Source organism: Pseudomonas sp. PDM26 (assembly GCF_019219185.1).
Lineage (GTDB): Bacteria > Pseudomonadota > Gammaproteobacteria > Pseudomonadales > Pseudomonadaceae > Aquipseudomonas.
Genome location: NZ_JAHUWC010000004.1, coordinates 342,934 through 400,604, shown reverse-complemented (window position 1 = coordinate 400,604; position 57,671 = coordinate 342,934). Strand labels below are relative to the sequence as shown.

General features: G+C 60.0%; 51 protein-coding genes (2 of these 51 only partly in view). 11 read left to right on the top strand and 40 right to left on the bottom strand.

Going from position 1 to position 57,671, the window contains the following annotated elements; all coding sequences use genetic code 11:
• Positions 1–758: the beginning of an alpha,alpha-phosphotrehalase gene (gene treC / locus KW849_RS11305; protein WP_218429481.1), read on the bottom strand. 892 nt of this gene lie to the left of the window's left edge; only the first 758 of its 1,650 coding nucleotides appear in the window; it begins with the start codon at positions 756–758; its stop codon lies beyond the left edge, outside the window.
• A 52-nt stretch (positions 759–810) separates the two neighbouring features.
• Entirely contained in the window at positions 811–2,253 is a 1,443-nt protein-coding gene (gene treP, locus KW849_RS11300) for a PTS system trehalose-specific EIIBC component (protein ID WP_115947796.1), read from the bottom strand.
• A 237-nt stretch (positions 2,254–2,490) separates the two neighbouring features.
• Between treP and treR the strand changes: the two genes are divergently transcribed.
• Positions 2,491–3,195 (top strand): trehalose operon repressor, encoded by a 705-nt coding sequence (treR, locus tag KW849_RS11295; RefSeq protein ID WP_019647781.1) that lies wholly within the window; start codon positions 2,491–2,493, stop codon positions 3,193–3,195.
• A 106-nt stretch (positions 3,196–3,301) separates the two neighbouring features.
• Here the strand turns inward: treR and KW849_RS11290 are convergent, their stop codons facing one another.
• The 10 genes from KW849_RS11290 to KW849_RS11245 form a co-directional block, all read right to left on the bottom strand.
• Positions 3,302–4,027, bottom strand: coding sequence for a Fic family protein (locus KW849_RS11290; protein ID WP_218429480.1), 726 nt, complete (start codon positions 4,025–4,027; stop codon positions 3,302–3,304).
• Positions 4,020–4,712 (bottom strand): hypothetical protein, encoded by a 693-nt coding sequence (locus KW849_RS11285; RefSeq protein ID WP_218429479.1) that lies wholly within the window; start codon positions 4,710–4,712, stop codon positions 4,020–4,022. The genes KW849_RS11290 and KW849_RS11285 overlap by 8 nt, the downstream gene beginning before the upstream one ends.
• A 178-nt stretch (positions 4,713–4,890) precedes the next feature.
• The gene (gene guaA, locus KW849_RS11280) at positions 4,891–6,468 is read right to left on the bottom strand and encodes a glutamine-hydrolyzing GMP synthase (protein ID WP_108216549.1); all 1,578 of its coding nucleotides are present in this window, start codon (positions 6,466–6,468) and stop codon (positions 4,891–4,893) included.
• A gap of 99 nt (positions 6,469–6,567) precedes the next feature.
• Positions 6,568–8,037 (bottom strand): IMP dehydrogenase, encoded by a 1,470-nt coding sequence (guaB, locus tag KW849_RS11275; RefSeq protein ID WP_008053208.1) that lies wholly within the window; start codon positions 8,035–8,037, stop codon positions 6,568–6,570.
• A 230-nt stretch (positions 8,038–8,267) separates the two neighbouring features.
• On the bottom strand, positions 8,268–8,816 hold the full coding sequence (locus tag KW849_RS11270) for a sugar ABC transporter ATPase (RefSeq protein WP_218429478.1): 549 nt from the start codon (positions 8,814–8,816) through the stop codon (positions 8,268–8,270).
• Between the two features lie 185 nt (positions 8,817–9,001).
• The gene (gene purT / locus KW849_RS11265; RefSeq protein WP_218429477.1) at positions 9,002–10,183 is read right to left on the bottom strand and encodes a formate-dependent phosphoribosylglycinamide formyltransferase; all 1,182 of its coding nucleotides are present in this window, start codon (positions 10,181–10,183) and stop codon (positions 9,002–9,004) included.
• Between the two features lie 87 nt (positions 10,184–10,270).
• On the bottom strand, positions 10,271–10,738 hold the full coding sequence (locus KW849_RS11260) for a VUT family protein (RefSeq protein WP_218429476.1): 468 nt from the start codon (positions 10,736–10,738) through the stop codon (positions 10,271–10,273).
• 220 nt (positions 10,739–10,958) lie between these two features.
• Positions 10,959–11,174 carry a DUF1289 domain-containing protein gene (locus KW849_RS11255; protein WP_218429475.1) on the bottom strand — a complete coding sequence of 72 codons (216 nt, stop codon included), beginning with the start codon at positions 11,172–11,174 and terminating at the stop codon, positions 10,959–10,961.
• A complete protein-coding gene (locus KW849_RS11250) occupies positions 11,171–11,695 on the bottom strand; it encodes a gamma carbonic anhydrase family protein (protein WP_218429474.1) in 525 nt (174 codons plus the stop codon). The genes KW849_RS11255 and KW849_RS11250 overlap by 4 nt, the downstream gene beginning before the upstream one ends.
• Positions 11,696–11,748: 53 nt before the next feature.
• On the bottom strand, positions 11,749–12,348 hold the full coding sequence (locus KW849_RS11245; RefSeq protein WP_218429473.1) for a CoA pyrophosphatase: 600 nt from the start codon (positions 12,346–12,348) through the stop codon (positions 11,749–11,751).
• Between the two features lie 147 nt (positions 12,349–12,495).
• Between KW849_RS11245 and KW849_RS11240 the strand changes: the two genes are divergently transcribed.
• The 3 genes from KW849_RS11240 to KW849_RS31330 all read left to right on the top strand — a co-directional run bounded on the left by KW849_RS11240 (position 12,496) and on the right by KW849_RS31330 (position 19,673).
• Positions 12,496–13,047, top strand: a complete 552-nt coding sequence (locus tag KW849_RS11240) for an NUDIX hydrolase (RefSeq protein ID WP_218429472.1) — start codon at positions 12,496–12,498, stop codon at positions 13,045–13,047.
• Positions 13,048–13,156: 109 nt separating this feature from the next.
• Positions 13,157–13,660, top strand: a complete 504-nt coding sequence (locus KW849_RS11235) for a murein L,D-transpeptidase family protein (RefSeq protein WP_218429471.1) — start codon at positions 13,157–13,159, stop codon at positions 13,658–13,660.
• Positions 13,661–16,421: 2,761 nt separating this feature from the next.
• Positions 16,422–19,673 (top strand): membrane-targeted effector domain-containing toxin, encoded by a 3,252-nt coding sequence (locus tag KW849_RS31330; protein ID WP_256357171.1) that lies wholly within the window; start codon positions 16,422–16,424, stop codon positions 19,671–19,673.
• An 85-nt stretch (positions 19,674–19,758) separates the two neighbouring features.
• Here KW849_RS31330 and KW849_RS11225 read toward each other — a convergent pair whose 3' ends face one another.
• Together KW849_RS11225 and purL are read right to left on the bottom strand one after the other, a co-directional pair.
• Positions 19,759–20,070 (bottom strand): YqfO family protein, encoded by a 312-nt coding sequence (locus KW849_RS11225; protein WP_218429470.1) that lies wholly within the window; start codon positions 20,068–20,070, stop codon positions 19,759–19,761.
• A gap of 20 nt (positions 20,071–20,090) precedes the next feature.
• A complete protein-coding gene (purL, locus tag KW849_RS11220) occupies positions 20,091–23,987 on the bottom strand; it encodes a phosphoribosylformylglycinamidine synthase (protein ID WP_218429469.1) in 3,897 nt (1,298 codons plus the stop codon).
• A gap of 285 nt (positions 23,988–24,272) precedes the next feature.
• Here purL and mltF point away from each other — a divergent pair, with 285 nt between their 5' ends.
• A complete protein-coding gene (gene mltF / locus KW849_RS11215; RefSeq protein WP_218429468.1) occupies positions 24,273–25,733 on the top strand; it encodes a membrane-bound lytic murein transglycosylase MltF in 1,461 nt (486 codons plus the stop codon).
• Between the two features lie 83 nt (positions 25,734–25,816).
• On the opposite strand, the gene pdxJ is transcribed toward mltF, so the two are convergent.
• The 8 genes from pdxJ to lptF form a co-directional block, all read right to left on the bottom strand.
• A complete protein-coding gene (gene pdxJ, locus KW849_RS11210; protein WP_218429467.1) occupies positions 25,817–26,563 on the bottom strand; it encodes a pyridoxine 5'-phosphate synthase in 747 nt (248 codons plus the stop codon).
• A gap of 51 nt (positions 26,564–26,614) precedes the next feature.
• Positions 26,615–27,304: a DNA repair protein RecO gene (gene recO, locus KW849_RS11205; RefSeq protein WP_218429466.1), complete on the bottom strand. Its 690-nt coding sequence runs from the start codon at positions 27,302–27,304 to the stop codon at positions 26,615–26,617.
• A 133-nt stretch (positions 27,305–27,437) separates the two neighbouring features.
• The gene (gene era / locus KW849_RS11200; RefSeq protein ID WP_007973959.1) at positions 27,438–28,340 is read right to left on the bottom strand and encodes a GTPase Era; all 903 of its coding nucleotides are present in this window, start codon (positions 28,338–28,340) and stop codon (positions 27,438–27,440) included.
• On the bottom strand, positions 28,333–29,022 hold the full coding sequence (gene rnc / locus KW849_RS11195) for a ribonuclease III (protein ID WP_218429465.1): 690 nt from the start codon (positions 29,020–29,022) through the stop codon (positions 28,333–28,335). Before rnc ends, era begins: the two co-directional genes overlap by 8 nt.
• Before the next feature lie 184 nt (positions 29,023–29,206).
• The gene (gene lepB, locus KW849_RS11190; RefSeq protein WP_008053222.1) at positions 29,207–30,061 is read right to left on the bottom strand and encodes a signal peptidase I; all 855 of its coding nucleotides are present in this window, start codon (positions 30,059–30,061) and stop codon (positions 29,207–29,209) included.
• Between the two features lie 5 nt (positions 30,062–30,066).
• Positions 30,067–31,866: a translation elongation factor 4 gene (gene lepA, locus KW849_RS11185; protein WP_218429464.1), complete on the bottom strand. Its 1,800-nt coding sequence runs from the start codon at positions 31,864–31,866 to the stop codon at positions 30,067–30,069.
• A 171-nt stretch (positions 31,867–32,037) separates the two neighbouring features.
• A complete protein-coding gene (gene lptG, locus KW849_RS11180; protein WP_218429463.1) occupies positions 32,038–33,099 on the bottom strand; it encodes an LPS export ABC transporter permease LptG in 1,062 nt (353 codons plus the stop codon).
• The gene (gene lptF, locus KW849_RS11175) at positions 33,092–34,210 is read right to left on the bottom strand and encodes an LPS export ABC transporter permease LptF (protein ID WP_218429462.1); all 1,119 of its coding nucleotides are present in this window, start codon (positions 34,208–34,210) and stop codon (positions 33,092–33,094) included. Before lptF ends, lptG begins: the two co-directional genes overlap by 8 nt.
• Before the next feature lie 415 nt (positions 34,211–34,625).
• Here lptF and KW849_RS11170 point away from each other — a divergent pair, with 415 nt between their 5' ends.
• The 3 genes from KW849_RS11170 to KW849_RS11160 are packed head-to-tail and all read left to right on the top strand — an operon-like array spanning position 34,626 to position 37,021.
• Complete coding sequence (locus KW849_RS11170; protein WP_218429510.1) at positions 34,626–36,116, top strand: leucyl aminopeptidase; 1,491 nt, start codon at positions 34,626–34,628, stop codon at positions 36,114–36,116.
• 60 nt (positions 36,117–36,176) lie between these two features.
• The gene (locus KW849_RS11165; RefSeq protein WP_218429461.1) at positions 36,177–36,605 is read left to right on the top strand and encodes a DNA polymerase III subunit chi; all 429 of its coding nucleotides are present in this window, start codon (positions 36,177–36,179) and stop codon (positions 36,603–36,605) included.
• A gap of 8 nt (positions 36,606–36,613) precedes the next feature.
• Positions 36,614–37,021, top strand: a complete 408-nt coding sequence (locus KW849_RS11160) for a DNA polymerase III subunit chi (protein WP_218429460.1) — start codon at positions 36,614–36,616, stop codon at positions 37,019–37,021.
• A 131-nt stretch (positions 37,022–37,152) separates the two neighbouring features.
• Here the strand turns inward: KW849_RS11160 and KW849_RS11155 are convergent, their stop codons facing one another.
• Positions 37,153–37,917 carry a sulfite exporter TauE/SafE family protein gene (locus KW849_RS11155; RefSeq protein WP_218429459.1) on the bottom strand — a complete coding sequence of 255 codons (765 nt, stop codon included), beginning with the start codon at positions 37,915–37,917 and terminating at the stop codon, positions 37,153–37,155.
• Between the two features lie 151 nt (positions 37,918–38,068).
• Here KW849_RS11155 and xseA point away from each other — a divergent pair, with 151 nt between their 5' ends.
• From xseA to leuA, 3 genes are all read left to right on the top strand, one after another.
• A complete protein-coding gene (xseA, locus tag KW849_RS11150; protein WP_218429458.1) occupies positions 38,069–39,448 on the top strand; it encodes an exodeoxyribonuclease VII large subunit in 1,380 nt (459 codons plus the stop codon).
• 3 nt (positions 39,449–39,451) lie between these two features.
• Complete coding sequence (locus KW849_RS11145) at positions 39,452–40,273, top strand: peptidoglycan DD-metalloendopeptidase family protein (protein ID WP_218429457.1); 822 nt, start codon at positions 39,452–39,454, stop codon at positions 40,271–40,273.
• A gap of 483 nt (positions 40,274–40,756) precedes the next feature.
• Positions 40,757–42,436, top strand: coding sequence for a 2-isopropylmalate synthase (leuA, locus tag KW849_RS11140; protein WP_218429456.1), 1,680 nt, complete (start codon positions 40,757–40,759; stop codon positions 42,434–42,436).
• Between the two features lie 188 nt (positions 42,437–42,624).
• Here leuA and KW849_RS11135 read toward each other — a convergent pair whose 3' ends face one another.
• The 17 genes from KW849_RS11135 to iscU form a co-directional block, all read right to left on the bottom strand.
• Entirely contained in the window at positions 42,625–43,416 is a 792-nt protein-coding gene (locus tag KW849_RS11135; protein ID WP_218429455.1) for an amidohydrolase, read from the bottom strand.
• Positions 43,404–44,552, bottom strand: coding sequence for a pyridoxal phosphate-dependent aminotransferase (locus tag KW849_RS11130; RefSeq protein WP_218429454.1), 1,149 nt, complete (start codon positions 44,550–44,552; stop codon positions 43,404–43,406). Before KW849_RS11130 ends, KW849_RS11135 begins: the two co-directional genes overlap by 13 nt.
• 293 nt (positions 44,553–44,845) lie before the next feature.
• A complete protein-coding gene (der, locus tag KW849_RS11125) occupies positions 44,846–46,315 on the bottom strand; it encodes a ribosome biogenesis GTPase Der (RefSeq protein ID WP_218429453.1) in 1,470 nt (489 codons plus the stop codon).
• A gap of 212 nt (positions 46,316–46,527) precedes the next feature.
• Positions 46,528–47,679 (bottom strand): outer membrane protein assembly factor BamB, encoded by a 1,152-nt coding sequence (gene bamB, locus KW849_RS11120; protein WP_218429452.1) that lies wholly within the window; start codon positions 47,677–47,679, stop codon positions 46,528–46,530.
• The gene (locus KW849_RS11115) at positions 47,672–48,313 is read right to left on the bottom strand and encodes a tetratricopeptide repeat protein (protein WP_108216523.1); all 642 of its coding nucleotides are present in this window, start codon (positions 48,311–48,313) and stop codon (positions 47,672–47,674) included. Before KW849_RS11115 ends, bamB begins: the two co-directional genes overlap by 8 nt.
• A gap of 41 nt (positions 48,314–48,354) precedes the next feature.
• Entirely contained in the window at positions 48,355–49,644 is a 1,290-nt protein-coding gene (gene hisS / locus KW849_RS11110; protein WP_218429451.1) for a histidine--tRNA ligase, read from the bottom strand.
• Positions 49,645–49,682: 38 nt separating this feature from the next.
• On the bottom strand, positions 49,683–50,792 hold the full coding sequence (ispG, locus tag KW849_RS11105) for a flavodoxin-dependent (E)-4-hydroxy-3-methylbut-2-enyl-diphosphate synthase (protein WP_003185136.1): 1,110 nt from the start codon (positions 50,790–50,792) through the stop codon (positions 49,683–49,685).
• A gap of 3 nt (positions 50,793–50,795) precedes the next feature.
• Entirely contained in the window at positions 50,796–51,830 is a 1,035-nt protein-coding gene (locus KW849_RS11100; protein ID WP_218429450.1) for a RodZ family helix-turn-helix domain-containing protein, read from the bottom strand.
• Complete coding sequence (gene pilW, locus KW849_RS11095; RefSeq protein WP_108216520.1) at positions 51,830–52,588, bottom strand: type IV pilus biogenesis/stability protein PilW; 759 nt, start codon at positions 52,586–52,588, stop codon at positions 51,830–51,832. The genes KW849_RS11100 and pilW overlap by 1 nt, the downstream gene beginning before the upstream one ends.
• Positions 52,589–52,600: 12 nt before the next feature.
• Positions 52,601–53,749 carry a 23S rRNA (adenine(2503)-C(2))-methyltransferase RlmN gene (gene rlmN, locus KW849_RS11090; RefSeq protein WP_108216519.1) on the bottom strand — a complete coding sequence of 383 codons (1,149 nt, stop codon included), beginning with the start codon at positions 53,747–53,749 and terminating at the stop codon, positions 52,601–52,603.
• Between the two features lie 28 nt (positions 53,750–53,777).
• Positions 53,778–54,203 (bottom strand): nucleoside-diphosphate kinase, encoded by a 426-nt coding sequence (gene ndk / locus KW849_RS11085; RefSeq protein ID WP_108216518.1) that lies wholly within the window; start codon positions 54,201–54,203, stop codon positions 53,778–53,780.
• A gap of 88 nt (positions 54,204–54,291) precedes the next feature.
• Positions 54,292–54,492: a Fe-S cluster assembly protein IscX gene (iscX, locus tag KW849_RS11080; protein WP_218429449.1), complete on the bottom strand. Its 201-nt coding sequence runs from the start codon at positions 54,490–54,492 to the stop codon at positions 54,292–54,294.
• A 14-nt stretch (positions 54,493–54,506) separates the two neighbouring features.
• The gene (fdx, locus tag KW849_RS11075; RefSeq protein ID WP_108216516.1) at positions 54,507–54,848 is read right to left on the bottom strand and encodes an ISC system 2Fe-2S type ferredoxin; all 342 of its coding nucleotides are present in this window, start codon (positions 54,846–54,848) and stop codon (positions 54,507–54,509) included.
• A 2-nt stretch (positions 54,849–54,850) separates the two neighbouring features.
• Positions 54,851–56,713 carry a Fe-S protein assembly chaperone HscA gene (gene hscA / locus KW849_RS11070; RefSeq protein WP_218429448.1) on the bottom strand — a complete coding sequence of 621 codons (1,863 nt, stop codon included), beginning with the start codon at positions 56,711–56,713 and terminating at the stop codon, positions 54,851–54,853.
• 51 nt (positions 56,714–56,764) lie between these two features.
• Positions 56,765–57,286 (bottom strand): co-chaperone HscB, encoded by a 522-nt coding sequence (hscB, locus tag KW849_RS11065; RefSeq protein ID WP_108216514.1) that lies wholly within the window; start codon positions 57,284–57,286, stop codon positions 56,765–56,767.
• A gap of 8 nt (positions 57,287–57,294) precedes the next feature.
• Positions 57,295–57,618, bottom strand: a complete 324-nt coding sequence (gene iscA, locus KW849_RS11060) for an iron-sulfur cluster assembly protein IscA (protein ID WP_003227904.1) — start codon at positions 57,616–57,618, stop codon at positions 57,295–57,297.
• Positions 57,619–57,652: 34 nt separating this feature from the next.
• Positions 57,653–57,671, bottom strand: partial view of a Fe-S cluster assembly scaffold IscU gene (iscU, locus tag KW849_RS11055; protein ID WP_007982746.1) — the 3' end only. Its footprint extends 368 nt past the window's final position; only the last 19 of its 387 coding nucleotides appear in the window; the start codon falls outside the window, past its right edge — the gene reads right to left on this strand; the stop codon is at positions 57,653–57,655.

The following is a 57,671-nucleotide window of genomic DNA, read 5'->3' as shown; positions in this document are numbered from 1 at the left end:
CGAATGCAGTGTTCCAGACTGGTGGATGACATCTCGCCGACGTTGATCAGGTCATGGCCTTCGAACACTTCACGGTGCATCTGCTGCAAGTATTCGTGGGCGTTCGGGCCGTCGGTGTAGAAGCGTCGACCGTCGGTGTTGTCCTCGGGGAAATCCGCCGGTTTGGAAATCAGGTTGATCACGTCCAGACGGAAACCACCCACGCCTTTGTCGCGCCAGAAACGCATCATCTTGAAGACTTCGGCACGCACCTGGGGGTTGTCCCAGTTCAGGTCGGCCTGCGTGTGGTCGAACAAGTGCAGGTAGTATTGACCGGTCTGGGCCTCGAACTCCCAGGCCGAACCGCCGAACTTGGATTCCCAGTTGTTCGGCTGGTCGCGCCAGATGTAGAAGTCGCGGTAAGGGTTATCGAGGCTGCTGCGGGCCTGCTGGAACCAGGTGTGTTCGATCGAGGTGTGATTGACCACGATGTCGAGCATCAATTTGATCCCGCGCTTACCGGCCTCGGCGATCAGCAACTCGCAGTCGGCCATGGTCCCGTAGCTCGGGTCGATGGCGTAGTAATCGCTGATGTCGTAACCGTTGTCGCGCTGGGGCGAACGCAGGAACGGCGTGATCCACAGGCAATCGACACCCAGCCAGTGCAGGTAATCGAGCTTGGCCACGACGCCGAGCAAATCCCCCGTGGGTTTGCCGGCGTGGCTGTGAAAACTCTTCGGGTAGATCTGGTAGATCACCGAACGTTGCCAGTCTTGCATCGCGGGATTCCTTCAGTAAGTTTTGTACTGGCCATATTTTTGTGGCGATCTGTCAGGCGACCCGATACCCGGGCCGGACAATCCTCATGCTCAACCCGCAGGTCAGAACAAACGGCACGACCATGGCAATCACCATCCCGATCACAAACATCGGAATGAACTGCGGAATGATCGAGATGAAACCGGGCAATCCGCCGACGCCGATCGCCGAGGCCTGGACCTTGTTCAGCGACAGGAAAATGCTGCCCAGCGCCGAACCGATCAGGGCCGCATAGAACGGAAACTTGTAGCGCAGGTTGACCCCGAACATGGCCGGTTCGGTGATGCCGAAGTAGGCAGAAATCGCCGAAGTCGAGGCCATGCTTTTGTCCCGCACACTGCGGGTCATGTAAAACACCGCCAGTGCCGCGCTGCCCTGGGCGAGGTTGGACATGACGATCATCGGCCAGATGAACGTGCCGCCCTGGGTGGAGATCAGTTGCAGGTCGACCGCGAGAAACATGTGGTGCATGCCGGTGATCACCAGCGGTGCGTAGAGCAGCCCGAAAATCGCGCCGCCGACCATGGGCGCCAGGTCGAACAGGGTGACCACGCCTTCGGTGATGAGAATCCCCAGATGACGGGTTACCGGGCCAATCACCGCCAGCGCCAACACACCGGTGACGACGATGGTAGTGATCGGCACCACCAGCAATTGCACCGCGTTAGGCACTCGCGCCCGCAGCCACTTTTCGATCACGCTCATCACGTAGGCCGCCAGCAGGATCGGCAGGATTTGTCCCTGATAACCGACTTTCTCGATCTGAAACATACCGAGGATGTCGAAGTACGGCAGGCTCTGCCCCTCCAGCCCCGCCACTGCTTTGCCGTAGTTCCAGGCATTGAGCAGATCCGGGTGCACCAGCATCAGGCCGAGCACAATGCCGAGGATTTCGCTGCCGCCAAAGCGCTTGGCCGCCGACCAGCCCACCAGCGCCGGGAGAAACACGAACGAGGTGTTGGCCATCAGGTTGATCAGACTCCAGAGCCCGTCTAGCTTGGGGTAGGCATCGAGCAGGGTCTTGCCCTCGATGAACATGCCCTTGGCGCCGATCAGGTTGTTGATGCCCATCAGCAGGCCGGCAATGATCAGCGCCGGGAGGATCGGCATGAACACATCGGAAAACACCCGCACCAATCGCTGCATCGGGTGGATCTTGTCGGCGCTTTTTTGTTTAACGTCGGCGATGGTCGAGGCGGCGAGACCGGTTTGCCGGCGCAGCTCGGCGTAGACCTTTTCCACTTCGCCGGGGCCGATGACCACCTGGAACAGGCCGCCGGTAAAGAACGAGCCTTTGACCAGATCGATCTGGTTCAGCGTGGCGCTGTTGACCAGGCTCGGGTCCTTGAGGGCCAGGCGCAGCCGTGTGACGCAATGCGCGGCCTGCTCGAGGTTGTCGCTGCCACCGAGGCTGTGCAGCAGCTCAGTGACGATATTCGGATAGTCGTGGCTCATGCTTGTTCTTCCACTGTAGTTTTTTGTTATTGGCAGCACGCCGAAGCGAAAAGTACTCGTCTGTACGAGTTATTGCAACAGCTCGTACAGACGAGTTTGATTTTGTTTATCCTGAACCCGGCAGGCAGCGATATTTCCTACCTCCGAAGTCAAAGAAACCCAAAGCCGCATAGACAAACTCCTACCCTGCCCTTAAGGTTCGAAACCTTGAGCACAGTGCGGCATAGAGCCTTCCCCATGAGTAAATACAACCAGATCTACAGCGATCTGCTTGCCAGCATCACGACCGAACGTCTGGAACGCGGCGCCCGATTGCCTTCCGAAACCGAACTGATGGACAGCTATCAAGCCAGTCGCGGCACCGTGCGCAAGGCCATCGAGCAATTGCAGGAGCGCGGTTTTGCGCAGAAAGTCCATGGCAAAGGCACCTTCGTGCTGTCGACCAACCCGATCGAATTTCAGCTCGGCGGTATCGTCAGCTTCCAGGAAACCTACCCGCGACTGGGCAACGACGTCAGCACCGAGGTGGTCGAATTCACCCAGATTCCCCTCGAAGGCCCACTGCTCGAACACATCAAGGCTGAAGAAGGCAGCCTGATCACGCGGATCAAGCGCGTGCGGCGAATCGACGGCAAACGGGTGATCCTCGACATCAACCATTTCGTCAGCGACGTGATTCCCGGCCTGTCCCGCGACATCGCCGAGCACTCGATCTACGCCTTCATCGAGCAGACCCTGCAACTGCAAATCGCCTACGCCCAGCGCACCATCGAAGCGGTGCCCCGCAGCAAGGACGACCAGCAACACCTGGACCTCGACGGCCAGAGCCATGTGATCGTGGTCAGCAACCAGACGTTTTTGCAGGATGGCCGGCAGTTCGAGTACACCGAGTCGCGGCATACGCTGGATAAATTCTACTTTTCGGATGTGGCCCGGCGCTGAGATGCGCTACAGCCTGATAAGGGGAAATGAAGGCGGTCGCGTGCGTTTAACTTGCACGAGCGAATAGGATGGGATGTGCTAGCTGCCTGACACTGGCAGCTAAAAATCAATCGATCTTGTAACCCCTGCGCTTATCGAACTCCTGATACTTCTGCGAAATGGCCGGGTCATCGAAGGTTCCTTCAATAGTGTCCACCGAAACGAGTCCATCAAGCCCCTTAACTGACTGAATGGCGGCTTCCCATTCGCCCGGATCCAGAGGCGGCTCGATAAAGTCTTTCAAGTAATCATCCAGGATTCCCTTGTCGGGCGTCTTGATCTCGCCACTTAACGCCGACAGGTAAGCGGACTTTGTCGTCCTGCTCCAGTTGATTGAAAACCCTGCTCGATCACACAACACCGAGTGAACCACGAGCATTGTTCGGCCATTTCCATCCAGGAACGGATGACCATAGGCAAAAAAACCCATCACTACGCCGGGAGACTTTCTGAGCAAAACCTTGTTCTGGCCGAGACGAAGTCCCTCTTCTACAGCCCTTTTTGCCTCAAATGGAGGACAGAAGTATGTCCCTGCCTTGGAAATGGCCAAATCGGGAGAAGTGCTCAGTCTGTCCTTGCCAGCCCAAGGATAAAGATCCCCAAACAGAAGTTTGTGAACGTGTAAAAAATCAACGTAAGTGATCGTTCTCTTCTTGATCAAGTAAGCCATGGCATCAGACAGGTTCGCGGTAAACAAGTCGTGCTCAAGGTGTTTGACAATGTTGAGGTCTTTTTCACCCACAACATTTCTGAGATATCCCTTCGCGTCGAAATCCTTGAATGGGTCAAACACTCTTTCTTTCTCTCAAATAGTTGGTGAGTAGATGAACCGCTTCTGTGCCGGTGACCTTTTTCTCTTTTTTCAACGCAATGACCAACTGCTCAATTGAGTCGGTACGAACATCATCCCCAGCCAATCTCGAGACATTCTCCGCCCATTCATCGGCATATGTTTTGATGTAGGAAACCTTGCTGAGCTCGGCCAGATCCAGCACGTACCGTTTGAGGCCAACAGTCGGAATGATCAAGTCACCGGTTTCAGGATGACGCCTTACTGTATTTTTCGCTTTCCGGGAGGGCGCTCGTTCATTGATGTAAACCACCGACCTTCCGCCCAACGACAATTTGCGGCGGATACGGCGATTGCCCTGCACGCATATTTTCGCGTCCTTGCGGGCGACCGAACGGCGCTGTTCTGAAGGCGTCGTTTGCACTGAAGCGCTCATGCCTAACCGTCTAAATGCTTCGACCGCCAGTGTTTCAAGATCCTCGACAGGCGTAATGAGTCCGGTGTCAGGAGTTCTGAACGCTTTAGCATAAACACCAATGCCCATCCGAACGATTACGCCCTTTTTCTGCAGCTCATCGAGAGCGACGGAAACTTGAGAGTGACCACCTAGCGATGCAACATCTGCGCGCAGGATCACATTACCCGACGTGCGTTGGATGGCCATCCGCATGCGTTCTTCAAGCTTCATGTTCTATCCTCCCGACAGCGAGCGAATACTTTACCACCTGTCGAAGTAAAACTTCTGCTGGCCATGTCGCTCACTTTATACGTAACAGAAACAGACGCTTCAAAAGCGGTGAAGCACAAAAAAACCCCTGACCGAGACCGGTTCAGGGGCTTTTCGCAACGATGACTCTAGTGCGGGATCATTCCCACTCAATGGTCGCTGGCGGCTTGCTCGACACGTCATAAGTGACGCGGGAGATGCCTTCGATTTCATTGATGATGCGGCCGCTGACGGTTTCCAGCAGTTCGTAAGGCAGGTGTGCCCAACGCGCAGTCATGAAGTCGATGGTTTCCACGGCACGCAGGGCCACGACCCAGGCGTAACGACGGCCATCGCCAACCACGCCTACCGATTTCACCGGCTGGAACACCACGAATGCCTGGCTGACCTTGTGGTACCAGTCGGCCTTGCGCAGCTCTTCGATGAAGATATGGTCGGCACGACGCAGCAGGTCGGCGTATTCCTTCTTCACTTCACCGAGGATCCGCACGCCCAGGCCCGGGCCCGGGAACGGGTGACGGTAGACCATGTCGTACGGCAGGCCCAGTTCCAGGCCCAGACGACGGACTTCGTCCTTGAACAGCTCGCGCAGCGGTTCAACCAGCTTGAGGTTCATTTCTTCCGGCAGGCCGCCCACGTTGTGGTGCGACTTGATCACGTGGGCCTTGCCGCTTTTCGCGCCAGCCGACTCGATCACGTCCGGGTAGATGGTGCCCTGGGCCAGGTACTTGATGTTGTCCAGCTTGCAGGATTCGGCATCGAACACGTCGATGAAGGTACGGCCGATGATCTTGCGTTTCTTCTCCGGGTCGGCTTCGCCGGCCAGGTTGCCCAGGAACTGCTCTTCGGCGTTGGCGCGGATCACCTTGACGCCCATGTTCTCGGCGAACATGGCCATCACTTGCTCGCCTTCGTGCAGGCGCAGCAGGCCGTTGTCGACGAACACGCAGGTCAGCTGGTCGCCGATGGCCTTGTGCAGCAGCGCGGCAACCACGGACGAGTCCACGCCGCCAGACAGGCCGAGCAGGACGTTGTCGGTACCGACCTGTGCGCGAACCTGGGCGATGGCGTCTTCAGCGATTTTCGACGGAGTCCACAGGGCTTCACACTCGCAGATGTCGAGGATGAAGCGCGACAGGATACGACCGCCCTGCTTGGTGTGGGTCACTTCCGGGTGGAACTGCACGCCGTAGTAGCGACGCTCGTCGCTGAACATGCCGGCGATCGGGCAGCTCGGGGTGCTGGCCAGGATGTGGAAGTCTTCCGGCATGCGGGTGACCTTGTCACCGTGGCTCATCCATACGTCGAGGCCGAACAGGCCGTCGGCGTCGATGTGGTCTTCGATGCCGTCGAGCAGGCGGCTCTTGCCGACCACGTCTACGCGGGCATAGCCGAACTCACGCAGCTCGGAACCTTCAACCTTGCCACCCAGTTGCTCGGCCATGGTCTGCATGCCGTAGCAGATACCGAAGACCGGTACGCCCAGGTCGAAGACGGCTTGCGGGCAGCGAGGGCTGTTGGCTTCGTGAACCGACTCCGGGCCGCCGGCGAGGATGACGCCTTTAGGAGCGAATTCGCGAATCGCTTCATCGTCCATGTCGAACGGATGCAGTTCGCAGTAAACGCCGATTTCACGCACGCGGCGGGCGATCAGTTGGGTGTACTGGGAACCGAAGTCGAGGATCAGGATGCGGTGAGCGTGAATGTCGAGGGCCATGATTCAGTCTCGTCTAAAAAATTCGGAAACAGTCGTGATTCAGAAACAACTCGGGGCTGAATAAAACAGCCCCGGTTGCTTAGCTTGTTGCTTGAAGGCTCAACCTACGCGGTAGTTTGGCGCTTCCTTGGTGATCTGCACGTCGTGAACATGGGACTCGGCCATGCCAGCGCCGGTGATCCGCACGAACTCAGGCTTGGTGCGCATTTCTTCGATGTCGGCACTGCCGGTGTAGCCCATCGAGGAGCGCAGACCGCCCATCAACTGGTGGATGATCGCGCTCAGGGTGCCCTTGTAAGGAACACGGCCTTCGATGCCTTCCGGAACCAGCTTCTCGGCGCCTGCCGAGGAGTCCTGGAAGTAACGGTCGGAGGAACCCTGGGCCTGGGACATGGCGCCCAGCGAACCCATGCCGCGATAAGCCTTGTACGAACGGCCCTGGAACAGTTCGATCTCGCCCGGAGCCTCTTCGGTACCGGCGAACATCGAGCCCATCATCACGCAGGAAGCACCGGCCACGATGGCCTTGGACAGGTCACCGGAGAAACGGATGCCGCCGTCGGCGATCAACGGCACGCCAGTGCCTTCGAGGGCTGCGGCAACGTTGGCGATGGCACTGATTTGCGGCACGCCGACACCGGCGACGATACGGGTGGTGCAGATCGAGCCAGGGCCGATACCGACCTTGACTGCGTCAGCGCCAGCTTCAGCCAGGGCCTTGGCGGCAGCGCCGGTGGCGATGTTGCCGCCGATGACCTGCACTTCAGGGAAGTTCTGCTTGACCCAGCGAACGCGGTCGATCACGCCTTTGGAGTGACCGTGGGCAGTGTCGACCACCACCACGTCAACGCCGGCAGCGACCAGCGCGGCAACGCGATCGCCGGTGTCTTTACCGGTGCCGACTGCAGCGCCAACACGCAGACGACCTTGATCGTCCTTGCTGGCCAGCGGGTAAGCCTTGGCTTTTTCGATGTCGTTGACGGTCATCATGCCCTTGAGGGCAAATTTGTCGTCGACGATCAGCACGCGTTCGATGCGGTGCTTGTGCAGCAGCTCACGCACGTCGTTCTTGTCGGCGCCTTCCTTGACCGTGACCAGACGCTCTTTAGGCGTCATCACTTCACGGACAGTGGCTTCCAGACGGTTCTCGAAACGCACGTCACGGGAGGTGACAATGCCGACCAGGTCGCCATTGTGCAGCACCGGAACGCCGGAGATGTTGTGCATGCGGGTCAGTTCGAACAACTCGCGCACGGTGGCGTCGGCGACGATGGTGATCGGATCTTTGACCACACCGGCTTCGTAACGCTTGACCTTGCGCACTTCGGCAGCTTGCTGCTCGATGGTCATGTTCTTGTGGATGATGCCGATACCACCTTCCTGAGCCATGGCGATTGCCAGACGGGCTTCAGTGACGGTGTCCATGGCGGCGGAAACCAGTGGAATATTCAGCTCGATGCCACGGGTAAGGCGGGTCTTGAGACTGACTTCGTTAGGAAGCACCTCGGAATAACCGGGCACTAGGAGAATGTCGTCGAATGTCAGAGCTTCTTGGCTGATACGCAGCATCGCGGGGGCTCCCGAGCGGGAAAATGGAAGCGCGACATTATAGTCAGAGACCCCCTCGGGTTCAATGTAAAACTCTGTCTATTATCGATGTAGTGATCAACGGGGTATCTAGCGCCAAATAACCTGTAGGAGCGAGCCTGCTCGCGATGAACCTGAAGGCGACGTTTGTATCCAGACAACACGCGTTATCGTTCACGTCCATCGCGAGCAGGCTCGCTCCTACAAGGTCATCAGAGCTCGACCTTGACCCAGCTGACCGGTTGATCCAGCCAATCGGCGAATTCGTCGAGAAAGCTCTGCTTGAACCCGGCTTCGGCCCAGTTGTTGAAGATGAAACCGAGGTTGGAGAAGCCGCATTCCTGCAGGAACAGAAACCCGTTGATGTCGTCTTCATGCCCGCATTCGGGGCAGGTGAAGTTATCAGTGCGCCCCGGCATCCAGTCTTCCAGGCTTTCGAACAGGGCTTCGCCGACTTCCTTGCGGCACTCGGCACAGCCCGCTTCGCCAAGAAAACCTTTGGCCGGCGTATAGATGCAGCGCTTGGTGACGATCTCCAGACCATTGACCGCTTCGCCGAACGGCAGGGCCTGCGGGTGCAGGACCACGGCGCGCGCACCTTCAGCGATGGCATGCCCCATGCGATTGCCGGTGCGGCCGCAAGTGGTCAGTTCTTCCTGGACGATGTTCTTGCGTACCAGCCAGCGCACGACCGCCCGGGCCCGGGGCTCGTGTACCGGCAGGGTGGAGATTTTCGGGACGATGATGCTTTGCGAATTCATGGGTACAGGCCTGAAGCATTGATAAATGACCTGTAGGAGCGAGCCTGCTCGCGATGGTCGTTAACGATAACGCGGGGAGTCTGGGTTCCCCGCGGTGTTCTTGAGTCCATTGCGAGCAGGCTCGCTCCTACAGGTAAAGCAATGGCGCGATGCCTATAGAAGGTATAGGCCCGCCATAGCTGTTTTTACAGCTCTACGACAACCGCCTGCGCAGCACGGGTCGCCTTGGCGCGGGCGGCTTCGATCGATTCGTCGCGCGCCAGGGCCACGCCCATGCGGCGCTGGCCGTTGACTTCAGGCTTGCCGAACAGGCGCAGCGCGGTATCCGGCTCGCTCAAGGCGGCGCCCAGGTTGGCGAATGCAGTCTGGGTCGACTGTCCTTCCACCAGGATCACCGCCGAGGCCGAAGGCCCGAACTGACGGATCAACGGGATCGGCAGACCGAGAATGGCCCGCGCGTGCAGGGCGAACTGCGACAGGTCCTGGGAGATCAGGGTTACCAGGCCGGTGTCGTGCGGGCGCGGCGAGACTTCGCTGAACCATACCTGATCGCCCTTGATGAACAGTTCGACACCGAACAGACCACGGCCACCCAAGGCTTCGGTTACCGCTTTGGCGACACGCTCGGACTCGGCCAGGGCAATCGGGCTCATGGCTTGCGGCTGCCAGGATTCCTGATAGTCGCCCTTCTCCTGACGGTGGCCGACCGGCGCGCAGAAGGTGGTGCCGCCGACGTGGCGCACGGTCAGCAGGGTGATTTCGTAGTCGAAATCGATGAAGCCTTCGATGATCACCCGACCTTTACCGGCACGGCCACCTTCCTGGGCGTAGTCCCAGGCTTTCTGCACGTCATCGACGCTGCGCAACAGGCTCTGGCCCTTGCCCGAGGAACTCATGACCGGCTTGACCACACATGGGAAACCGAGGTCTTCGACGGCCTTGCTGTAATCCTCGAAGGTGTCGGCGAAATGGTACGGCGAGGTTGGCAGGTCCAACTCTTCAGCGGCCAGGCGACGGATGCCTTCGCGGTTCATGGTCAATTGCGCGGCGCGGGCAGTCGGGATCACGTTGAAACCTTCGGCCTCCAGTTCCACCAGGGTAGCGGTGGCGATGGCTTCGATTTCCGGCACGATGAAGTGCGGCTTCTCGGCTTCGATCACGGCGCGCAAGGCCGCACCATCGAGCATGTTGATCACGTGGCTGCGGTGCGCCACCTGCATGGCCGGCGCATTGGCGTAGCGGTCCACGGCAATCACTTCAACGCCCAGGCGTTGCAGCTCGATCACCACTTCCTTGCCCAACTCGCCACAGCCACACATCAATACGCGGGTCGCGGTGGGCGACAATGGGGTTCCGATACGGGTCATCTGAAGGTCCTCAAGGAGCGGATCATCGAGGGACGCGTCGCCATGCGCGCTTCCCATGGGGAGAAAGCGCGGCATTTTACATGAACTTCAGCTGACGACAGACTGTTTGCGCAGGCGCCAGGCCATGATCAGCCACACGGCGGTGACCCCGGCGAACTTCGAACCCAGGGCGGTGAGGATCACCCCCGGCGTCAGGGCGTCGATCATGCCGAAAAAGATAAAGGTATCGAGGGGAATGCTCAGGGCCGAACTTATCCACAGGCGATCATGCAGCGGGCGCCTGGTGATGCTGAACACCAGCCAGTCGATGCACTCGGAAACCGCGAAGGCCGTGGCGCTGGCCAGGGCGATGGATGGATCGGAGGTGACGTAGGACAGCACCAGCGCCACCAGCATCGCCGCGAGAGCGCCATGCCCGAACCGGGCTTGCACCATGTCGCGCAGGATAAATACCAGACCGCCCCAGGCCGACCAGATGATGTCCAGGTGCGGAGCGGTGGAAAAGGCGTAGTTGATCAGCACGACGCTGCTGATGTAGGCGATCAGGAAGAGCATGGGAGTACCTGTCAATTTGGCGCACAGGGTACTTCATCCTCGGTACACAAATAACCTGTGGCGAGGCGATTTTGTGGCGAGGGGGCTTGCCCCCGTTCGGCTGCGCAGCAGTCGTAAATTCAGCGGGCCAGGTTAGTCAGACAGAATTTGATTGCAGGATTTGGCACTGCTTCGCAGCGCAACGGGGGCAAGCCCCCTCGCCACAAATAGCCCTGACAATTCAGCGATCGGATTTGGAAGGCAATATCCAGATCAACCCACTGGCCTTGGCCCTCTCATGACACAACCCCAGCACCTTGCGCCGCTCGTCGTTGGTCATGCGGCTCCAGCGGGTAATCTCCTCCACCGTGCGTTGGCAACCGGTGCAGATATCATCGTCGTCCAGCGCACAAATGCTCACGCAGGGCGATGCGACCGGGCGTTCGGTGGCGGTCATTGTTCCTGCTCGGCCAGGTCGCGGGCATAGCGCTGCGAGTTGTGCACGTAGTGAGCAGCGCTGGCCTCCAGCATCCTGATTTGCGGCTCGGTCAGTTCGCGCACCACTTTGCCGGGCGAACCCATGACCAGCGATCCGTCCGGAATCTCCTTGCCTTCGCCGATCAGCGAGTTGGCGCCGATGATGCAGTTCTTGCCGATCTTCGCGCCATTGAGAATCACCGCGTTGATCCCGATCAGGCTGTAGTCGCCGACGGTGCAGCCGTGAAGCATGGCGTTGTGGCCGATGGTCACGCCGGTGCCGATGGTCAGCGGGTAGCCCATGTCGGTGTGCATCACGGTGCCGTCCTGGACGTTGCTGTTCTTGCCGATCAGGATCAACTCGTTGTCGCCACGCAGGACGGCGTTGAACCAGACGTTGGCGCCCTCTTCCAGCTTGACCTTGCCCACCAGCACGGCATTGGGTGCGACCCAGCTCTGTGGATGGGTTTCGACGCGGGCGTCGCCCAAGCGGTATTTCATCGTGTTGTCCTCAAGGCTCAGGCAGGCAGGTTCAAACCATTCGAACGATGGCTTCAGGTATTGATAAAGCTTTTGGGAGGCTGGTGCAGGCTGATTTTGGCGTCATACAGCAGGTTGATCAACTCGACGATCATGATCGCCGTCAACCCCCAGATCTTGTATTCACCGAAGCGATAGCTCGGCACGTACCAACTGCGGCCCTGATAATCGATGCGATGGGTATGTTCGCGGGGGTCTTTGCGGAAGAACTCCAGAGGCACGCTGAACACCGCGGCGATCTCTGCATCGTTGGCCCGGTATTCGACAAAATCCGGGATCACCCCGACATAGGGCGTGACCAGGATGCCATGCAGGCTGATCAGCGGGCTGAGCGGGCCGATCACCTCGACCAGCCCTGGCGGCAGGCCGATCTCTTCTTCGGCTTCACGCAGGGCGGTGAAAATCAGGTCCGGGTCATCAGGGTCACGACGCCCGCCGGGAAAGGCGACTTCGCCGCCATGGGTCGACAGGCCGCTGGCACGCAGGGTCAACACCAGCTCGGGCTCGTCACTGCGGGTGATCGGCACCAGCACCGCGGCCTCGGGAAAACGACGGTCGGTCTCCAATGTGCTTGGTGTGTGGTTGCTAACCCGATGCAGTAGCTCGTCCAGCATGAGTGTTCTCGATCTGTGCCCTACCCGGCATCATGCACCAATCGCTGCGGTCGCCCAACCCCCGCAACAGCCCCATGTCGCGAAACGACAACTTGCCGACAGACACTGCCGCACGCCAAGATAGGCGCAGCATTCAGGAACCCCAGCATGAAATTTTGCAGCCAGTGCGGTAACCCGGTGACCCAGCGCATTCCCGAAGGCGATTCGCGCCTGCGTTTTGTCTGCGACAGCTGTCAGGCCATTCATTACCAGAACCCCAACATCGTCGCCGGTTGCGTGGCGACCTGGGGCACCAAGGTGTTGTTGTGCCGACGGGCCATCGAGCCACGTCGCGGTTACTGGACCCTGCCCGCCGGTTTCATGGAGAACGGCGAGACCATCGAACAGGCCGCCATTCGCGAAACCGCCGAGGAAGCCTGCGCCCGGGTGCGCAACCTGCACATCTATACCCTGATCGACGTGCCGCATATCAGCCAGGTACATGTGTTCTTCCGCGCCGAGCTTGCGGACCTGGACTTTTCTGCCGGCCCCGAGAGCCTGGAAGTGCAACTATTCGACGAAGCGGACATTCCATGGGATGAGCTGGCTTTCCGCACGGTGGGCCGTACCTTAGAATGCTTCTTCGCTGACCGGCGGACCGAGGTCTATCCCGTTCGGTCTGAATCGATCCCGCCACTTGCTCAGCCCGCCATTATCTGATGTCATCTCGGCATCACTCAAAGGCGCCGAAAAACCGCCCGAACGCGGCACGAGCCTGCAAAAACTTCTATATATAAATAGTCGCGACACCTCCTGGGGAATCGTTTCAATGCGCTGGTTGCTTGCCCTGTTCTGTTTGTCGTTCGTCGCGGTGTCCGAGGCTTCTGCCGTGGACCCCTTGAACGGCAAGATCATCGAGAAAGTCCTGATTCTCAAGTCTTCCCATCAATTGCAATTGATCAATGACGGCAAGCCGCTCAAGACCTATCGCATTTCCCTGGGCAAGCGTCCCAAGGGGCCGAAGCTGATGGAAGGCGACAAACGCACCCCGGAAGGCTTCTACTGGGTCGACTGGCGCAAGACCAGCGACCGCTTCAACCTGGCGATGCACGTGTCCTACCCGAACATCAGCGACTCGGCCCGCGCCCGTCGTGAAGGCGTCGAGCCCGGCGGCATGATCATGATCCACGGCACCCCGGACAGCGAAGACACCCCGGAAGACCTGTTCCACACCCTGGACTGGACCGACGGCTGCATCGCCATGCGCAACATGGACATGCGCGAAGTCTGGAACCTGGTGCCGGACGGCACGATGATCGAAATCCGCCCGTAATCCCCCACGACCATTGGTCGCCCGAAAGAATAAATTAAAAAGATCGCAGCCTGCGGGGTTGATAGCAATCCCGTAGGAGCTGCCGCAGGCTGCGATCCTTGCCTTCAATATCCTCACCTCTAATACCAGCCTGTGATTGACAGGCCGTTTTCGCGAGCAGGCTCCCAGCCTGTATCGCGATACTCCCGCCAAATCGTGGCATACATATGTACCACCACCACCTCCCTCTTCCTCGCCATGCTGCCGGCTCCTTCTTCCGACTGGAGACCGTGCCCATGAGCACACCCACCCCCCCACCGTCTTTTGAAGAAATCAAAGGCTACCTCAACCAAATCGGCCATCACCTGCTCAACGCCCAAACCCCACTGCTGCCCGACCATAAACCCACAGCCGAGCAACGCTACCTGGAACGCCTGGACGGCATCCTCAAGCGCCACCGGGAACAGTTCCTGAGCAAGGCCAAAATCCACTATCAAGGATTAGCCAACAGCGACCTGAAAACCTCGGAAGGCCAGACTCTGCTCACCACTCTCAAGAGCACCTTGAACACGCATCTGATGGACATGGACCTGCGTGAGCAGATCGATGGCAGGTCACTCAAATCCTACATGACCTTCGAAGCCGGGTTCACCGCCCTGGAGCATGAAGCCAGGCTCGGCGTCCAGGATCGCCTGCTGCACCCACAAGAAGGCACGATGCTCGAAAGCGTGGCGCTGCGCCCAAGCTTGCGTCCAGGCCTGTACGCCTTGCAGTTCAGTTACCAGGGGCAACAGGTCGAGCTGGCCGGTGCCTTTGTCGCCACAGAAAAAAACAGCATTGTGGTCAACGACCTGATGAGCGCGCAGGGCGTCGGCCAAGTCTTGCTGTTCACTCCTGCGCGAGGGATCGAATCGTTCAACACCCTGGCCGAACTCAACACTCACTTGCGGCAAAACATGGAGCACGCCAGCGGGCGCAGTGAGTTCATCGACAGGTTGCCCACGCGCTACCACGCCTTGAGCCCCGCCGGAATCTGGCCCCTGGAACTATCACCCATCGACGACCAGCCGTTGTTCGAACACACCGTCGGTGCACTGATCGCCAAGCGCACCCAGGATATCGACCGGGCCCTGAGCCTGGTGGACAACCCGCAGCACGACCCCGCCCAATTGATCGCGGCCCTCGACCGCGCGATCCGCAGCGCCCTGCCCGACCTCAGTGCCCGCCTGGAACTGCGCGCCCAACGCCTGCTCGAACGGTTGCTGCGCTACAGCGCACCCGATTGGTATCGCAGCGCCAGCGAGGCACACCGGGCCACGCTGGCTGAACATCTGGCCAGTTACAACCAGGCACGCCAACACCTGCTCGATCTGTTGGGCCCCGCCGCGACCCCCCAAGCCCTGGCCCGTTTTCAATGGCTGGAGCGGTTGAGCGATGACCTGGAGATTCACGACCTGAACCCGGAGCACCTACAGGTCAAAACCCAACGGTTTGTGCCCGGCGTCGGCCACTATGAACACAATCGCAACCTGATCGACCTGGCCTTGCGGGGCTTGCATACCGGCGACGAACTGCCTGGCTCCGACTTTCTGACGAAGACCACCTTTACGTATAACGCAGCGCCCTTGCCCGATACGTACCAAGACCTGATCCCAGCGTGGATCGTGCAACAGTTGATGACTCTGCAACCTCGGTTCGACTTTGCACAGGTGCAACGAGAACTGCACGCCCGGCCCGAGTTCAGCAGCGCCATCGAGCAGATGCTCGACCAGCGGATCAACGCCTTGGCCTACACCGCCTTCCTGCAAGGCCACATTCGCGAAGACGACTACCAGGCGATCCAGCGCCTGCGCCAGGGTACCGATGCGCGATTGGACGCCAGCGTACTATCGCTGCACGGCGCGCAACTTCAGGACCTCTGGGTGTTGCGCCAAAGCGATACTGACGGGACGATCAACCGCGTACTGCTCTGCACCCCCGAGGCACCACAAGAGCACCAGTTCCAGGTGTTCGACAGCGAGCTTGCGTGCCAGCAACACATCCTCGGCTGGACCCTGGACAACGGCCTCAAGGCCCCACCCGGCACCATGACCGACTACTTGATCCGCCAGGTACCACTGCGCTTTCGCAACTCGATGAAGCACCTTTTGAGCGGTCTGAGCCTGAAGTTTCACGCCCAGCAATACGACAAGATCACGTTCAACGCTGGCAACTATCGCCAGAGCCTGAAATCGATGACTGATCATGTACTCGCTACCCGTATCGATAACTACGAATTCAATACGCCGAGTTGGTATCGCTCAGCCACCATTGATGTCAGGCGAAGACTCTCGACCCTGGCCGAGGATGCAGAATGCAGCTTGCAGACCTACAACGACCATCCACAATCCGAAGCCCGCGTCCAAAGCTTCGATGCCTACTTGCATGAAAAGGCCAGGGAGCGCTTGAACCACCTGCTGGGTCGCCGTCAGAACGATGTCGACCCGGACACCCTATGGGCCTATTCACCCTCCGCGCTCGGCACCCGGACACCGGCGCCCATGACGTATACCCAGCTCTACCGTGACGGCTACGCCGATGGCATCGGTTTTCTCGACGAAAAATTCTCCCGCTCGGCAAGGTACAGGGGCCCGCAAGGCATTGACCTGAGCACCCTGAACGCCAACCCGGAAGCCGTCGCGCGCTCGGTCACCGGCGTCTGGATTGGCCAGCGCTACGTCGACAAGATCAAGGCCGAGTGCTGGACCCGGGCAGCCCGACGTTTACTTTCAGGCGCAATGCGGTGCTGGCCATTACTCAACGACAGATGCTCAGTGCCGCATTGCAGTGTCGCCTGCAAGGACATATCGCCGGCGTTGACCTGCAATGGCTTGAGCGCTGCATCGCCAGTATGGGCGACACGTCGCTGGAGACTCCCGGCAACTACGCCATCCATCGCCTGCTGGTCGACGGCGAATGGGTCATCGACACCTACCTGTTCAGCCACGCTGACAACCCGGTGCTGCTCTATACGCCCCATGCCCCCGACGGCATCACTTTTCGCGAGGCCAGGCAGTTCAATTACCTGCTGAAAAAACTCCCCGACTTCATCCGCTACCTCACCCTGCGTGTCGATGTTCAATCCCAGGGCCGGGTCCAGGCATTTCTGGAGACCGCCAAACAAGGGCTGCCCGAGGGCCTGGATAAAACCACCCCCAGCCCCCCACGTTACGACTCGACCCGGGCACTGCCTCCGGTGCTTGACCTGCGCCATTTGCTGTACAACATGAAGCTGCAACGCAAGATCGACGAAGTAACCGCCACCACCACTAACCGCACTCAGATGATCACCAGCATGCTCTGGACGTGCGTGGAGTTCGTGGCCGCCATCGCCACTGCGCCTTTCCCGGTTCTGAGTCTGAGTGTTGGCCTGCTACTGGCCTTCAAGGACGGCATGCTCGCCCTGCATGCGTACAACCAGGGCGACACCTCGGCCGCCCTTGAGCACTTCGCCGGGTATCTTTTCAACAGCGCCGGCGCCGTCTTCACCGACCTGCGTCCGGCCCTGAAATCGTTCAAACCCATCGGCAAATCCGTGCGCCTGGCAGTTGCCAGCACCGAGCAAGGCCGGGCGATGAAGCTGATCAGCCAGCTGGAAACCACCCCCCCGGCGCCTGCAGGCATGCAGCCGGTGTTGTTCAACGGCGAGGTGCTCTGGGCGCCGAAGACCCCGGATGTGATCGGTCGCTACTTGCTATATCGCCATGACCCGGTCAGCGGCAAATGGGTCTCGACCACGCGCCTGGCCGCACCGAACGCCGAGGGCATCTGGACCCGCACCGGCGTTTCCGGCGGCGCGCCGAAATATGAAACAGTGCCTGAAACCCCCGGACCGTCAAAAGACTATGGGATGCCACAGAAGTACTGGAGCAGGCTAGAGCCGATCATGGACCCGCAGATGCGGACGCTCATGATCAGCCAGGCAGACGATATTGGCCAAGGTCTGGTCGACACCGTGCTGGGCCGTGCCGCCGATGAACTGCGTTCGTTACGCACGGTTTACCTGCAGCAGGTCGAACGCCTGACCAAGGACGCGGACAACTTCTTCCTCTACCTCGACACGCTGCCCGCTCGCGCCAACGTGCCTGCCGTAGAGGCCAGTACCCCGCTAGCCCAATTGATAGCCAACGACGCCTTTGCCGGTAACAAGAACCTGGTTATCGGCGCCGTGCCAGGCTCCATTGCCAGCAAACAGGCACTGATTGCCAACATGAATGCTCTGGTCGAACAAGGTTTCAAGCGCCTGTATGTGGAGTTCCTGCCAGGGGATGTTTTCAAGCTAAAGCTTGAGAAACTCAACAAAGGGAAATCATGGCGGCACATCGGAGAACATTTGAGGGCCATCGACCGGTCCTTCGGCATCGCAAAAGACGCCGAGTACTCTTACTTGGCCCTCGTACGCAAGGCCAGGGAAAAAGGCGTGCAAATCAAGGCGCTGGACGCCTCGACCTCCTATCGACTGGACGATGTCCTGCTCATGGGCGATAGCTCGCCGACCACGCCCCAGCCCAACAGCCTGAGAAACTTCTACTCGCAAAAAGTCATTGAAGCCGACATGGCCGATGCACCGCAGGAACGCTGGATCGCCCTGGTCGATCACTCGCGCATGACCACATACAACGGGACACCTGGCCTGGCGGACTTGAACAAGGCGGTCGCGCTGCGCATCGAAGACGTCGGTTTGAATCAACCGGTGGGCATCTGGTCAGACACCCCCGGCAAGATACCAGGTGATGCACTCGCCAAAGGCGACTACCACATGACCCTGCAAACACCGTACAAGACACCCGGTCCCATCTCGGCGGCTACCTCAACATCCGTCGTCAGCACTGGCCATTTCAATGACTTCGATATTGCACCGTCGCTAAGAGATGAGATCGCCCGCATGAGCGACCAACCGCGCGGCCTGGATTCTCGCTACGCACCGTCCCAGCGAACGCGAGCTGAAGCGTTCTCTGAATTCATCAAACTACGACAAAGCTTGAATGCCAAGGCAGAGAGCTTCTTTGCCGACTATGTTCCACCTGCCAGGCCAGCGTTGCCAACGATCAGCACCAGCACCACGCCCGAGTCGTTCCTGAAACAAATCAGCGAAAGCCGCTTGCCGGGGTTGGTGATTGGCGAGGCCCACTCGGCAGAGTCGAGCAAGGCGTTTCTGATAAAGCACATGAAGCAGTTGAAGCAGCAGGGCTACAAGACGCTCTACGTCGAACACCTGCTCACCGACCTGCACCAGGCTGAACTGGAGGCATTCCATCAAACCCAGCGGTTTCCCGACAACCTCAAGGCCTACCTGAAAGCCCAGGATCGGGGACATATGCCGCTCTACACTGGCTCTGACAACTATTCGGAAGTCATCCAGGCCGCCCACAAATATGGCATCCGCATCAGGGCACTGGACTGTACCGCCAGCTATCACCTCAAGGGCTTGCCTGATCCGGAAAAAGCCCGCAACCAGATGTTCAACTACTTCGCTTCCCGGGTCATCCTGGCCGACCAGGCGGCACACGGGCCCCATAAGTGGATTGCCTTCATCGGCACCGCCCACACCAATAACTTCCAAGGCGTATCGGGACTGGCCGAGATCCTGGGCACGGTCAGCCTGCATGTCAGAGATTGCGCGCCGTCAATGTCCAGAGGCATTCACCCGGGGTTCTGGGAAACCGATCTCACGGGGCCTCGCTGGAGGGCAATACGCAGTGACTTCAAACTGGAAGTCAGCAACACCCGGCAGCGAGCTCCTGCGCCCTTTGTACCTGTCGACAGGTCAAGACTGCGCCAGACGGGACACTTCCTGATCGAACGCCCCTCAACTGCCGAGACCAACCTGCTGCACCGCTCCCGTAGCGGTGAAATTGTTTCAACGCCGATTCAGGTGGACCATAACGGGTTGTTCTTTATCGACCGCTGGGACATGACGGCACGACGTTTCAAGTACCAGGACATGCTGATCGCAGTACTCAAGGCAGAGGTTCACCTGACGCCAGCACCGTAATCAGCCCCAGTCACCCACTATCACGCCCAACAAAAAACCCGCTGAAATCGCTTTCAGCGGGTTTTTCGTTTCAACGGCAAGAAGATCAGAAATCCTCCAGCCGCCACACTTCATAAGCCGGCGTCTCATAGGGATGGCTCTGTTTCAAAGCCGCCACCACCGAGCGAATCAACTCATCCGCCACCACCAGCTCGACTTTCCATTCCTCGACCTGTTCGACCTGACCCGCTTGCCCAATGAACGGCTGGCTGCCGTCCAGTGGACGAAACTGACCCAGGCCCAACACCTGCCATGCGCAGTGATCGTAAGCGCCGATTCGTCCGCCACCGGCGGCGAATACGGCACTTTTGACCACTTCGACATGGCTGTCGGGAACAAAAAAGCTGAGCTTGTACACGGCTATCAGTTCACCCGCTCTTAGTTAACCCAGACGCGAGCATTACGGAACATGCGCATCAGCGGTGCATCTTCGTTCCAGTCATCCGAACGCCACGAGTTCTGCACGGCACGGAACACACGCTCCGGGTGCGGCATCATGATGGTCACGCGACCGTCGCGGCTGGTCAGGCCGGTGATCCCGCGCGGCGAGCCGTTCGGGTTGGCCGGGTAGCTTTCGGTGACCTTGCCGTGGTTGTCGACGAAACGCATCGCCACGCAACCGGACAGATCGGCTTCCAGCAGTGCTTCTTCGCTGGCGAATTCGGCATGACCTTCGCCGTGGGCGATAGCGATCGGCATGCGCGAACCGGCCATGCCCTGCAGGAAGATCGAGTTCGACTCCTGGATCTGCACCATCGCAACGCGGGCTTCGAACTGCTCGGAACGGTTACGCACAAAGTGCGGCCAGAACTCGCTGCCCGGAATCAGCTCGTGCAGGTTGGACATCATCTGGCAACCGTTGCACACGCCGAGGGTGAAGCTGTCGTTGCGTTCGAAGAAGCCCTGGAACGCATCGCGGGCGCGGCTGTTGAACAGCGCCGATTTTGCCCAGCCTTCACCGGCACCCAGCACGTCGCCGTAAGAGAAGCCGCCGCAAGCGACCATGCCCTTGAACTCGTTCAGGTCGACACGGCCAGCCAGAATGTCGCTCATGTGCACGTCGATCGCGTTGAAACCGGCGCGGTCGAACGCCGCCGCCATTTCCACCTGACCGTTGACGCCCTGCTCACGCAGTACGGCAACCTGTGGGCGAATGCCTTTCTTGATGTAAGGCGCGGCGACATCCTGGTTGATGTCGTAGCTCAGCTTGACGCTCAGGCCCGGGTTGTCTTCTTCCAGCAGCACGTCGAACTCTTGCTCGGCGCAGTCGGCGTTGTCGCGCAGACGCTGGATCTGGTAGCTGGTCTCGGCCCACTGACGTTGCAGCAGACGACGCTGGCCTTCGAACACGGTGTCGCCGTTGAAGGTGATGCCGATCTCGCCATTGTTGATTGGCTGACCGATCACCGACACACAGTCGCCCAAGCCGGCAGCGCTGAACTGCGCGAGGATGTCCGGGGTGGCGTCCTGGCGAACCTGGATCACCGCACCCAGTTCTTCGTTGAACAGGATCGCGGCGATTTCGTCGGCGCTGTGGGCAACGCTGTCGAGGTTCAGGCTCAGGCCGCAGTGACCGGCGAAGGCCATTTCCACTACAGAGGTCAGCAGACCACCGTCGGAACGGTCGTGGTAAGCCAGCAGGTGACCGTCGGCGTTGAGGCCCTGGATCACGGCGAAGAAGGCTTTCAGGTCTTCGGCGTCATCGACGTCCGGAGCGTGCTTTCCGAGCTTGCCGTGCACCTGTGCCAGGATCGACGCGCCCATGCGGTTCTGGCCGTGGCCCAGGTCGATCAGGATCAGGTCGGTGGTGCCCTTGTCCATGCGCAGTTGCGGGGTCAGGGTCTGACGGATGTCAGTCACTGGCGCGAAACCGGTCACGATCAGGGACATCGGCGAAGTGACGGACTTGTCCACGCCTTCATCGTTCCAGCGCGTGGCCATGGACATCGAGTCCTTGCCCACCGGAATGGTAATGCCCAGCTCAGGGCACAGTTCCATGCCGACCGCTTTCACGGTGTCATACAGGCGTGCATCTTCACCCGGGTGACCGGCGGCGGACATCCAGTTCGCCGACAGTTTGATGTCGGAGATCTTGCCGATGCGCGAGGCGGCGATGTTGGTCAGGGTTTCGCCGATGGCCATGCGGCCCGACGCAGGAGCGTCCAGCAGTGCCAGCGGAGTACGCTCGCCCATGGCCATGGCTTCACCGGTGTAGACGTCGAAGCTGGTGGCGGTGACGGCAACGTCGGCCACCGGAACCTGCCACGGGCCGACCATCTGGTCACGGGCCACGAGGCCGGTGATGGTGCGGTCGCCGATGGTGATCAGGAAGCTCTTGCTCGCCACGGCCGGGTGATGCAGGACACGCTCGACGCAGTCGGCAATGTTCAGGGTCGACGGATCGAAGTCATCGCCCAGTTCGGCTTCACGCACTACCGAACGGTGCATGCGCGGGGCCTTGCCCAGCAGCACTTCGAGCGGCATGTCCACCGGGCTGTTGCCGAAATGGCTATCGGTGACAGTCAGCTGTGGTTCGGCAGTGGCTTCGCCGACCACTGCGAACGGGCAACGCTCACGTTCGCAGATCGCCTTGAAGCGCTCGAAGTCAGCCGGGCCGACCGCCAGAACGTAACGTTCCTGGGATTCGTTGGACCAGATTTCGTGCGGGGCCATGCCCGGTTCGTCGTTTGGAATGTTGCGCAGTTCGAAACGGCCACCGCGGTCGCCGTCGTTGACCAGTTCCGGGAAGGCGTTGGACAGACCGCCCGCACCCACGTCGTGGATGAAGCTGATCGGGTTCTTGTCGCCCAGTTGCCAGCAACGGTCGATGACTTCCTGGCAGCGGCGCTCCATTTCCGGGTTTTCACGCTGTACCGACGCGAAGTCCAGGTCTGCCGAGCTGGTGCCGGTGGCCATGGAGGAAGCGGCGCCGCCGCCCAGGCCGATCAGCATTGCCGGGCCGCCGAGCACGATCAGCTTGGAGCCGACGAGGATCTCGCCTTTCTTGACGTGTTCTTCACGGATGTTGCCCATGCCACCAGCCAGCATGATCGGCTTGTGGTAACCGCGAACTTCGTCACCGTGCGGGGTGGTGATCGACTGTTCGAAGGTACGGAAGTAGCCGGTCAGGGCCGGACGACCGAATTCGTTGTTGAACGCAGCGCCGCCCAGCGGGCCTTCGATCATGATGTCCAGCGCAGTAACGATGCGCTCAGGCTTGCCGTACGGCACTTCCCACGGCTGTTCGAAGCCCGGGATCTGCAGGTTGGACACGGTGAAGCCGGTCAGGCCAGCCTTTGGCTTGGCGCCACGACCGGTCGCGCCTTCGTCGCGGATCTCGCCGCCGGAACCGGTGGACGCGCCCGGGAACGGGGCAATCGCGGTCGGGTGGTTGTGAGTCTCGACTTTCATCAGGATGTGCACCGGCTCCTGCACCGCGCCGTACTGGCGGGTTTCAGGGTCCGGGAAGAAACGACCGGCCACGGAGCCGACGATCACCGAAGCGTTGTCCTTATAAGCCGACAGGACACCTTCGCTGTGCATCTGATAGGTGTTCTTGATCATGCCGAACAGGCTTTTTTCCTGGCTCTGGCCGTCGATGTCCCAACTGGCGTTGAAGATCTTGTGACGGCAGTGCTCGGAGTTCGCCTGGGCGAACATCATCAGTTCGATGTCGTGCGGGTTGCGCGAAAGGCCCACGAAGGCGTTGACCAGGTAATCGATCTCGTCTTCGGCCAGGGCCAGGCCCAGCTCGGTGTTGGCTTTTTCCAGCGCGGCACGGCCGCCACCCAGCACGTCGATGGCGGTCAGGGGTTTCGGTTCGGCGTGACTGAACAGGCCGGCGGCCTGTTCGAGGTTACCCAGGACGATCTGGGTCATGCGGTCGTGCAGACCGTCGGCGATCAACCGGGCTTCAGCGTCGCTGAACTGGCCGGCCACGTAGAACGCAATGCCACGCTCCAGGCGCTGGATTTTCGCCAGGCCACAGTTGCGGGCGATGTCGCTGGCCTTGCTCGACCACGGCGAGATGGTGCCGAAACGCGGCAGCACCAGAAACAGACGACCGGTCGGTTCTTGTACCGGAACGCTTGGACCGTACTTCAGAAGGCGCGCAAGCACCTGCTGTTCGTCGCCGGTCAGGACGCCGGTAACTTCGGCGAAGTGAGCGAATTCAGCATACAGGCCACTGACAGCCGGAACCTTCTGGCTCAGTTGCTCAAGGAGTTTGCTGTGGCGAAAGGCAGAAAGGGCAGGAGCGCCGCGCAGGATCAACATCTTCGGGACAGCCTCGGGAAGGGGTGTGCTTTGAGGCCGTGCATTCTAGCCTAAACAGGCCGCGACAGCACCCGAAACGCTACGCACGGTTGCACCCGGGCGTCGATCTGTGTTTCTGCCTCGAAAGTCAGGTTAATTGGGCGTGTGACGACAGCTTATTTTTACTGTAACAAAATGCAGACAAAGCCTATTCCTGCGGGGTTTCGGCCAGTTTTGTGAGCTCTAGCAGACTAGCCCCTCGCTGTCGAGATATGGCACCCGTGGTCCTTTGCGTATACTGCGCAGATGTTTTTCCCAATGGCTTTGCGTCCGCGGTACGCCAAATGGCTGATCGCAACCGGACTCTTCCTGATGCTCGGTGGCTGTGTTGATAAACCCAACACGCTCGAGCGCGTAAAGGAGGATGGTGTGCTGCGGGTGGTTACTCGTAACAGCCCCGCCACCTACTTTCAGGATCGCAACGGTGAAACCGGCTTCGAATACGAGCTGGTGAAGCGCTTCGCCGACGATCTGGGGGTCGAGCTCAAGATCGAGACTGCCGACAACCTCGACGACCTGTTCGACCAGGTCGGCAAGCCCAATGGCCCGGTACTGGCGGCTGCCGGGCTGGTCAGCAGCGAAGAACGCAAGAAGCAGGTGCGCTTCTCGCACTCCTATCTGGAAGTCACCCCGCAGATCATCTACCGCAACGGCCAGTCTCGGCCAACCGATGCGAAGGATCTGGTGGGCAAGAAAATCATGGTGCTCAAGGGCAGCACCCATGCCGAACAACTGGCACAGCTGAAACAGAAATTTCCCGGCATCGAATACGAAGAGTCTGACGCGGTCGAGGTCGTCGATCTCTTGCGCATGGTCGACGAAGGCCAGATCGACCTGACGCTGGTCGACTCCAACGAAGTGGCGATGAACCAGGTGTACTTCACCAACATCCGGGTCGCCTTCGACCTCGGTGACGCCAGCAACCAGAGCTGGGCCGTCGCGCCGGGCGACGACAACAGCCTGCTCAACGAAATCAACGAGTACCTCGACGAAGTCAAGAAAAACGGCACCCTGCAACGCCTCAAGGATCGTTACTACGGGCATGTCGACGTTCTCGGCTACATGGGCGCCACCACGTTTGCCCAACATTTGCAGCAACGCCTGCCCAAGTACGAACAGCACTTCAAGTCGTACGCCAAGAAAGAGAAAGTCGACTGGCGCCTGCTGGCGGCCATCGGATACCAGGAGTCGTTGTGGCAACCGGCCGTCACGTCCAAGACCGGCGTGCGCGGCCTGATGATGCTGACCCAGAACACCGCGCAGGCCATGGGCGTGTCCAACCGACTGGACCCCAAACAGAGCATCATGGGCGGCGCCAGGTACCTGGCCTACATGAAAGACCAGCTCGACGATTCGATTCAGGAACCGGACCGTACCTGGTTTGCCCTGGCGGCCTACAACATCGGCAGCGGCCACCTCGATGACGCACGCAAACTGGCGGCCAAGGAAGGGTTGAACCCGGACAAATGGCTGGATGTGAAGAAGATCCTGCCGCGCCTGTCGGAAAAGAAGTGGTACAGCAAAACCCGTTACGGCTACGCCCGTGGCGGCGAACCGGTGCATTTCGTGGCGAACATCCGTCGCTACTACGACATCCTGACCTGGGTCACGCAGCCGCAGCTTGAAGGCGATCAGGTGGCCGAGGGCAAACTGCTGGTTCCGGGGATCGACAAGACCAAGCCGGCGCAAGAGCCAGCTCCGCTATAAAGCAAAAGATCGCAGCCTGCGGCAGCTCCTACAGGTGTACACATAACCCTGTAGGAGCTGCCGCAGGCTGCGATCTTTTGATCTTAAGCCTTCGCGGCAGCCGCCAGAATCAGCGCCTTCATTTCCGAAACAGCCGACTTGAAGCCAACGAACAGCGCATGGGCCACCAGCGCATGGCCGATGTTCAGCTCGTTGATACCCTTGATCGCTGCCACGGCTTCAACGTTGTGATAGTGCAGGCCATGGCCAGCATTGACGATCAGGCCCTGGGCCAAGCCGAAAGCCACGCCATCTGCCACACGCTTGAGTTCTTCGGCGACTTCGGTCGGCGTCTCGGCATCGGCATAACGACCGGTGTGCAGTTCGATTGCTGGCGCGCCGACACGACGGGAAGCTTCGATCTGCCGCTCATCGGCGTCGATGAACAGCGACACCTCGGAGCCGAGCTTCGACAGGCGCTCGACCGCCGCCCTGATCCGCGCTTCCTGACCTGCCACGTCCAGGCCACCTTCGGTGGTCAGTTCCTGACGGGTTTCCGGCACCAGGCAAATGTGCGCCGGGCGAATGCGTTCGGCGAACTGCATCATTTCTTCGGTGACGCCCATTTCGAAGTTCATGCGGGTTTGCAGCACATCCTTGAGCAGCAGAACGTCGCGCTCCTGAATGTGCCGACGGTCTTCGCGCAGGTGCACGGTGATGCCGTCAGCGCCCGCCTCTTCCGCGTCCAGTGCCGCCTTGACCGGGTCCGGGTAACGGGTGCCCCGGGCCTGACGCAGGGTGGCAACGTGGTCGATGTTCACGCCAAGAAGAATACGGGTGCTGGTGGTCACGGAAGCGCTCCAGAAGAAGAGAAAGTTCGGTGCACAGCATACACGGGGAATTTACGGCTTTCGAAACAACTCTCGGGAAACCAGCGGTCGACCGCCCAAGTGAACGGCCAGCGCCTGACGCATCAAGCGCTTGGCTGCCGACAAGGCACCCGGCGCGCTCCAGTCGGCATCGGCCATGGCCAGCAGTTCAGTGCCCTTGAACAGTCCGGGTTGCAGCAGGTAGACACGTTCAAGCCCCGCATCCACTTGCAAACGATAGAGGCCGTCAGGGGCGATGGCATGACCGTGGATATCCGTGGTCAGTGAGAATCCGTATCCGAGGTCATCGAGCAGGCGCCACTCGAAGGAACGCAGCAACGGCTCCAGCGCGCGGCCCTCGGCCAAGGCGAGCAAAGTGGCGGCGTAATGATCGAACACCGCGGGATGCGGGTCTTCGGCAGGCAACAGACGAATCAGCAGTTCATTGAGGTAAAGACCGCTGAACAACGCCTCGCCATTGAGCCAGGTGGAAACGCCGGCACTTTCCATGCGCCCGACGTTCTTCAGCTCGCCCCTGCCCCGGAATTCCACTTCCAGCGGCACGAATGGCCTTGCCAACGTCCCGGCCTTGCCCCGAGCACTGCGCAACACCGCCCGCAGCCGGCCTTGTGGAGTCAGGAAATCCACCAGCGCACTGGTTTCGCGGTAGGCGCGGGAATGCAGGACGTAGGCGGGTTGGGCGATGGGCGGGGTTGAAGACATGGGTTTCTCGCCGAACTGTAGGAGCGAGCTTGCTCGCGATGGAGGATAACGATAACGCGGGCTTTCAGAATGAACGCGGCGCTCTTGAGTCCATCGCGAGCAGGCTCGCTCCTACAAGGGGTCTTGCGGTGTATTACAGATCGCCATAACCCAACGAACGCAACGCACGCTCGTCATCGGACCAGCCACCCTTAACCTTGACCCACAGGTTGAGCATGATCTTGGAGTCGAACAGCAGCTCCATGTCCTTGCGCGCTTCAGTGCCGATGCGCTTGATGCGCTCGCCCTTGTCGCCAATGATGATTTTCTTCTGGCCATCGCGCTCGACGAGGATCAAGGCATGGATGTGCAAGGTCTTGCCCTGCTGCTTGAACTCTTCGATTTCAACGGTGATCTGGTACGGCAGCTCGGCGCCCATCTGGCGCATGATTTTCTCACGCACCAGTTCAGCGGCGAGGAAACGGCTGCTGCGGTCGGTGATCTGGTCTTCCGGGAAGAAGTGATCGTTTTCCGGCAGGTGCTCGGCAATCACTCGCTCCAGCGCATCGAGGTTATGCCCGTGCTGCGCGGAAATAGGGATGATCTGCGCATTCGGCAACTGTTCCTGCAACCAGCTCAGGTGCGGCATCAGCTCGGCTTTGTCTTCGATGCGATCGGTCTTGTTCAGCGCCACGATCAGTGGGCCGGTCACGTACTGGACGCGCTCGAGAACCATCTGGTCCTCTTCGGTCCACTTGGTGCGGTCGACCACAAAGATCACTACGTCGACGTCTTTCAACGCCGCCGAAGCGGTCTTGTTCATGTAGCGGTTCAGAGCCTTTTCGCCACCCTTGTGCATGCCAGGGGTGTCGACGTAGATCGCCTGCACGTCGCCCTCGGTCTTGATGCCGAGCATGTTGTGACGGGTGGTTTGCGGTTTGCGCGAGGTGATCGCCAGCTTCTGACCCAGGATGTGGTTCAGCAGCGTGGACTTGCCCACGTTCGGACGGCCGACGATGGCAACATAGCCACAGCGAGTTGCATTTGTATCAGTCATTGCCATTCTCCACACCCAGGGCAATCAGTGCTGCGGCGGCCGCTACCTGTTCGGCAATACGACGACTCACACCCTGACCTCGGCTTTTTTCATTCAGTAAGATGATTTCGCATTCGACGAAGAACGTCCGGCAATGCGGTTCACCCTGGATATCCACCACTTCGTAACGCGGCAGCTCACAACCACGGGACTGCAGGAACTCTTGCAGGCGGGTCTTTGGATCTTTGTTGGTGTCGACCAGTGTCAGGCCTTCGAACTCGCCGGCCAGCCAGGCGAGCACACGCTCACGGGCCATTTCCATGCCGGCATCGAGGTAGATCGCACCGATCAGCGCTTCCAGTGCATCGGCCAGAATCGACTCGCGACGGAACCCGCCGCTTTTCAGCTCGCCCGAGCCCAGGCGCAGGTAATCGCCCAGATCGAAACCACGGGCCAGTACGGCCAGGGTCTCACCCTTGACCAGACGTGCGCGCAAACGCGACAACTGGCCTTCGCGGGCCAGCGGGAAGCGCTCGAACAACGCCTCGCCTGCGACGAAGTTGAGAATGGCGTCACCGAGAAATTCCAGGCGTTCGTTGTTACGCCCGGCAAAACTGCGGTGAGTCAGGGCCAGGACCATCAGTTCCTGGTCCTTGAAGGTGTAGCCGAGCTGACGCTCTAGACGGCTTAAGGAGACGCTCACGGTTTACCCACGCTGAGTTCGTGGCTGGATTCCACCGCCATCGCCGTGAGGCGGCGCAGGCTTGGGACAATTAACGCTGTGTTCAAAAATAACGTCCTGAATATCATTGTTTGCATGCGTCTGGCGCCCATTGTGCCGGTTCCAGAAATGCATTCGGCGCTGTGTTCAACAGCGCCGTGTCTGATTACTTGATCAGGCCAACCCGCGAGAAATTCGGCAGGTGGCTGAGTTTGGGTTCCGGCCAGCTCATCCAGACCGCAAAGGCCTTGCCGACGATATTCTTGTCGGGAACCATGCCCAGCAGATCCTTGGGAATGTTCGGATCATCCCAGTAGCGACTGTCGTTCGAGTTGTCGCGGTTGTCGCCCATCATGAAGTAGTGCCCGGCCGGCACGGTCCACGAATGGTCCGGCATTGCGCGGTAGCGGCTCATTTCCTTGCGGATCATGTGCTCGGCGGCTCCGAGTTTTTCCTTGTAGAGCTCAGCGCTGCCCAGCGTGCCCGGCTCGGAGCCGACCAGTTGCTCGGCAATCGATTGACCGTTGACGAACAGGCGCTTGTCGGCGGTGTAGCGAACCGTGTCGCCCGGCAAACCAACTACACGCTTGATGTAGTTGACGTTCGGGTCGCTCGGGTAGCGGAACACCATCACATCACCGCGCTGCGGGTCACCGACTTCGATGACTTTCTTGTCGATCACCGGCAAGCGGATCCCGTAGGAAAATTTGCTCACCAGGATGAAGTCGCCGACATCCAGGGTTGGCTTCATCGAGCCGGAAGGAATCTGGAACGGTTCCACCAGGAACGAACGCAGCACCAGCACGATGAACAACACCGGGAAGAACGACTTGCCGTATTCAACCAGCAGCGGTTCTTTGTTCAGCTTCTCGACCACAACCATGTCAGGCTGGCTGACGCTGCCCTGATAGGAGGCGATGGCGGCACGCCGGCGCGGGGCCAGGATCAACAGATCGAGCAACGCCAACAGGCCGCAGACGAACACGGCGATGACCAGCAACAGCGGGAAATTTAGTGACATAGGACCTAACTATCCAACCTGAGCACTGCAAGGAAGGCTTCCTGTGGAATTTCCACGTTGCCGACTTGCTTCATGCGTTTCTTACCGGCCTTTTGCTTTTCCAGCAGCTTCTTCTTACGGCTGACGTCACCACCGTAGCATTTGGCCAATACGTTCTTTCTGAGCGCCTTGACGGTTGTCCGCGCCACAATCTGCCCGCCAATGGCGGCCTGGATTGCCACATCGAACATCTGCCGTGGAATCAGTTCTTTCATCTTCTCGGTCAACTGGCGACCTTTGTAGTGCGAGTTGTCACGGTGCACGATCAGCGCCAGGGCGTCGACCTTGTCGCCGTTGATCAGCACGTCCAGTTTCACCAGGCTAGCCGATTGATAACGATCGAAATGGTAGTCCAGAGAAGCATAGCCGCGACTGGTGGATTTCAGGCGATCGAAGAAGTCCAGCACCACTTCGTTCATCGGCAGGTCGTAGGTCACTTGTACCTGGGAGCCGAGGAACAGCATGTCGACCTGCACACCGCGTTTTTCGATGCACAGGGTAATGACGTTGCCCAGGTGCTCTTGCGGCACAAGAATATTGGCGCGCACGATCGGCTCACGCATGTCTTCGATGGAAGACAGATCCGGCAGCTTCGACGGGTTATCGACGTAGATCGTCTCGCCGGTCTTGAGCAGCAGCTCGAAGATTACCGTCGGTGCCGTGGTGATCAGGTCCAGGTTGTACTCGCGCTCCAGGCGCTCCTGGATAATTTCCATGTGCAGCATGCCGAGGAAACCGCAACGGAAGCCGAAGCCCAGGGCGTCCGAGCTTTCCGGCGTGTACTGCAGCGACGAGTCGTTCAGGGTGAGCTTTTGCAGCGCCTCGCGAAAGTCTTCGAAGTCGTCGGAGCTGACCGGGAACAGACCGGCGTACACCTGCGGCTGGATGCGCTTGAACCCCGGCAGCACGTCGACGTCCGGCGTCGTGCTCAAGGTCAGGGTATCGCCCACTGGCGCACCGTGAATGTCCTTGATGCTGGCGATGATGAAGCCCACTTCACCGGCCTTCAGGTCGACGGTAGGGGTGTGTTTCGGGTTGAATACACCAACGCTGTCCACCAGGTGGATCTTGCCGGTGGATTTGACCAGGATCTTGTCGCCCTTCTTCACGCGGCCGTGGCGCACGCGTACCAGGGAGACTACGCCCAGGTAGTTGTCGAACCAGGAGTCGATGATCAACGCCTGCAGCGGATCTTCGATGTTGCCGGTCGGCGCTGGAATGGTGGTCACCAGGCGTTCGAGCACTTCATCGACGCCCAGACCGGTCTTGGCAGAGCAAGTGACCGCGTCGGTGGCATCGATGCCGATGATTTTTTCGATTTCTTCCCTGACGCGGTCCGGATCGGCCTGTGGCAGGTCGATCTTGTTCAGCACCGGCATCACTTCCAGGCCCTGCTCGATCGCGGTGTAGCAGTTGGCAACCGACTGTGCCTCGACGCCTTGACCGGCATCGACCACCAGCAGCGCTCCTTCACAGGCAGCCAGCGAACGGCTCACCTCATAGGTGAAGTCAACGTGGCCGGGGGTATCAATGAAGTTCAGCTGGTAGTTGATACCGTCGCGAGCCTTGTAATACAGGGTGACGCTGTGCGCCTTGATGGTGATCCCGCGTTCACGCTCGAGGTCCATGGAGTCCAGGACCTGGGCTTCCATTTCGCGCTCGGCGAGGCCGCCACACATCTGGATGAAGCGATCGGCCAGCGTCGACTTGCCATGGTCAATGTGGGCGATGATGGAGAAATTGCGGATATGACTCAAATCACTCACGGATCAACACTCAAAAAGGCTGCAGGCATGGCCCGCCGAAAAATAGCCGGGAATTGTACCTGATCCACGGCGCAAGCGTCACGTTCGCAGGTCAGACGGTGCCTGCAAAAACGCCCCGGTCTTGCGACAAGGGCGTTTTTTATCGTCAAAGCGGTTGAAAAGTGCTGGCCATCAGCCTGCTCGACGCAACAGCCAGAGCCCCGCCACGGCACAAATACCTGCCGGCACCAGTACCGAAAGCAACGGCGGGAAGCCGAACACCTGGCTCGAAGGCCCCAGCAGATCCTGAACGATACGGAAGGTGAAGCCCACCAGCACACCGGTGAACACCCGTTGACCCAGGGTCACCGAACGCAACGGACCAAAGATGAAGGAAATCGCCATCAACACCAGGGCGGCAGTCACCAACGGCTGCAACACCTTGACCCAAAATGCCAGCCAATAGCGGCTATTGTTCAACCCCTGGTCCGCCAGGTAGTGGATATAACTCCACAGACCGCTGATCGACAGCGACTCGGGCACCATGACCACTGTGCTCAGCAATTGCGGACTCAAGGCCACGCCCCAACGCTCGACCGGGGTCGACACCACTTCAGTGCTGCGCTCGTGGAACAGCGTGGTCGTGACGTCCGTCAACTGCCAGTGATCCGTATCGAACTCGGCACGCTTGGCAAAGCTCGCCGACAGCATGTGCCGCTCGCTGTCGAAACGATAGCGGGTCACGCCGTACAGGATGCCGTTGGGCTGCACCGAGTTGACGTGAATGAACTCATCGCCCTGGCGGTGCCACAAGCCGTGCTTGGCGCTTTGTGCATCGCCGCTGCCCTGGGCCAGCGAGCGATTGGCCTGCGCGGCGGTTTCAGTGGGCGGAGCGACGTACTCGCCGACCAGCACACCGGCGAGCATCAATACCAGCATCGGCTTCATGACCGCCCAGACGATCCGGCCGGTCGACACACCGGCGGCGCGCATGATCGTCAGCTCACTGTTGCTGGCCAGACTGCCCAGACCGATCAGGCAACCGATCAGCGCGGCCATCGGCAGCATTTCGTACATCCGGCGCGGAGCGGTCAACAACACATAGCTCAGCACATCGACCAGGGTGTAGGTATCGCTGACTTCACTCATCTCGTCGATAAAGGCAAACAGTGTCGCCAGACCCAGAATGATCCCGAGCACCGCCAGAATCGCCATCAACACGCTGCTACCAATGTAGCGATCCAGCTTAACCACGGGCCACCTCCAGCGCGCTGCGGCGACTCGCCCTCTTCAATCGCAGGGGTTCCCAATAAAGCAAGCCCAGGCCAATGGCCAGGAAAATCCCGTGCACCCACCACAAGCCCAGTACCGCCGGGATCTTGCCCTTGTCGAGGGCACCGCGAGCGGCAATCAGAATGGTCAGGTAGGCCATATAAAGAAGAATTGCCGGGAGTAATTTGAGGAATCGGCCCTGACGCGGGTTGACCCGTGACAGCGGCACCGCCATCAAGGTCACGATGAACACCAGCAACGGCAGTGACATCCGCCATTGCAATTCGGCGCGCAGACGAATGTCTTCACTGCCGACCAACGTACGGGTCGGCATCGCATCCCGGTCGGTGACTTCGTCGCTGACGTCGGGTTTTGGCAGCAACACACCGTACTCTTCGTACTTGATCGCCCGGTAATTGGCCTGACCTGGACTACCGTCATAGCGATAGCCGTTATCCAGGATCAGGTAGCGGTTGCCGTCCGGGCGAATTTCCTGACGCCCCCTCTCTGCCACCAGGACAGAAATTCCGCGATCCTTGTTGTTGGAACTGATGTTCTTTTGCGAGATGAACACACCGCCCAGATTGACGCGGTCATCCGTCAAGCGTTCGGTGTAGGTGACCCGGGTACCGTCACGCAGGGCCTGGAAGCGCCCCGGCTCCAGGGTATCGAATTCGGTCAGGGCATCCTGCTTGTTCAGCAGCAGCTGAAACTGGTTGGCCCCTTGTGGCGCCAGGCTCAGGCTCAGCCACGCCACGACGAGTGCAACCAGGGCGGCCGGAAACATTGTCATGCAAACCAGCCGTTGCTGACTCATGCCGGTGGCCGAGAGCACGGTCATTTCGCTTTCGAGGTACAGGCGTCCGTAGGACAACAGGATCCCGAGAAACAGCCCCAGCGGCAGGATCAGTTGGAGGAAGCCCGGCAGGCGATAGCCCATGATCAGGAACAGCGAACCCGGATCCAGCAGGCCCGAGGCCGCCTGGGCGAGGTATTTGATGAAGCGCCCGCTCATGATGATGACCAGCAGCACGGCGCTGACGGCGCTCAAGGTCAACAGGACTTCGCGGGATAAGTAACGGAAGACGATCAAACCAGACACTCCAGGGTTGTCAGGCTAAGGCGGCCAAACAAGCAAACGTATCGGACAGCCCGCAAGGCAGGGCCGCCGAAAAAAGTTGGCGCATTATCCTGTGATTGGGTGCACCTGTCACTGCGCAATACATTGGGGGGGGTGTAGGAGCGAGCTCGCTCGCGATGGGTGTGAACGATAACGCTGGATGCCTGACACCCTGCGGCGTCCTCGGGTTTCTCGCGAGCAAGCTCGCTCCTACAGTGGCCCAAAAAACCATGAACATCGTACAACCGAGGGTTGTCAGCCGCCGGTAGCGAGGTTCAAACTGCGGCTTTTGTCGCCGGTCGATCCTGGCGCCTTTCTGTTTATAAGCAATCGACGCACATAAGGTGTCGGGCGCATGCGTGATAACCATCAATTCAGGGACCCGGACATGGAACTGGTTGTAAAAAGCGTCAACCCCGAAACGTTGAAGACCGCCACTCTCGTGGTCTCCGTCGGCGAAAGCCGCAAGCTCGGCGCGGTTGCCAAACAGCTCGACGAATTGAGCGGCGGCGCGATCAGCGCAGTGCTCAAGCGCGGCGATCTGGCCGGCAAGGTTGGCCAGAGCCTGTTGTTGCACAGCCTGCCGAACCTCAAGGCCGAGCGCGTGCTGCTGGTGGGCGTTGGCAAGGACGACGAACTGGGTGACCGCCCGTTCCGCAAAATCATCGCCGGCATCCTCAATACCCTCAAAGGTCTGGGCGGCAGTGATGCGGTGCTGGCCCTGGACGAGATCGTGGTCAAGGGTCGCGACAGCTACGGCAAGACCCGTCTGCTGGCGGAAACCCTGATCGATGGCGAATACCAGTTCGACCAGTTCAAGAGCCAGAAAGCCGAACCCCGCGCCCTGAAGAAAATCACCCTGCTGACCATCAAGGCGGCTCAAGCTGAAGTGCAGCGCGCCGTGGCCCACGCCACTGCCATCGCCAACGGCATGGCCTTCACCCGCAACCTGGGCAACCTGCCGCCAAACATCTGCCACCCGACCTTCCTCGGTGAACAGGCCAAAGACTTGGGCAAAGCGTTCAAGGACCTGAAAGTCGAAGTCCTCGACGAGAAGAAGATCAAGGCCCTGGGCATGGGCTCGTTCTACGCCGTGGGCCAGGGCAGCGCCCAGCCACCGCGCCTGATCGTCATGCAATACAACGGCGGCAAAAAATCCGAGAAGCCGTACGCGCTGGTCGGCAAAGGCATCACCTTCGACACCGGCGGCATCAGCCTGAAGCCAGGCGCCGGCATGGATGAAATGAAGTACGACATGGGTGGCGCAGCCAGCGTGTTCGGCACCCTGCGTGCCGTGCTGGAACTGAAGCTGCCGATCAACCTGGTGTGCATCCTGGCCTGCGCCGAGAACATGCCGAGCGGCAACGCTTCGCGCCCGGGCGACATCGTCACCACCATGAGCGGCCAGACCGTGGAAATCCTCAACACCGACGCCGAAGGCCGCCTGGTGCTGTGCGACGCCCTGACCTACTCCGAGCGCTTCAAGCCGCAAGCAGTCATCGACATCGCCACCCTGACCGGCGCCTGCGTGGTTGCCCTGGGTTCCCACACGTCGGGCCTGCTGGGCAACAACGACGAACTGATCGACCAACTGCTGAGCGCCGGCAAGGCTGCCGACGACCGCGCCTGGCAACTGCCGCTGTTCGATGAGTACCAGGAACAGCTGGACAGCCCGTTCGCCGACATCGCCAACATTGGCGGCCCGAAAGCCGGCACCATCACCGCGGCCTGCTTCCTGTCGCGCTTCACCAAGAACCTGAACTGGGCGCACCTGGACATCGCTGGCACGGCCTGGACCAGCGGCGGCAAGGACAAGGGCGCCACTGGCCGTCCGGTTCCCCTGCTGACCCAGTACCTGCTGGACCGCGCCAAAGCCTGAAACCGATGATGGGCGGCGGCGTCACTTTCCGGTGACGCCGTTTGCCGCTCTGGAACCGCAATGACCAAAGTCGACTTCTATATCCTGCCCAGCGCTGATCCTTCGGCACGCCTGGACTTTGCCTGCAAGCTCACCGAGAAGGCCTGGCGCATGGGCCACCGCATCTACCTGCATTGCAGCGATGCGGCCCAGCGTGACGATCTCGATGCGCGACTGTGGACGTTCAAGGGCGAAAGCTTCGTGCCCCACGGCCCTGCCGACAGCGAACCTGAGGGTTTGATTGTTTTGGGGTTGGGCCATGACTGCGGCCAGCATCAGGACCTGCTGGTCAATCTCGACCTGAAAGTCCCGGCCTTCGCCAACAAGTTCGCCAGAGTGGCGGAAGTGGTGGTGGAGGATCCGACGATCAGAGCGGCCGCGCGGGAGAGTTTCCGTTTCTACCGCGAACAGGGCTATCCTCTGCAAGATCACCGTTTACAGCGACTCTGAGCCTTTCCATGGACACTCCAAAACCGCTGCAACAGTCCGCGCATCTGCTGGACGACCTCGAGTCGATCCGCCAACTGCTCGGCGATGACAACCTGCAACCGCCCCTGCTGACCGACACGGTCGAGGAAGGCGATCAGGAACAGATTCCCATGTTGTTCGACGCCGTGGGCGAGCCTTCGCCGCCCGTTGTTTCGACAGCCCAGCCCCCCATCGTTGAACCTCTCACCACGACGACATCGGCGCCTGCCGCCAGCAAGAACCCGGATGACTTGCTGCACCTGGACAGCGAATTGCGCGCCGCCGCGCAACTGATCATGCAAGACGTGATCGACGATTTCGCCCCGCACATCGAGACCGAAATCAAACGCCGCCTCAGTGCGCGGCTGGAGCGGTTGTTGAGCCAGTACAACGACTGAACAACCTGCAGGGGGCTTTTCTGTGGGAGCGAGCCTGCTCGCGATGGAGTGTCAGTCGACACCAATGTAGCTGACACATCATCGTGAGCAGGCTCGCTCCCACAAAAAGCTCCCCGCCACAGGTTGAATCTTCAGGTGCTGAGATAGCGTCCGATCAATGCGATCCCACTGGCCAGCACCAACCACGTCACCAGGCGCACGAATGCCTCACGGGACAACCGCATGGTCAGCCGTCGTCCGAACCATAGCCCCAGCGCCATGGCCGGCAACAGACAAACCGCCAGCGCCAGCAAGGGCAGGTCGGCATACACACCGGCGATGGCAAACAGGCTCAAACGCACCACCGTACTGCAACTGATCAGTGCACTCTGGGTGGCCCGGGCCGCCTCCTTGGGCAAACGGCTGTTCAGATAGATCGCATAGAGAAAGCCGCCGCTGCCAAACAACGCGCCAAACATTCCACCCACCGTCCCCATCGGCACCGCCCAAGCGGCGGACAACTGCGCCGGACGAGCTTTTATCCACAGGCTGTAAATCGCATAGGCGCTGATAAACAACCCCATCAACAGCAGCAACAGGTCAGACTTGAGGTTCAGCAGGAAAATCACGCCCAGCGTGCACCCCACCGCCATGCAGGGCAATAACCGCAACAGCTCCGGCCTGGCGACATCGCGCCGCGAAGGCAACAGGTTGCCGAATGCCGCGACAAAATCGAGCAACACCAGCAACGGCACGATCTTCGACAGCGGCATGAACAGAATCAGGATCGGCCCCGCCACCAGCGCGGTGCCGAAGCCGGCGATGCCGAACACGATGTAGGCCAGGGCGATGCCTGCACCGATCACCAGCCAGTCCAGCGCGCCGAAGGGCCATTGACCCAACAAATCAACCAACATTTCATCCAATCCCTGTAGGAGCTGCCGAAGGCTCGGTCCGCGCTCGGGCGATCTTTTGATCTTGCCCTTTTAAGATCAAAAGATCGCAGCCTTCGGCAGCTCCTACAAGGGATCGTGCATTCAATAAGAGAATGCCTTTAAACTGCGCCCCATGATTAAAGATCCCTTTGCAAGACTCGGCCTGGACCGTGAGGTCCTGACCGTCAGCCAGCTCAATGGCCGCGCGCGGGTGTTGCTCGAAGACGTGTTCAGCAACATCTGGGTCGAAGGCGAAATCTCCAACCTCGCCCGTCCGGCGTCGGGCCATGTGTACTTCACCCTCAAGGACAGCGGCGCCCAGGTCCGTTGCGCACTGTTCCGGCAGAACGCGGCACGGGTTCGCCAGGCACTGAAGGACGGGCTCGCGGTCAAGGTGCGCGGCAAAGTCTCGCTGTTCGAAGGGCGCGGTGATTATCAGCTGATCCTCGATACCGTGGAGCCGGCCGGCGATGGCGCCTTGCGCCTGGCCTTCGATGCACTCAAGGAAAAGCTCAGCGCCGAAGGCCTGTTCAGTGCCGAGCGCAAGGTCCCGCTGCCGGCGCACCCGCAACGCATCGGCATCATCAGCTCGCCCACCGGGGCGGTGATCCGCGACATCATCAGCGTGTTCCGCCGTCGTGCACCGCAGATCCAACTGACGCTGATCCCCACTGCCGTGCAGGGCCGCGAAGCCACCGCACAGATTGTCCGCGCCCTGAAACTGGCAGATGCCCGGGGTTTTGACGCATTGATCCTGGCCCGAGGCGGCGGTTCGCTGGAAGATCTCTGGTGCTTCAACGAAGAAGCCGTGGCCCGTGCCGTAGACGCTTGCGTGACGCCGATTGTCAGCGCCGTCGGCCATGAAACCGACGTATCGATCAGCGACTTCGTGGCCGACGTTCGCGCGCCCACCCCTTCCGCTGCCGCTGAACTGCTGGCTCCGGACTCCAGCGATCTGGTGCGCCGGGTCGAAAGCCTGCACCGACGGCTGGTGATGCGCATGCGTGACCGCTTGATGCGCGATCGCCTGCGCCTGGAAGGCATTTCCCGGCGCCTGCGTCATCCCGGCGAGCGCCTGCGTCAGCAAGCACAACGCCTGGATGACCTGGACATGCGCATGCGCCGCGCGTTCGAGCGCAGCCTGAACACCCGTCGCGAACGCTTGATCCGCGTGGAAACCCGTTTGGCCGCACAACATCCGGGCCGGCAACTGGCGATGCTTCGCCAGCGCCTCGACAGCCTTGCCGAGCGCCTGCCCCGGGCCATGCGTGAAGGGCTGAAGAACCGTCGCCTGCAACTGCAAAGTCAGATGCAGACGCTGCACGTGGTCAGCCCGTTGGCGACCCTCGGCCGTGGCTACAGCATTTTGCTGGACGAGCGTGGTAACGCCATTCGCAGCGCCGCGCAGACCCACACCGGTCAGCGCCTGAAAGCCAAACTGGGCGAAGGCGAACTGCAAGTGCGGGTCGAAGACAATCACCTGACACCCGTCACCCTTTCTTTACTGGACTGATCCATGCCGCGCTTCCTCGCTCCGCTGCTGTTGCTGTGCCTGACCGTCAACGCCAACGCCGACAGCTACATCACCCGCCTGTTGAACAAACCGGTGCCGGGCGGCGTTGCGGTGGTGGATCTGGGCGCGTCTGCCCAGGCGCCAAAAGCCAGTTATCAAGGCAAACCGGTGCTAGTGGTCAAGGAACAGAACAACTGGCTGGCCATTGTCGGCCTGCCACTGACGGTCGAGCCAGGGCCTCAATCGGTCAGCAGCGGCGATCATAATTTGAACTTTACGGTTGGCAGCAAGAAGTACCCGGAACAGCGCATCACCCTGAAGAACACTCAACAGGTCAATCCGGACCCGGAGAATCTCAAGCGTATCGAGCGTGAACTGGCCGAACAGATTGCGGCCTACCGCACGTTCAGCCCCAACACCCCGAGCAACCTGATGCTGGACAAACCGGTGAACGGGCCACTGTCGAGCAAGTTCGGCGTGCGTCGCTTTTTTAACGGCGAAGAGCGCAACCCTCACGCTGGCCTGGACTTCGCCGTACCGGCCGGCACACCGATCAAGACCCCGGCCGCCGGCAAGGTGATCCTGATCGGCAACTACTTCTTCAACGGCAATACGGTGTTCGTCGACCACGGCCAGGGCTTTATCAGCATGTTCTGCCACCTGTCGAAAATCGACGTGAAGGTCGGGCAGCAACTGGCCCGGGGCGGTGTGGTTGGCAAAGTCGGGGCAACTGGCCGGGCGACTGGGCCGCATATGCACTGGAATGTCAGTCTGAACGATGCGCGGGTCGATCCGGCTATTTTCATTGGTGCGTTTCAACCCTGATTTTTCGCTGAGGCTACTGGTCTCTTCGCGGGCAAGCCCGCTCCTACAGGGATAAGCGGTGTCTGTACCACTGTAGGAGCGGGCTTGCCCGCGAAGACGGCATTCCAGTCACCAGAGAATCCAGGGTTGCCCCCAACCTCGCCGCGCTGAAATCTCGCTCTCACCAATTGCGCACCACTCAAACCTCGCGCAAACAACAAAACAATCCCCGCCAGTCACAGCAATAAAATCTCGATAAATACTCGCCCACGAGTATTCCTCTCAATTTTTTTCGACTGCTTGCCAACCTTCACCCCCGCGGTTAGGGTTGAAGGCATGAAAACCTCTCACACCCTCATTCAGCTCCGCCAGCACCGCAGCCTGTGCCTTGTCAGCGCACGACTGCCGGGCTGAATCGTGGTGCCTCGTCCCAAGCGTTACTCCAAGAACTTTTGATCCACCGGCAGGCCGCCTTTTTTCGGCCAACACAATAAGGATTTCCCGATGAGCATGCTCAAAGACCCGTCTTCGAAATACCGCGCGTTCCCGACTATCAACATTCCGGACCGCACCTGGCCATCGAAGACCATCACCGCCGCGCCGATCTGGTGCAGCTCCGACCTGCGTGACGGCAACCAGTCGCTGATCGAGCCGATGGACGCGGTCAAGAAGCTGCGCTTCTGGAAAACCCTGGTGCAAGTCGGTGTTAAAGAAATCGAAGCCTCGTTCCCGGCCGCTTCGCAAACCGACTTCGACTTCGTGCGCACCCTGATCGAAGGCAACCACATTCCTGACGACACCACCATCCAGGTGCTGACCCAGGGTCGTGAAGACCTGATCGAACGCACCTTCGAATCCCTGCGCGGCGCGAAGAAAGCCATCGTTCACCTGTACAACGCGACCTCCCCTTCCTTCCGCCGCATTGTCTTCAACCAGGACAAGGACGGGGTCAAGGCCATCGCCGTGAACGCCGCCAAGCTGTTCGTCAAATACGCAGCCATGCAGCCAGACACCGAGTGGACCTTCGAGTACTCGCCAGAAACCTTCAGCGCCACCGAACTGGAGTTCGCCAAGGAAGTCTGCGACGCGGTGATCGAAGTCTGGAACCCGACACCCGAGCACAAGATGATCCTCAACCTGCCGGCCACGGTGGAATGCGCGACCCCGAACATCTATGCCGACCAGATCGAATGGTTCGGCCGTCACATCAACCGTCGTGACAGCGTGATCATCAGCCTGCACACCCACAACGACCGTGGCACTGGCGTGGCTGCCACCGAACTGGGCCTGATGGCTGGCGCCGACCGCGTCGAAGGCTGCCTGTTCGGCAACGGCGAGCGTACCGGTAACGTCGACCTGGTGACCGTGGCCCTGAACCTCTACACCCAGGGCATCAACCCTGAGCTGGACTTCTCCGACATCGACGGCGTGCGCAAAGTCGTCGAAGAGTGCAACCAGATCCAGGTGCACCCGCGCCACCCGTACGTCGGCGACCTGGTGCATACCGCGTTCTCCGGCTCGCACCAGGATGCGATCCGCAAGGGCTTTGCCCAGCAGAAACCGGACGAATTGTGGGAAGTACCGTACCTGCCGATCGATCCGGCCGACATCGGCCGCAGCTACGAGGCGGTCATCCGCGTCAACAGCCAGTCGGGCAAGGGCGGCATCGCCTACCTCCTGGAACAGGAATACGGCATCAGCCTGCCGCGTCGCATGCAGATCGAGTTCAGCCAGGTCGTGCAGCGTGAAACCGATCGCCTCGGCCTGGAAATGACCGCCCAGCAGATCCACGCATTGCTGCACAGCGAGTACTTGCAGGCCAACACCCCGTACGCGCTGGTCAGCCATCGCCTGCAGGAAGAAAACGGTCACAGCGCCGTTGAAGTGGAAGTGGCCAGCCAAGGCCAGGGCGAGACCAACCTGCACTGGCGCGGCAAGGGCAACGGCGCCCTGGAAGCGCTGGTGGCCGGCCTGCCGGTACCGGTGGAAATCATGGACTACAACGAGCACGCCATCGGCGCGGGCACCAATGCCAAGGCTGCGGCCTACATTGAACTGCGAGTGAACGGAGAACGTGCGGTGCATGGCGTCGGCATCGACGAAAACATCACCACCGCCAGCTTCAAGGCCCTGTTCAGCGCACTGAACCGCTCGCTGAGCCAGCCGGAAGCGAAAGCGGCGTAAGCCATCGCTGAAATACAAAAGGCCCCAAGGTGAGAACCTTGGGGCCTTTTTTGTTTGTGCGGCTTTAATATCAAAAGATCGCAGCCTGCGGCAGCTCCTACAGGTTGTACGTACGCCCCAATGTCGCGGGTGTACTCGGTCGGCGTAGGAGCTGCCGAAGGCTGCGATCTTTTCAGAATCACCCGGATTCAGGTGAACTCGAAGGTATCCGCATCCAGATTCGCCGGGAACCGTGTGCGATATGCCGCCAGCTCTGCCGCATCCAGCACCACCTTGAACACCCCGTCAGCCTCCCCCGCACTGAGCAACGTCTCACCCTGGAAATCCAGCACCTGGCTGTCGCCGGTGTACGCGAAGCCTTTGCCATCCGTGCCAATGCGATTCACCGCCGCCACATAGCACAGGTTCTCGATCGCCCGCGCCGGCAGCAAGCGGTTCCAGTGCTGGCGCCGTGCACCTGGCCAGTTGGCGGTGTACAGCAGCAGGTCGGTGTCCTGGGCGTCGCGGCTCCACACCGGGAAGCGCAGGTCGTAGCAAATCAGCGGTCGCACGCGCCAGCCCTTGAGCTCGAACTGCACCTGGCGCTCGCCGGGGGTGTAGTGGTTGTGCTCGCCGGCCATGCGGAACAGGTGACGCTTGTCGTAATGCAGCACCTCACCGTCCGGTCGCGCCCACAGCAGGCGATTGCGATGGCTGCCATCGGCCGCCTGAACGATCACGCTGCCGGTAATCACTGCATCAAGTTGCGCGGCCTGAGCACGCAGCCATTTGCTGGTCGGACCATTTTCCGCTTCAGCGAGGGTCGCGGACTCCATGGAAAAACCGGTAGTGAACATCTCCGGCAGGATGATCAGGTCAGCGCCACGAGCCTGCTCCAGCAATGGCTCGAAATGCTCCAGATTGGCCTGACGGTCGTGCCAGGCCAGGGACGTCTGGATCAGCGCCACGTTCAGATTGGGCAATGCACTCAGATCACGCATAGTTTTTCCGCGGCTTCCCGCAGAGTCTCCTCACGCTTGGCAAAGCACAGCCGCACCAGGCGCTGGCCTTCTGGCGGCGTCTGGTAGAACACGGAAATCGGGATACTCGCCACGCCATGCTCGCGCGTCATCCACAGGGCCATCTCGACGTCATTGAGGTCCGGGCGGATCTGCGAGTAATCGACCAACTGGAAATAGGTACCGGTCACCCGGGTGAAACTGAAACGCGACGGCGCCAGCAGATCGCAGAACAAATCACGCTTGGCCTGATAGAAGTCCGGCAGCTCTTCGACGTGTTCAGGATGCTCGGCCATGAAATCGGCCAAGGCATACTGCAGCGGTGTCACGCCGCAGAAACTGACGTACTGGTGCACCTTGCGCAATTCCGCCGTCAGGGCCGGAGGCGCGATCACGTAGCCGGTTTTCCAGCCGGTGACGTGGTAGGTCTTGCCGAAGGAGCTGACCACGAATGCACGCTGATACAGCTCTTCATGGGCCAGCACGCTGACGTGGGGTACGCCGTCATACACCAGGTGCTCGTAGACTTCGTCGCTGATCACATAGATATCGCGATCGCGGATCAACGCTGCCAACTGGTCGAGTTCGGCACGGCTGATCAACGCACCACTGGGGTTGTGCGGGGTGTTGAGAATGATCATCCGCGTGCGCGGGCTCAGTGCCTCGGCGAGCTTCTGGAAGTCGATGCTGAAATCGTTCAGGCCCAGTTGCACGTGCACGCAACGACCGCCGGCCAGTTCTACCGAGGGCTCGTAGCTGTCGTAGGCCGGGTCAAACACGATGACTTCGTCACCGCTGTGGATAACTGCCTGGATGGCGCAAAAGATCGCCTGGGTCGCGCCGGGGGTGACCGTCACTTCGTTATCGGCATCGACCTTGACACCATAGCTGCGGGCGATCTTCGCCGCGATCTGCTGACGCAGCACCGGCAGCCCGGTCATTGGCGAATATTGGTTATGGCCGCTGGCGATATGCCGGCCGACCGCATCGCACAGGGCCTGCGGGGCCGCGAAATCGGGAAAGCCCTGAGACAGATTGAGCGCGCCGGTCTGTGCCGCGAGCTGAGACATCTGAGTGAAGATAGTGATGCCGACATTCGGCAGCTTGCTGGTGATCATCGGTGGTTCCCTGCTCTACACCCGGCTCTACGGCGGCGCGGGGGAGTCCGAGGATAGCCCAAACGGCGCCCATAAAAAAAGGGCGCCAACCGGCGCCCTTCTTCTAATACATTCACCGCAATACCTGTGGCGAGCGGGCTTGCCCGCGTTGGGTCGCGAAGCGGCCCCCAAACCTGTAATCGAGGTGCTTCTGATGAAACACATTGATCGATTTGCGACTGCTTCGCAGCCGAACGGGGGCAAGCCCCCTCGCCACAAATGCGCCCACACCAGCAGCGTGGGCGAGCCGTGAATCAGCGCTTGTCGCGGCGCTTCTTGTCGGCTTTCTTGTGGTGCGACATCAAGCGACGCTTCTTGTTGACCTGACGGTCGGTGAGCGTGTTCTTGTTGCCTTCGTACGGGTTCTCGCCACCCTTGAACTCGATGCGGATCGGCGTACCGACCAGCTTCAGGACACGGCGGTAAGTGTTTTCCAGATAACGCACATAGGACTTCGGCACCTTCTCGATCTGGTTGCCGTGAATCACGATGATCGGCGGGTTCGCGCCACCGAGGTGGGCATAACGCAGCTTGATCCGGCGGTTGTTGACCATCGGAGGGGCGTGCTCACCGACCGCATCTTCGAGGATCTGGGTCAGGCGGTTGGTCGGCCAGCGGGTTACTGCGGATTTGAACGAGTTCTGTACCGAGGCGTAGAGGTTGCCCACGCCGGTGCCGTGCAGTGCCGAGATAAAGTGAATATCGGCAAACTCGACGAAGAACAGGCGACGCTGCAACTCGATCTTGACGAAGTCGCGCTCGCTCGGCGTCATGCCGTCCCACTTGTTGATCGCGATGACCAATGCACGACCGGCCTCGAGGGCAAAGCCCAGCAGGTTGAGGTCGTGGTCCACCACGCCTTCGCGGGCGTCCATCACGAAGATCACCACGTTGGCGTCTTTGATCGCTTGCAGGGTTTTGACCACGGAGAACTTTTCGACTTCTTCGTGGATCTTGCCGCGCTTGCGCACACCGGCGGTGTCGATCAGCGTGTACTTCTCGTCGTTACGCTCGAACGGGATGTAGATACTGTCGCGGGTGGTGCCGGGCTGGTCGTAGACGATGACCCGATCTTCGCCGAGCATGCGGTTGACCAGGGTCGACTTGCCGACGTTCGGACGGCCGATGATCGCGATCTTGATCCCGTCTTTTTCGCTTGGGCCAGGAATGCGCTTGGCTTCCTCGCCTTCGGCGACGTCTTCTTCCTCGCCTTCTTCCGGCTCTTCTTCGTCTTTCGGGAATTCGCTCAGGGCGATTTCCAGCATCTGAGTAATGCCACGACCATGAGCGCCAGCGATCGGGATCGCGTGTCCCATGCCCAACGGAGCGAATTCGGCGCGGGCCATTTCAGGGTCGATGTTGTCGACCTTGTTGGCAACCACATAGGAACGCTTGTTACGTTTGCGCAAATGCTCGGCGATCATCTGGTCGGCGGCGGTAAAACCGGCCTTGGCATCTACCAGGAACAGCACGACATCCGCTTCTTCAATGGCCAGCAGCGATTGCTCGGCCATTTTTTCGTCCATACCGTGCTCGTCACCGGAGATACCACCGGTGTCGACCAGAATGTAGGAACGCCCTTGCCACTTGGCCTCACCGTACTGGCGATCACGGGTCAGACCGGACAAGTCGCCGACGATGGCATCACGAGTCCTGGTCAGGCGGTTGAACAAGGTGGACTTGCCGACGTTTGGTCGGCCCACCAGGGCGATTACGGGAACCATGCGGCTCTCCACTTCGTTATTTCAGAAAATACAAAAGCCGCTGCGAGGCAGCGGCTGGTGCTCGGGGCAATCATTGTAGGAGCGAGCTTGCTCGCGAAAAACGCAATGACACCGCGTTTATTCAGACAGCAAACGTAATCGTTGACGTCCATCGCGAGCAAGCTCGCTCCTACAAGTGAAGCCGCTTGGGGGTTAAACCCCAAGCATAGTCGTTACTTGATGGTCAGGGCTTCCAGTTTGCCGCTGTTGCCATATACATAAATCGTGTCACCCATCACCAGCGGACGGGCGCGCAGGCCGTCGCTGTCGATGCGCTCGCGGCCGACGAAACGACCGTCCACCTGACTCAGCAGGTGCAGGTAACCTTCCAGGTCACCGACTGCAACGTAGCTGGAGAACACTTCCGGGGCCGACAGTTGACGACGGGCCAGCGAATCGTTGCTCCACAAGGCAGAGGTGGAACGCTCGTCGACGCCTTCAACGGTGCCCGAAGACAGGCTCACATAAACGGTGCCCAACCCCTGGGCGACACCGGCATAGCTGGAAGCATCACGCTGCCAGAGCTGACGGCCGCTTTGCAGGTCCAGAGCGGCAACGCGCCCCTGATAGCTGGCGACATACAGCGTCTCGCCCGACAGCAGCAAGCCACCGTCGATATCGACCACACGCTCCAGCTCCGAACGACCTTGCGGGATCGCTACGCGCTGTTCCCACACCGGTACGCCGTTGGAGATATCCACGGCAACCACTTTACCGGTCGACAGGCCAGCCACCGCAAGGCGGTTGGTCACGATCGGTGCACTGGTACCGCGCAGGGTCAGTACCGCAGGGGTGCTGTCATAGATCCAGCGACGGTTACCGGTGGAGGCATCCAGGCCGATCAGGCGATCGTCCTGGGTCTGAACCACCACAACGTCACCGTTGTTGGCTGGCGGAGCCAGTACTTCGCTGGACACGCGAGCGCGCCACTTCTCTTCACCGTTGATAGCGTCCAGGGCAACGATTTCACCCTTGAGCGTACCGATGGTGACCAGACCGTAACCTACGCCAACGGCGCCGGAGACAGGCAGCTCGAGATCTTTCTTCCATTTGACGTCGCCCGTGTTGCGGTCCATCGCCATCAACACGCCAGTGACGTCGGCGGCATAGATGGTATCGCCATCGATGGCCGGAACCAGCATGTTGTAGGTTTCGCCCTGACCGTCACCGATCGAACGACTCCACTGCTTGTGCAGAACCACTTCTTCCTTGAAGTCGACCAGTTCGGCCGGAGGCAATTCTTTTTTGCTGTTGCTGCTGCAACCCGCGGCCAACAAGGCCAGGGCCAGCAATGCTGCATGTTTCCAACGAATCACGTCACGCATCCCCTTTGGCCAGGTCGTCCAGCTTGATTTGCAGGCCACCGACCGCCGCTTCATCCGACAGCGCCGCCTTGGCTTTTTGATACGCCGCGCTCGCCTCATCGGTACGACCCAACTGCACCAGCAGGTCGCCCTTGAGCTCTTCGCGAGTGGCCAGGAATGCCTTGTCGGTATCGCCTTCGAGCAGCTTCAGTGCTTCGTCGGCCTTGTTCTGCGCGCCGAGTACCTGGGCCAGACGCTGACGGGCGATTTCGCCCAGCGCCGGGTTGGCCGGTTTGTCGACAATGGCTTTGAGTTCGCTGGCCGCGTCGTCCAGCTTGCCGCTGTCGACCGCAACCTTGGCCACGAACAGGCTGCCGTACTGCGCGTAGGCGCTGCCGCCGAACTCGCTGTTGAGCTTGCGGGCCAGGTCCGAAACACGGGCCGCATCAGGCTTGCCGTCAGGCGTCAGCGTGGTTTCGAGCAATTGCTGATAGAGCATCGAGGCGCCTTGCGACTGATTGCTCTGATACTTGTGGAACGCCTGCCAGCCGAACACGATGACCAGCGCCAACAGGCCGCCAGTGACCAGGGGCTTACCGTTGCGTGACCACCATTCCTTCAATTCCGCCACATGTTCGTCTTCGGTACTCGACACCCCAATACTCCTTAATCGCTAATTCGGCTGTTTAGACAGCTTCAACCCTGCACGACGCAGGTGGCCAGGTGCGCGGCAAGCGCATCCCAGGCAATGCTTTGTTGTTCGCCCTGGCCTCGCAGGGGTTTGAAACCTACCACTTGCCGGGCCATTTCGTCGTCACCGAGAATCAGCGCGTACAGCGCGCCGCTCTTGTCGGCTTTCTTGAACTGGCTTTTGAAACTGCCGGCACCGGCATTCACTTGCAGGCGCAGGTTGGGCAACTGATCACGTACGCGCTCCGCCAGGGTCAGGCCGGCCAGCTCGGCTTCTTCACCGAAGGCGCAGAGGTAGACGTCGACCTGACGGGAGATCTCTTGCGGGATCTGCTCCAGGGTTTCCAGCAGCAGCACCAGGCGTTCGATACCCATGGCAAAACCAACGCCAGCGGTCGGTTTGCCGCCCATCTGCTCCACCAGACCGTCGTAACGACCACCGGCACACACGGTGCCCTGGGCGCCGAGCTTGTCGGTGACCCATTCAAAAACGGTCTTGCTGTAGTAATCCAGCCCGCGAACCAGCTTCGGGTTGATCACGTAAGGAATGCCGGCGGCGTCCAGGCGAGCCTTGAGGCCCTCGAAATGCACGCGGGACTCTTCGTCGAGGTAGTCGGCCATTTTCGGCGCATCGACCAGAATCGCCTGTGTCTCGGCGTTCTTGGTGTCCAAGACCCGCAACGGGTTGGTCTTCAGGCGGCGCTGGCTGTCTTCGTCCAGCTTGTCCAGATGCCGGGACAGGAACTCGACCAGTGCCTCGCGATAACGGCCGCGGGATTCGCTGGTACCCAGGCTGTTGAGCTCGAGTTTTACCGCATCGCGAATACCCAGTTCACCCCACAGGCGCCAGGTCAGCACGATCAGCTCGGCGTCGATGTCCGGACCGTCGAGGTTGAACACTTCGACACCGATCTGGTGGAACTGGCGATAACGGCCTTTCTGCGGACGCTCGTGGCGGAACATCGGGCCGATGTACCAGAGTTTCTGAACCTGGCCACCGCCGGTGATGCCGTGCTCCAGCACTGCGCGCACACAGGCCGCCGTGCCTTCAGGGCGCAGGGTCAGGGAGTCGCCGTTGCGGTCGTCGAAGGTGTACATCTCTTTTTCGACGATGTCGGTCACTTCACCGATGGAACGCTTGAACAGTTCGGTGAACTCGACGATCGGCATGCGGATCTGCTTGTAACCGTAGTTATCCAGCAGACGCGAAACGGTGCCTTCGAAATGACGCCACAGGGGAGTCTGTTCGGGCAGGATGTCGTTCATGCCACGAATGGCTTGCAGAGACTTGCTCACTTAAATTCCTTAATTCGTTCGGCTCTTTTTAGCCAGGCTTAGCCGCGCGCAATAACGGCAGCGTCAGCTTCGACCTTTTCAGCCGCTTTCTGGCGGATCAAGCGTTCCAGCTCATCCACCAGATTGTCATTCGTCAGTTTCTGCGACGGCTTGCCGTCGATGTAAATCAGGTTCGGCGTACCGCCGGTCAAGCCGATATGGGCTTCCTTGGCTTCGCCCGGGCCGTTGACCACGCAACCGATGACCGCGACATCCAGCGGTACCAGCAAGTCTTCGAGGCGCCCTTCCAGCTCGTTCATGGTCTTGACCACATCGAAATTCTGCCGCGAGCAGCTCGGGCAGGCGATGAAGTTGATGCCACGGGACCGCAGGTGCAGCGATTTGAGAATGTCGTAGCCGACTTTCACTTCCTCGACCGGGTCGGCCGCCAACGAGATGCGGATAGTATCGCCAATCCCTTCGGCGAGCAGCATACCGAGGCCCACGGCGGATTTCACCGTGCCTGAACGCAAACCACCGGCTTCTGTGATGCCCAGGTGCAGCGGCTGGACGATTTCCTTGGCCAGCAGGCGGTAGGCTTCGACGGCCATGAACACGTCGGATGCTTTCACGCTGACCTTGAAATCCTGGAAGTTCAGGCGTTCAAGGTGCTCGACGTGACGCAAGGCAGACTCGACCAGTGCAGCCGGGGTCGGCTCGCCGTATTTCTTTTGCAGGTCCTTTTCCAGGGAACCGGCGTTCACGCCGATACGGATCGGAATCCCGCGGTCACGGGCGGCATCCACCACCGCACGCACGCGGTCTTCGCGGCCGATGTTGCCCGGGTTGATCCGCAGGCAATCGACACCCAGTTCAGCTACGCGCAAAGCGATCCGGTAATCGAAGTGAATGTCGGCAACCAAGGGCACCTTGACCAGTTGCTTGATCTTGCCGAAGGCTTCGGCGGCGTCCATGTCCGGTACGGAGACCCGCACGATATCGACGCCGGCCGCTTCCAGACGATTGATTTGCGCGACAGTGGCCGCGACATCGTTGGTGTCGCTGTTGGTCATGCTCTGCACAGCGATAGGTGCATCGCCGCCAACAGGCACGTTACCGACCCAGATCTTGCGGGATTCGCGACGTTTGATTGGAGATTCGCCGTGCATGACTTATTGACCCAACTTCAGGCGAGCAGTCTCGCCACTGGTGAACGGAGCGACATCAACCGGCTGGCCGTTGTAGCTGACCTGAGCGCCGCGGGCAAAGCCCAGGCGCACGGTAAATGGTGGTTTACCATTGAATGCCAGGCTGGTGCCTTTGCGCTTGAGACCACTGAACAGTACCTTGCCGCTACCGTCGGTCACTTGTGTCCAGCAATCGGCGGTGAACTGCACTTGAACCTGGCCTTGACCGGCCACTGGTGCGGTTACCGCTGGAGCCTGCGCGCTCGGGGCTGCCGGAGCAGTCACGACCGGGGCCGAGACAGCAGGCACCGCCGGCGCTGGCGTTGCCGGCGTCACTGGCGTCGCGACAACTGGCGCCGGATTGTGAGCGGGGGCGGCTGGTGTTGCCGGCGCTGCAGGGACGGCCGGCGCAGTCGCCTGAGCATCCGCCGGCACTTGAGCCGCCGTGTCGGCCTGTGGCAGCACGAGGACGGTTCCGCCTTCGGTCTGACCTTCCACGACAGCCTGGTCTTCCGGCTCGTCCAGCGGATGAATCTGCGTAGTACCGTCGGCACCTTCGACTTCAACGTGTTCCGGAACCAGCCCGATCAGGTCCTTGGTACGCATCGAGGTCTGATCCTGCCACCAGACGAAACCGCCACCGATCACCGCGATCAGCAACAGCAGGCTGACGATTCGCAGGATGGTGTGGGAGACCCGGACCGGTTCTTCGATACGACCCAGACTGTGAACACTGCTGCCCTGGGAATCGGTGCCGGTGGATTGGTCGAATTGCTGGACCAGTACGGCCTGGTCCATGCCGAGCAATTTGGCATAGGTACGAATATAACCACGGGCAAAAGTATGCCCGGGCAGCTTGTCGAAAGCGCCGGCTTCCAGATTGCTCAGGGAAGTGGTGGTGAGGTTGAGCTTGAGGGCCACTTCGGCCAGCGACCAGCCATTGCTTTCGCGGGCCTGGCGCAAAATCTCACCGGGGTTAACGCGATTCGCTGCTACAACTTCAGGATGCGCCGCTTTCATCATTGCTCCGACAGGTATTGCTGATATTCCGGCGTACCGGGATAGAGTCTTTTTAGTTGCAGGCCCTTACTTGCGGCCTTGTCGCGGTCTTCAAACACTTTTGCCAGCCGAATGCCGAGCAATAGACTACGTGCATTTTGTTCGGAGAGCTGGCTAAAACGGTCGTAATAGTCATGCGCGGGCACATAATGCCTGTCTTCGTAAGACAACTCAGCCATTTCCAGCAATGCGCGAGGTTGCTGACGGTTCAGGCGCAGGGCTTTTTCCAGTTGCTGCCGGGCCAGATCGCGCTGACCAAGCATCGCAGCGGTCATGCCGAGGTTTTCGAATACCCGTGAACGCTCAGGATACAGGGTATCGGCGGCGGCTTGCTCAAAGCGCTCGTAGGCTTCCTTGTAACGTTTCTGCTCGAACAAAAAACTGCCGTAGTTATTGAGGATTCGTGCATCGGCGGGACGGGAAGACAGTGCCTTGCGGAAATGTTCATCGGCAAGTTCCGGCTCCATCTCGGCCTGGAACACCAGCCCCAGTGCCGCGTTGGCATCAGGGTCGGAACTATCCAGCTCCAAGGCTTTTTTCAGTGGGACCTTGGCGCGCTCGGTCATCCCCTGCTGCAAATACCCGATACCCAACTGAACGTACGCCTCCCGCGCTTCATCACGGCCCTTGCTGGTCTTCATCGGGTTGTAGTCGCCCGAAAGCACGCAGCCAGCACACAGGCTGGCCAACAGCAAAAGCAGCGCAAAGCGCAGGGACATAGAGATCCTCTCTTAGTTGTTGTTCGCAGCGTTCGTCGCCAGATCGCTGTCGGCGTTCAACTCGCGCACGGCGATATAACGTTCGCTGCGACGGGTGCGATCCAGCACCTGCCCTACCAATTGACCACAGGCGGCGTCGATGTCTTCACCGCGGGTGGTGCGGACGGTGACGTTGAAACCGGCATGATGAAGCTGATCCTGGAAACGACGAATCGCGTTATTGCTCGGACGCTCGTACCCGGAATGCGGGAACGGGTTGAACGGGATCAGGTTGATCTTGCACGGGATGTTCTTCAGCAGCTCGATCATTTCCACCGCGTGCTCGACCTTGTCATTGATGTCTTTGAGCAAGGTGTACTCAATGGTCAGCACGCGCTTTTCGCCGAGGTTCGACATGTAGCGCTGGCACGACTCAAGCAGCATCTTAAGCGGATACTTCTTGTTGATCGGCACCAATTGGTTACGCAATGCGTCATTCGGTGCGTGCAGGGACAACGCCAGGGAGACGTCGATGTGCTTGGAGAGCTCATCGATCATCGGCACCACGCCGGAGGTCGACAGGGTCACACGGCGTTTGGAAATGCCGTAGCCCAGGTCGTCCATCATCAAATGCATGGCCGCGACGACGTTGTCGAAGTTCAGCAGCGGCTCCCCCATGCCCATCATCACCACGTTGGTGATGGCACGGTCGACGGTTGCCGGGACGCTGCCAAAGGATTTGTTGGCAATCCACACCTGGCCGATGACTTCGGCGGCGGTGAGGTTGCTATTGAAGCCTTGCTTGCCGGTGGAGCAGAAACTGCAATCCAGGGCACAGCCTGCCTGGGACGAAACGCACAAGGTGCCGCGTTTGCCCTGGGGAATGTATACGGTCTCGACGCAGCTGCCGGACGCCACGCGCACCACCCATTTACGGGTGCCGTCGCTGGAAATGTCCTCGCTGACCACTTCGGGACCACGGACCTCGGCAACAGCCTTGAGCTTTTCGCGCAAGACCTTGCTGACGTTCGTCATGGCATCGAAATCATCGACACCAAAGTGGTGAATCCATTTCATTACCTGACCGGCACGGAAACGCTTCTCCCCGATTGAGTCGAAGAATTTTTCCATTTCCAGCTGAGTCAGACCCAGCAGGTTGGTTTTTACAGTCGATGTAGTCATGGATTCACCTTCACTCTTAAGCCAATGCTTAGCGAGTGGTTACTTCAGTAGCTGCGAAGAAGTATGCGATTTCGCGAGCGGCAGCGGCTTCGGAGTCCGAACCGTGTACAGCGTTGGCGTCGATGGAGTCAGCGAAGTCAGCACGGATGGTGCCGGGAGCAGCTTCTTTAGGGTTGGTAGCGCCCATCAGCTCACGGTTCAGAGCGATAGCGTTCTCGCCTTCCAGAACCTGAACGACAACCGGACCGGAGATCATGAAAGCAACCAGGTCGTTGAAGAAACCACGAGCGCTGTGCTCAGCGTAGAAGCCTTCAGCTTCGGCTTTGGACAGTTGCTTGAGTTTCGAAGCTACAACGCGCAGGCCAGCTTTTTCGAAACGAGTGGTGATCTCGCCGATCACGTTTTTTGCAACGGCGTCAGGCTTGATGATGGAGAAAGTACGTTGAACAGCCATGGTGTAACTCCAGAAACGGTAATTTACGAAAAATTAAACCCGCGAATTATACGCGGGTTCTTGGGTATTGCCTAACCTGCGGCGTGGCTCAGTGACGTTCTTCGATCCAGTGGGCCTGAATGGCCTCCAGGATCTTCTCGCCACAATGCTCAGGCATATCGTCGAACTCGGGCAATTCCATCACCCATTTACGCAGATCGACGAAGTTGACCGACATAGGGTCCACGTCGGGCTTGCTTTCAGCCAGCTGGATCGCGATCTCCAGCACATCAGTCCACTTGAGTTTCATGACAATTCCTTGAATCAGTGCGGCGCTTCGGCTGCATGGTTGACCGAGTACTTCGGAATTTCGACGGTCAGGTCTTCAGTCCCGACTTTCGCCTGACAGCCCAGACGCGACTGAGCCTCCAGCCCCCAGGCCCTATCAAGATAGTCTTCCTCCAGCTCGTCAGCCTCTTCCAGCGAGTCGAAACCCTCGCGGATGATGCAGTGGCAGGTGGTGCAGGCGCAGACGCCGCCACAGGCACTTTCCATCTCGATATGGTGCTCATGGGCCAGCTCGAGGATGGAAATACCCGTCTCAGCCTCCACGACCATGCCTTCCGGGCAAAACTTTTCGTGTGGCAGAAAAATGACCTGCGGCATCGTTATTCCTCAATCTCATTCAGGTTGCGCCCCGCCAGCGCGGCTTTCACCGTCGAGTCCAGGCGGCGGGCAGCAAAGGCATCGGTCACTTGCGACAGACGCTTGGTCTGCTGCTCGATGGCGTAACCATCGGTACCTTTCATCAGTTCGCTCAGTTCCTGCACCTGCAGCTCGATGACCATGCGCTCGTCGGCGTCGAGCAAACGCTCGCCATCCGCCTCCAAAGCCGCCTGTACCGCTTCGATCAGGCGCTGCGCATCGACCTGCTGCTCACGCAATACGCGGGCAACCTTGTCGTCATTGGCGTGCTGGAACGAATCCTTGAGCATCTTGGCGATTTCACCGTCGGTCAGGCCGTAGGACGGCTTGACCTGGATGCTGGCCTCGACGCCCGAACCCAGTTCGCGGGCGGAAACGCTGAGCAGACCGTCGGCATCGACCTGGAAGGTCACGCGAATCTTCGCCGCGCCGGCCACCATCGCCGGAATCCCGCGCAGCTCGAAGCGTGCCAGGGAGCGACAGTCGCTGATCAGCTCGCGCTCACCCTGCAACACGTGAATCGCCATGGCCGACTGGCCGTCTTTGTACGTAGTGAAGTCCTGGGCGCGGGCGACGGGGATGGTGGTGTTGCGCGGAATCACCTTCTCCATCAGGCCGCCCATGGTTTCCAGCCCCAGGGACAACGGAATCACATCCAGCAGCAGCAATTCGCTGCCATCGCGCTTGTTACCAGCCAGGGTATCGGCCTGGATCGCAGCACCGATGGCCACCACCTGATCCGGGTCGATTTCAGTCAGCGGCTGGCGACCGAAAGCTTCGGCGACGGCGTCGCGAACGCGAGGAACGCGAGTGGACCCACCGACCATGACCACGGCATACACGTCGTCCAGCTCGATACCGGAATCACGAATAGCACGGCGGCAGGCTTTCAGGCTGCGAGCCACCATCGGCTCGATCAGCGCATTGAAGGCTTCGCGAGTCAGCTCGGCTTTCCAGTCGCCATAGGCAACTTCAACGACCGCAGCATTGGTCAGGGCTTCCTTGGCCGCACAGGCGGTTTGCAGCAAGTTGCGCTGCGTACCCGGATCGAGGTCGGCGGACAGACCAGCGCTCTCGATGATCCAGCCAGCGATCGCGTGGTCGAAGTCATCGCCACCCAGGGCGCTGTCGCCGCCGGTAGCCAGCACTTCGAACACTCCGCCGGTCAGGCGCAGAATCGAAATGTCGAAGGTGCCGCCGCCCAGGTCATAAATCGCGACCAGGCCTTCGGCGTGCTGGTCCAGACCGTAAGCGACCGCCGCGGCGGTTGGCTCATTGAGCAAACGCAGCACGTTCAATCCGGCCAGCTTGGCCGCATCCTTGGTGGCTTGACGTTGAGCATCATCGAAATAGGCCGGAACGGTAATCACCGCGCCAACCAATTCGCCACCCAAGGTCGCTTCAGCGCGCTGACGCAGGACCTTGAGAATATCGGCGGAGACTTCGACCGGGCTTTTCGGGCCCTGGATCGTGTCGATGAACGGCATGTGCGACTCGCCATCGACAAAGCGGTACGGCAACTGATCACCCAGCTGCTTGACGTCGGACAGACCACGACCCATCAAGCGCTTGACCGACAGCACAGTATTCAGGGGGTCGGTAGCGGCAGCCAGTTTGGCGGATTCGCCGACCTCGACACGATCGGCGTGGTAGCGCACGGCAGACGGCAGGATGACCCGCCCTTCTGCGTCGGCAAGTGGCTCGGAAAGACCACTGCGCAATGCAGCGACCAGCGAATTGGTAGTGCCCAAGTCGATCCCCACAGCCAGACGACGCTGGTGCGGTTGAGGACTTTGGCCGGGTTCGGCGATCTGCAGTAGGGCCATCGTTATCAGGACTTATCTGTATATCAGGCGTGCGACCGGAGCGGCACTGGGTTAATCGTCGAGGCGCTCTTCTAACTGGCGCACTTCGTAGGTGAGCTTGTCGAGAAACTGCATGCGCCGCATCAGGCGTTCGGCCTGTTCACGTTGCGCTGCATCATTCCAGCAAGCCGCGAAGCTTTGGTTCAGTACATCCTGGGCAGCCTTCAGGCGACGCTTGAAGACGGCAACACCATTGAGGTCGGCGCTGTCCTGCAGGTCTTCGAGCTCTTCACGCAACTCCATCTGCTGCAGAAGGAACTCCGGATCATGCACCGTGACCTCCAGCGGCAGCTCGCCACCATTCAAGGCGAGCAGGTAACGCGCGCGCTTGGGTGGACTCTTGAGCGTCTGGTAGGCCTCGTTGAGGCTCGCGGAATGCTCCAGCGCCAACCGCTGCTCACGCTCGGAAGCATCAGCAAAGCGGTCCGGATGAACGCTGCGCGCCAACTCACGGTAGCGCGTAGCCAGCTGATCGAGGTCCAGATCGAAACTCGGTTGCAGCTCGAATAAAGCGAAATGACAAGGAGTTCCCACGACAAGCCTCAGATGTTGAAGCTTTCGCCGCAGCCACATTCACCGCGTACGTTGGGGTTGTTGAACTTGAAGCCTTCGTTCAACCCTTCCTTGACGAAATCGAGCTCGGTGCCGTCCAGGTAGGCCAGGCTTTTCGGGTCGATAATCACTTTTTCACCGTGACTTTCGAACACCTGATCCTCTGCAACCACCTCGTCGACAAACTCCAGCACGTAGGCAAGGCCGGAACAGCCTGTGGTGCGAACACCCAGACGAATCCCTTCACCTTTGCCGCGCCCGTCGAGGGAGCGCCGCACGTGTCGAGCAGCCGCTTCTGTCATGCTGATAGCCATCGGTGACTCCTTACTCGTCGCCAAAACTCGAAAATCAGATCAAGCCTTTCTTC

What these genes read in the sequence shown, in the direction of transcription:
- ndk (WP_108216518.1), bottom strand. Translation starts at nt 54,203, where the DNA reads ATGGCTGTTCAACGTACTTTCTCCATCATCAAGCCTGACGCCGTTGCA.
- KW849_RS11245 (WP_218429473.1), bottom strand. Translation starts at nt 12,348, where the DNA reads ATGCTGGACGAGCTACTGCATCGGGTTAGCAACCACACACCAAGCACA.
- lepB (WP_008053222.1), bottom strand. Translation starts at nt 30,061, where the DNA reads ATGTCACTAAATTTCCCGCTGTTGCTGGTCATCGCCGTGTTCGTCTGC.
- KW849_RS11130 (WP_218429454.1), bottom strand. Translation starts at nt 44,552, where the DNA reads ATGATCACCAGCAAGCTGCCGAATGTCGGCATCACTATCTTCACTCAG.
- treP (WP_115947796.1), bottom strand. Translation starts at nt 2,253, where the DNA reads ATGAGCCACGACTATCCGAATATCGTCACTGAGCTGCTGCACAGCCTC.
- purL (WP_218429469.1), bottom strand. Translation starts at nt 23,987, where the DNA reads ATGTTGATCCTGCGCGGCGCTCCTGCCCTTTCTGCCTTTCGCCACAGC.
- xseA (WP_218429458.1), top strand. Translation starts at nt 38,069, where the DNA reads ATGATTAAAGATCCCTTTGCAAGACTCGGCCTGGACCGTGAGGTCCTG.
- KW849_RS11135 (WP_218429455.1), bottom strand. Translation starts at nt 43,416, where the DNA reads ATGCGTGATCTGAGTGCATTGCCCAATCTGAACGTGGCGCTGATCCAG.
- KW849_RS11160 (WP_218429460.1), top strand. Translation starts at nt 36,614, where the DNA reads ATGGACACTCCAAAACCGCTGCAACAGTCCGCGCATCTGCTGGACGAC.
- recO (WP_218429466.1), bottom strand. Translation starts at nt 27,304, where the DNA reads ATGTCTTCAACCCCGCCCATCGCCCAACCCGCCTACGTCCTGCATTCC.
- bamB (WP_218429452.1), bottom strand. Translation starts at nt 47,679, where the DNA reads ATGCGTGACGTGATTCGTTGGAAACATGCAGCATTGCTGGCCCTGGCC.
- KW849_RS11240 (WP_218429472.1), top strand. Translation starts at nt 12,496, where the DNA reads ATGAAATTTTGCAGCCAGTGCGGTAACCCGGTGACCCAGCGCATTCCC.
- rlmN (WP_108216519.1), bottom strand. Translation starts at nt 53,749, where the DNA reads ATGACTACATCGACTGTAAAAACCAACCTGCTGGGTCTGACTCAGCTG.
- KW849_RS11285 (WP_218429479.1), bottom strand. Translation starts at nt 4,712, where the DNA reads ATGAAGCTTGAAGAACGCATGCGGATGGCCATCCAACGCACGTCGGGT.
- guaA (WP_108216549.1), bottom strand. Translation starts at nt 6,468, where the DNA reads ATGGCCCTCGACATTCACGCTCACCGCATCCTGATCCTCGACTTCGGT.
- iscX (WP_218429449.1), bottom strand. Translation starts at nt 54,492, where the DNA reads ATGAAACTCAAGTGGACTGATGTGCTGGAGATCGCGATCCAGCTGGCT.
- KW849_RS11255 (WP_218429475.1), bottom strand. Translation starts at nt 11,174, where the DNA reads ATGACCGCCACCGAACGCCCGGTCGCATCGCCCTGCGTGAGCATTTGT.
- KW849_RS11165 (WP_218429461.1), top strand. Translation starts at nt 36,177, where the DNA reads ATGACCAAAGTCGACTTCTATATCCTGCCCAGCGCTGATCCTTCGGCA.
- KW849_RS11100 (WP_218429450.1), bottom strand. Translation starts at nt 51,830, where the DNA reads ATGAAAGCGGCGCATCCTGAAGTTGTAGCAGCGAATCGCGTTAACCCC.
- mltF (WP_218429468.1), top strand. Translation starts at nt 24,273, where the DNA reads ATGTTTTTCCCAATGGCTTTGCGTCCGCGGTACGCCAAATGGCTGATC.
- ispG (WP_003185136.1), bottom strand. Translation starts at nt 50,792, where the DNA reads ATGCACGGCGAATCTCCAATCAAACGTCGCGAATCCCGCAAGATCTGG.
- KW849_RS11270 (WP_218429478.1), bottom strand. Translation starts at nt 8,816, where the DNA reads ATGAATTCGCAAAGCATCATCGTCCCGAAAATCTCCACCCTGCCGGTA.
- KW849_RS11235 (WP_218429471.1), top strand. Translation starts at nt 13,157, where the DNA reads ATGCGCTGGTTGCTTGCCCTGTTCTGTTTGTCGTTCGTCGCGGTGTCC.
- leuA (WP_218429456.1), top strand. Translation starts at nt 40,757, where the DNA reads ATGAGCATGCTCAAAGACCCGTCTTCGAAATACCGCGCGTTCCCGACT.
- guaB (WP_008053208.1), bottom strand. Translation starts at nt 8,037, where the DNA reads ATGCTGCGTATCAGCCAAGAAGCTCTGACATTCGACGACATTCTCCTA.
- KW849_RS11250 (WP_218429474.1), bottom strand. Translation starts at nt 11,695, where the DNA reads ATGAAATACCGCTTGGGCGACGCCCGCGTCGAAACCCATCCACAGAGC.
- KW849_RS11260 (WP_218429476.1), bottom strand. Translation starts at nt 10,738, where the DNA reads ATGCTCTTCCTGATCGCCTACATCAGCAGCGTCGTGCTGATCAACTAC.
- pilW (WP_108216520.1), bottom strand. Translation starts at nt 52,588, where the DNA reads ATGTCCCTGCGCTTTGCGCTGCTTTTGCTGTTGGCCAGCCTGTGTGCT.
- iscA (WP_003227904.1), bottom strand. Translation starts at nt 57,618, where the DNA reads ATGGCTATCAGCATGACAGAAGCGGCTGCTCGACACGTGCGGCGCTCC.
- treR (WP_019647781.1), top strand. Translation starts at nt 2,491, where the DNA reads ATGAGTAAATACAACCAGATCTACAGCGATCTGCTTGCCAGCATCACG.
- hscA (WP_218429448.1), bottom strand. Translation starts at nt 56,713, where the DNA reads ATGGCCCTACTGCAGATCGCCGAACCCGGCCAAAGTCCTCAACCGCAC.
- KW849_RS11170 (WP_218429510.1), top strand. Translation starts at nt 34,626, where the DNA reads ATGGAACTGGTTGTAAAAAGCGTCAACCCCGAAACGTTGAAGACCGCC.
- KW849_RS11155 (WP_218429459.1), bottom strand. Translation starts at nt 37,917, where the DNA reads ATGTTGGTTGATTTGTTGGGTCAATGGCCCTTCGGCGCGCTGGACTGG.
- fdx (WP_108216516.1), bottom strand. Translation starts at nt 54,848, where the DNA reads ATGCCGCAGGTCATTTTTCTGCCACACGAAAAGTTTTGCCCGGAAGGC.
- der (WP_218429453.1), bottom strand. Translation starts at nt 46,315, where the DNA reads ATGGTTCCCGTAATCGCCCTGGTGGGCCGACCAAACGTCGGCAAGTCC.
- KW849_RS11145 (WP_218429457.1), top strand. Translation starts at nt 39,452, where the DNA reads ATGCCGCGCTTCCTCGCTCCGCTGCTGTTGCTGTGCCTGACCGTCAAC.
- era (WP_007973959.1), bottom strand. Translation starts at nt 28,340, where the DNA reads ATGACTGATACAAATGCAACTCGCTGTGGCTATGTTGCCATCGTCGGC.
- purT (WP_218429477.1), bottom strand. Translation starts at nt 10,183, where the DNA reads ATGACCCGTATCGGAACCCCATTGTCGCCCACCGCGACCCGCGTATTG.